Consider the following 56167-nt stretch of genomic DNA (forward strand, 5'->3'; position numbering starts at 1 on the left):
TTCAAGGCATTTACGGGAGAAAAGATCGGCTCAAACTGAAAAAATGAAATGACTGAGTCAGCCGAGAAGAATTTCCCCGCTTATTCGCACCTTCCTTAGGAAAAATAGAGTTAGGGAGAGTATGACTAATGAATGACAACGAAATAATGAAACGTGGATGGTAATTATCTATACAGTTTTCCAGAGTCATATCGATTTTAACCTGCGATTCGCAGGATCTATAGATTCCTACACTACATCGTCGTAAAAGCGCAATAAAAAGCCCGGCGTCGGGCCGGGCTGGCAGGATAAGTTGCTTATCCAGGTATTCGTCGAGGCGTCTAGTGTGGATGTTGTTTGAGGATGTCGTATATCTCCTCTTTCAGTTTAAGTTTCTGTTTTTTCAGATCCTTCACCTCGGAGCTGTAGTCGCTGGCGTGGTGTTTCTCCAGCTTTCTGATCTCCGCATCCAGGTCGTTGTGCAAGTCAAACTTCTTCTGGAAATGGACATCACTGCTCTTCAGTTTCGAGATGAGATCTCTGTACTCCGGAAACATGTAATGAAGCCTCCTTGTTGTCGTTTGATTGTGCCTGCAAGACCAAAGTACCCCTTACTGCCGGGGAGAAACGTGATCCCGATCCAATTCGGGGCCACGGAATTGCTGCATGGGAAGGGCGATTTTTAACTATTTGAATTACAAGATGATTGCCTGCTGACCCAGGGACCGCAGAGGAAAGAAGCGGGATCCGCTTCACATTCGGGAGAGGGGGTCTGCAACGGGGCGGGCAACAGAAAGGGGCGCGAGGCCCCTGACTGGAAACGGGTGAGCCGTTTACTCTTTTTTCTTTTTCTTCTCGGGCAGGGGCTTGCCGTCTCTGGCAATCACCTTGCCTGCCTCGAAACCGATCTGCGCCGCCAGCTCTTCCAGATCCGGCGCCTTGGCTTCGTTGCCGATGGCGTACTGGTAGTTGGCGATGGAGATCTTCTCCGCCACCGGTGTGCCCGGGACGATGGGTTCGCGCCAGCCCTGACCGATGTGGGCCACCAGGGTGCCGTTCATGATGAGCTCGCCGACGATCTCCTGGGTGGGGATGCCCTTGCCGTAGGTGAGGCCCTGCGGGTGCTTCTTGCCGACCAGAGGCTCTTGGCTTGCGGGCATCAGCTTGGTGCGGATCAGCCACTTGGGCGATTTGGTCTTGCCCACCACCTTGCCGGTCTGGTACTCGTTGATCTTGATGGTCTTGATCATCTGGGCCGTGAACTCCTTGGTCAGGGCCTTCTGGGCTTCGCTGGTCTCGTCGATGACGATGGGGGCCACATACCAGGTCTGGGGAGCCTGCGCCTTGGGGGTCGCCGGGGCGGTTTGCGCCATGGCGAGCGGGCTGAGCAGGATGGCCGTCAACAAGAGTCCGATTTTCTTCATGGTGATTCCGCTTATGTTTCGACAAGAATTTTGTTTTGCCAGCGACGACTGCGCCAGCGCCAGAACATGGCCAGACCGCGCACCCACTCGTCGCAGGCGAGGGCCAGCCAGATGCCTACCAGGCCATAGCCCTGCATGATACCAAGGAAATAGGCCAGGGGAACGGCAATGCCCCACATGGAGACGAGCGCCATGTAGAGCGGGAAACGGGCATCCCCGGTGGCGCGCAGGGCGTTGATCACCACCAGATTGAAGGTGCGACCGGGTTCGAGGATGAGGCTGATGAGGAAGAGCTGCGCCACCTGGGTGATGATGTCGGCGTCGTCGGTGAACAGGCTGATGATGGCGCGGCCGTTGAGGGCGGCGGCGATGGCGATGGCGGCGGTGACGATGAGGCCGAGTTTCAGGCTCTTCATCAGTTGGCGATAGGCCTGATCGAAGCGTCGGGCCCCCGCCAGGTGGCCGATGATGATCTCGTTGCCAAGGCCGATGGAGAGGCCGAACAGCAGGATGAACAGGCAGATCTGGAAGAAGTAGGACTGGGTCGCCAGCGCCTTGTCGCCGAGCAGGCCGACGAAGGCAGTCACCACCATGAACTGCAGCATCCAGGAGAGGTTCTCCCCCGCCGCCGGCAGGCCGATGTGCAGCACCTTGCCCAGCATGGCGCGGCTCGGCCGGACGATCTCCGGCAGCCGCAGCCGGATGCCGGTCTTGCGCGCCACCAGCCACACCAGCAGCACCACCCCGACGATGCGCCCCGCCACAGTGCTGATGGCGACCCCGGCGACCCCGAGCTGGGGCAGGCCGAACCAGCCATAGAGCAGCAGCAGGTTGCCGACGAAGGTGATGAGGTTGACGATGAGGGTCACGTACATGGCCTGGCGGGTGTGGCCGTGGGCACGCAGGGTGGCGGCCAGGCAGAGGGCCGCCGCCTCCGGCAGCAGGCAAAGCCCGATGATCTGCAGGTAGAGGCTGCCGTCGCTCATCAGGTGGGCAGGCAGGTTCATCAGCGCCAGCATGGTGCCGGCCCCCGCCATGACGCCGATCGCGGCCACCAGTCCCACCAGCAGGTTGAAGCCGATGGCGGTGTGGATGACGACGCGGGCTTTTTCCTTGTCTCCCGCCCCCAGATACTGGGTGATCACCACGCTGGTGCCGATGCTGACGAAGCTGAACAGGGTGATGGCGAGATCGAAGACCTGGTTGCCCACCGCGAGGGCCGCCACCCCCTGATAGGAGACGTGGCCCACCATGAAGGTGTTGAGGGCCCCGGTCAGAAAGTGAAGGGCCAGATCGATGAACAGTGGCCAGGTCAGGGCGAAGAGGGAGCCCGGGCCCGCGTGGGATTGAGTCTGCATGGGATATCCAGGTGCTGGCGATGGCCCTCGTCAGGGCCAACTGGAGGGGCATTTAACACCAAGCGGGGGCGGGGTGCAATCCTGGTCGCAGGAGGAGGGGACCTGCGACCAGGGGATGTGTCTCAGACCGGCGTGGCGCCGGCCTCCTGCTCGCTGGGGCGGGTGAGGCGCGCCGAGTCGGGCAGGTCGTCATCGTGCGGCCAGCGGGTGAGCAGGGCATCCGTGGTGCTCTCCACCCCCTCGTCGTCCCGGAACACCGGCTCCCGGTAGCAGCGGGTCATGCGCAGGGCCTGGTACATGTCGGGGCAGAGGATGATGCCATCCTCGCCGACCCGGATCCCCGCCTGTTTGAACCACTGGCTCATCTGGCCGTGCCGACCGGCCATCACCATGTGGATGCCGCGCCGCTTGAGCTCCTTGTGCAGCTCTCCCACCATGCTCATGACGCTGATGTCCTGATGGGTGAAGCAGGCCACCGCATCCACCACCAGGCACCTGGGATTGTGGGGATCCTGCACCAGGAGCGCCAGTACCCGCCGCTTGAAGTAGGGGGCGTTGAAGTAGGTGAGCGGGGAGTTGAAGCGGTAGACCAGGATGCCGGGAATCGCCTTGGCCTGCTCGTTGTCCCCCAGGGTGCGCACCACGCCCTCGTCGTCCATGCCGAGCAGCTGGTCGGTGGGGCGCATCACGTTGCGCAGGAACTGGAACAGCCCCAGCAGGACCGCGAGGGTGATGCCCGGAATGACCCCCATGGTGAGCACGCTGACAAAGGTCACCAGGGCGAGCCAGAAGGCGGCGCGGTCCGAGTCGCGCAGAGCCCAGAGGCCGCGAAAATCCGTCAGCGACAGGGAGGCCATCACCAGCACCACGCCGAGGGCGGCGGTGGGAATGTATTGCAGCGGCGCCGTCAGGTAGAAGGTGACCAGGGCGATGACGGCGGCGGCGATGATGGAGACCAGCTGGCTCTTGCCGCCGTTGGCGTCGTTGACTGCGGTACGCGAATCCGCCCCGCTGATGGCAAACCCCTGGGAGGCGGCGGCGGCCAGGTTCGCCATGCCGAGGGCCCTAAACTCCTTGTCCGCATCAATCTCGTAGCCATTCTTGGCGGCGAAGCTGCGGGCGGTGAGCATCATGGAGACGAAGCTCACCATGGCGAGGTTGAGGGCGGGCAGCACCAGCTCACGGATAAGCCCGGGGGGAAAGTCCGGCATCTGGAAGGCGGGCAGCCCCGAGCCGATGGTCCCCAGGGTGGCGATGTCGACACGGCCGAGATTGAACAGCCACACCAGGGCCGCCGTCACCACCATGGCCACCATGGAGGAGGGCCAGGCCGGTCTGTAGCGCTTGGCCAGCAGCAGGGTGAGTAGGGCCGTCAGGCTCATGGCCAGGGTGGGCAGATGGGTCTGGGTAATGTAGCTGGTGCCGTTCAGGATCCGCTCTATCAGGTAGCGCTCGCTGAAGGTGAAGCCGAAGATCTTGGAGAGCTGGCCCACCATGATGGTGATGGCCACCCCGTTGAGCAGCCCCATCAGGATGGGGCGGGAGAGAAAGTCTGCCAGCACCCCCAGCTTGAAGCGGCTGGCGATGAGGCACCAGAAGCCGGTCATGGCAGTCATGGTCATCACCAGTTGCCAGTGACGGGTGGGATCCCCGGCGGCGAGCGGCGTTACCACGGCGGCGATCACCGCGCAGGTGGCAGCATCCGGACCGACGATGAGCTGACGGGAGGTGCCAAAGAGGGCATACACCACCATGGGCAGGATGCAGGAGTAGAGGCCGACGATGGCGCCCACCCCGGCGAGCTCCGAATAGGCGATGGCCACGGGCAGGGCCACGGCCGCGACCGAGAGACCAGCGCGAAGATCCGGCATCAGCCAGGCCCGCTGGTATTGCAGCAAGGCGGCGAGCCCCGGCAGCCAGCGCTCGAGAGAGAAGAAGTCGCGCATTATTTAACCCATTGAGTTACAAACATCTTTTTCTTAGTGTGCCCAAGGTTGTCGACCCTTTGCAATCCGCTCATGGCCAGTTCACCACAAGGTCAGGCCAGATGCGTTGCCACTCCTTGGCTCTGACCCGTTCGCTAAAGATACGCCTCTCCTGGCGACAGCGCGGATTGGGGCTCACCACCAGGGACCAGTTGGGGGCAAAGCCGTAGGGGGCCAGCCACTCGAACGCATCATCTGCCAACAGGCGGACTCCGATGCAGGTGGGTATCTCCACCCAGTGGCTGAGGGCCGAGAGCGAGCTGGCAAAAGGAGGCACCTGCTGGCGCAGATGCATGCGGGCCTGGTTACGCACCTCCCACAACTGGCCTGGCATCCTGGCGGCGAGCCAGGCTTCGTGATCGGCCTCCTTCAATCCAGTCGGATCAGCGCTGTCCAGATAGATAAGATCGATGTCGTTGAGCGGGGTGGGTTCGGCCTTGTGATGGAGGTGATCCCAGATGAGGTTGCGCACAAACCCCGCCCCCAGGGCCCAGTCGGGCAGAGCCAGCTCCCGCGCAGCCCGGAGGCAATCCATGCGCGGGTGATCGGCCCGCAGCAGGGCCTCGGTGCAGGCCCGCAGGTGTGCCTCCTGCAGCGCCGCGGCTTCAACCGGCATTGCGGCGCAACCAGACGTCGATGTAGCTGCAGCTCGGCACTATGGTGAGCCCCTCAGAGAGGGTCCAGTCGTAGAAGCGGCGGGCCAGCTTGTCGGCAATCCCCTGTCCGCGCAGCTCGGGGGGAACCTGGGTGCTGTAGGCGTCCACCGTGGTGGCGTCCAGCCGGCGATAGGCAAGGCGGGAGAGCTTGCCGTCCACGGTGCAGACAAACTGCTGCTGATCGGCCTGGTGAAGGATGTCGCTCATCGGGAGTCCTCTCTGGGTGAATGGGAAGATCAGAACATGGCGGACAGGGTTTGCCAACGCCATTCTTTGCGCCCATGGCGGGCTCGCTTACACTGGCCGGCCTGCGAATGGTCGCAAGGCAAGGTATAGAACATTGAGAGAGGATGGATCCGTCATGGCCTTCGCCACCCTGGACGAGCTGATAGGCAACACCCCGTTGCTGGCGCTGCGCCGCATCAATCCGCACCCCGGCGTCACCCTGCTGGTGAAGCTGGAGGGCAACAATCCCGCCGGCTCCGTCAAGGACAGGGCGGCGCTGAACCTCATCAGGCAGGCAGAGGCGAGTGGTCACTTAGCGCCAGGAGCCCGGCTCATCGAGGCCACCTCCGGCAATACCGGCATCGCGCTGGCCATGGTGGCGGCGTCCCGGGGTTACCGGATGCGACTCATCATGCCGAGCAACATGAGCCAGGAGCGGCGCGACGCCATGCAGGCCTACGGCGCCGAGCTGGTGCTGGTGGAAGAGGGCATGGAAGCGGCGCGAGACCTCGCCCTGGCCATGCAGGCGCGGGGGGAGGGGCTGGTGCTCGATCAGTTCAACAACCCCGCCAACCCGGATGCCCACTACCGCTCCACCGGCCCCGAGATCTGGCGCCAGAGCGGCGGGGCGGTCACTCACTTCGTCTCGGCCATGGGCACCACGGGCACCATCATGGGGGTCTCCCGCTACCTCAAGGAGCAGAACCCGGCGGTGGCGGTGATCGGCCTGCAACCGGCCGAGGGGAGCCAGATCCCCGGCATTCGCCGCTGGCCCGAGGCCTACCGGCCCGCCATCTTCGAGCCTGCGCGGGTCGATGGGGTGCTGGATGTGACGCTGGAAGAGTCCCTCGTCATGATGCGCCGCCTGGCGCGGGAGGAGGGGATCTGCTGCGGTGTCAGCTCGGGTGGCGCGGTGGCCGGGGCCTTGCGGGTGGCGGCGGAGATCGGGCAGGGGGTGGTGGTGGCGATCATCTGCGATCGGGGGGATCGCTATCTCTCCACCGGGGTCTTCACCCCCGATGTCTGACGGGCAAGGGGCCCGTTACTCCCAGGCCCGCTCCAGCAGGGCCAGCAACTGTTCCCTGTCCGCATCCTTGCGGTTGTAGAGCAGGGCGCCGTCGTTGATGGCGAGATCCCGGATCCCGGGCAGCAGCGCCTTGTCGGTGAGGCCCGCCTCCCGCAGGGTGCGGGGCAGCTTGACCGTCTGCCACAGGGTATCGCGCAGTGCCTGCAACGCCTCGATGGTGGCCTGGGGTCTCCCCTCGGCCGGGGTCGCGGCAAAGCGCTCCGGACCCACCAGGGGCAGCAGCAGGCGGGCCAGCTCGGGGTCGATGCCGGGCCGGTTGTAGTCGAGCACGGTGGGCAGGAAGAGGTTCATACAGAGGCCATGGGGCAGGTGGCAGCGCGCCCCCAGACTGTGGCCAAGAGCGTGCACCAGCCCCACCATGGAGTTGGAAAACGCCATGCCCGCCAGGGTGGAGCCCTCCGCCAGTTGCAGCCGCAGACCCTTGTCTGTCGGGTGGGCCAGCACCCTGGGCAGGGCGGTGGCAATCTTCTCCACCGCCATCAGGGCCAGGGCGTCACTGACCGGGTTCTTGCCGTTGCCGATGAAGGCCTCGATGGCGTGGGTCATGGCATCCATGGCGGTGGCGGCGGTGATGGGCAGCGGCAGCCCCAGGGTGAGGCGGGGATCCAGCACCGCCAGCCGGGGCAGCAGGAAGGGGGAGGTGAAGGGCACCTTGCGCCCGCTCCCTTCGTCCTTGATCACCGCCACCAGGGTCACTTCGGAGCCGGTCCCCGCCGTGGTGGGGACCACCGCCAGGGGGTTGAGGGGATGGGTCAGGCAATCCGCTCCGGCATAATCGAGCAGCCGCTCGCCCCCCAGGGTCGCCAGTATGTTCACCGCCTTGGCGGTGTCGATGACGGAGCCGCCGCCAAGGGCGAGCAGGCTGTCACAGCCCAGCTCCCGGTAGTGGCGGGCGATCCGCTCCACCACGGCGGTGGAGGAGTCCGCCGGGATCTCGTCCCAGATGGCGGCGACCGGCAAGGCCCCTTCGGCCATCACATCGGCCAGCAGGGTGGCGAGCCCGCTGCCGCTGACCCCCTTGTCGGTGAGCAGCAGCGGGCGGCCAGCCCCCAATCCCCTCAAGGCATCCGGCAACTGCTCCAGTGCCTGCTCCCCCGCCATCAGCTTGACCGGGCAGAAAAAATCGTAATAACGGCTCATCCCGTTCTCCTCGTGTTCAACCGGTCAGAAGACCCAGATAGATGTGGCAGGCCCGCGCGAGCTTGCGATGCGGGTCCGGGTAGTGGCGAAGCAGGGGCCGCGCGATGAAGGCGGGCAGGATGAGGCTCTGCAACTGCTCAAGCGCTCGCACCAGGTGCATGGCCGCGCCGAGATCCCCCTCCACCAGCAGCCGGTTTTCGCAAAAGGCCTGGTTGATGCCGAGGCGAAAACTGAGGGCGCGAAAGGCGACGGCGGGGTGCTTGAAGCGCACCCGCAGGGGGTGGGGGCCGTCATGGGCACAGGTCGAATGCGCCCTGCCAGCCTCCTCACCGCAGTGCCAGCGCCCCGCGAACTTGTAGAGACTCAGCCCCCGGGTCATGCCGTTTACCTCGAGCCTGATGGTGAGGCCATCCGGCAGGGGGGCAAGCTCGCGGCGCACCGCCTCGTCGACCCGGGCGGCGCGGCACAGGGTGCGGCCGATGATCCAGAGCAGGCTGCCAATCCAGAGGCACCTGCCGGTGGCAAGCAGGGCGTCAGGGCGCATGGGAACCTCCGCTGATGGCGGACCAGAAGAGGGTGAAGGCGCTCTCCTGCCAGTGGGGGTCTTCTCCCAGTTCAGGCTGATCGACAAAGAGGGAGGCGCAGGCCAGAAACTGGCCCTGGCACACCTCCAGCATCAGGGCCGGCGGGGCCGACATCAGCTCGCCGCTGGCCTGGCCCCGGGCGAGCAGGCTCGGCAGAAAATGCAGGGTCTCCGCCAGGATCTGGCTGCGCAGGGGGCGGGCCAGCAGGGGGGAGTGGAAAAAGCCCAGCACGAACCTGAGCTCACGGGGGTGAGCCTGCATCCAGCCCATGGCCTGGTGCCAGTAGTGGCGGGCCTGCTCCTGGAGCGGCAGGGCGGCATCGGCCTCGGTGATGGCGGCGCCAAGGCGCAGCTTGATGTCCTGGTAGAGGCTCTGGATCAGCACCTCCTTGCTGGGAAAGTGATGAAACAGGGTGCCATTGGCCACCCCGGCCGCCTTGGCGATGCGGGCGGTGGCGGCGCCCTGCAGGCCATCCTCCGCGCACAGGGCCAGGGCGGCATCCAGGATCTGGCGGCGTTTGTCGGTCATGGTTTCTCGCATCTCGCCTCCTAGCGCAGGAACAGGGCCATCATCAGCCGCTGGTACCAGCGCCGATAGGGGGGGTGAATGAGGGAGCCTGTGCTGAAGCGCCCGCGGCGCAGCACGGTCTTGGCCTTGGAGAAGGTGAGAAACCCCTCGCGGCCGTGATAGTGGCCCATGCCGGAGGGACCGATGCCGCCGAAGGGGGCATCGTCCGCCGCCACCTGGAACAGGCTCTCGTTGATGGCCATGCCCCCGGCGTGGGTCTCCCGGATGAGGCGGCGCTGCAGCGTCTCGTCCAGGCTCATCAGATAGAGCGCCAGGGGGCGGGGCCGGGCCGCCACATAGACCAGGGCCTCCTCGATGTCGTCATAGGGCACCAGGGGCAGCAGGGGGCCGAAGATCTCCTGCTGCATCACCTGGCAGTGGCCGGGCACCTCGGTCAGCAGGTGGGGCACCAGCTTGCGGGTGGCGTCATCCCGGGCGGGCGTGACGCAGGGGTGGAGCTGGGCGCCGGCCTGCCTCGCCTCCTCCAGCCAGGCGGTGAGCCGCTCGTACTGGGGGGCGTTGATGATGGCGCCATAATCCGGGCTCTCGATCCCCTGGGGGTAGAGGCGGCGAAAATGGGCCTGATAGGCCTCGATGAAGGCCTGCTCCTGCCCCCTCGGCAGCAGCACGTAGTCGGGGGCCACGCAGATCTGGCCGGCGTTGAGGCTCTTGCCGAAGATCATCCGCTCCACCGCCAGGGCCAGGGGCATGTCGGGGGCGATGAGACAGGGGCTCTTGCCGCCGAGCTCCAGGGTGAGGGGGGTGAGCTGGGGGGCGGCCGCGGCCATCACCAGCCGACCCACCGCCGTGGAGCCGGTGAAGATGAGATGGTCGAAGGGGAGGGCGCTGAAAGCGGCCGCGATCCCCGCATCCCCCTCGATGACCACCACCTCGTCACCGCCGAGGGCCTCATCGAGCAGGGTGCGCAGCACGGCGTTGGTGTTAGGGGTGAACTCGGAGAGCTTGATCATGGCGCGGTTGCCGGCGGCGAGGGCGCCGATGAGGGGCCCGAGGCTCAGCATCACCGGGAAATTCCAGGGCACCATGATGCCGACCACGCCGAGGGGCTGATAGTGCACCTCGACCCTGGCGGGGGCCAGCAGCAGGCCGGAATGACGGCGCTCCGGTTTCATCCACCCCTTGAGCCGTTTCAGGGTGTAGTTGATCTGCATGACGCAGGGGAGCACATCGGCGATCAGGCTGTCGTAATCGCTGCGCTGGCCGTAGTCCCGGGCCAGGGCCTGACACAGTGCCTGCTTGTGGCGCAGCAGCCCCTGCTTGAGGGCATCAAGTCTGGCGAGGCGGGACGCCAGATCCGGCATGGGGGTGGCCTGGCTGGCCTGCCTGAGCCGATGCAGTTGCTCGGAGAGGGAGAACTTGTCCGGTGAGGCGGGGGTGACGGTGGTGTCCATGGCATGCTCCGCACGAAAAGTGACCGACTGATTAGTCGGTCCAAATCTAGCGATTCGTTGCCGACTTGTAAACCGGGCGAGGGCAGAGGGTGGCTGCCAGTGGGCAGCGTTGTCCGGAACTGTGTCCGGGCTCCCATTTTTGAGGCATCCGGATTGGTCTTATATCTAATAAGGGGTAATTGTGAGTCACCAACTCGGAGGGAGAACCGCACATGACCAGGGAATTGCATAGCCTGCTGGCCCGGCTGGATGACGTGATCGCGCGCATGCCGGACAGTTTCAATACCTATGAGTTTGCCCAGAAGCTGGCGCTGCAACATCAGCAGGAGTATTTCGCCGCAGGCCACTCCCTGGCGGGCCAGGAGAAGAACCTGCTGCGCCTGCTCCACGAGAAGATTGCCCTGGCGCTGGCGAGCCATGAGGGCGTCATCGAGGGGGCCCTGCTGCCCTGCCTGACCCCCTGGGGAGAGCGCGCCACCTCGCCCCGCTGGCACCGCAAGCACTGACCCGGCAACAACATGAAAAGGCCCCTCGGGGCCTTTTCATGTTGGGGGTCGCACCTACTGGACCAGCCTGCGGGCCTGCCAGTAGCGGCTGTTCCAGTAGACGTTGTCGAGGCGCGAGCGGATCACACCCTTGCTGGTGGAGGCGTGGATGAACTCACCTGCCCCGGTGTAGACCCCGACGTGGTACTGCTGCCAGCCGGTCTTGAAGAAGACCAGGTCCCCGTGCTGGAGACGGTATCTGTCCACCGGGCGGCCGAGGCTCGCCTGGGATTCCGTGGTGCGGGGCAGGGTGAAGCCCAGCACCTGGCTGTAGGCGAGCTGGGTGAAGGCGGAGCAGTCGAGACCGGCGCGGCTGGTACCGCCCATGCGATAGGGCACGCCGCGCCACTGCTGATAGAAGTTGTCGAATGCGCCGCTCTGGCGCACGGGAGGGGGAGGCTCCGGCGTGCTGGAGCAGGCGGCGAGAAGCAGGGCCAGCAGGGGCAGCAGCAAGGTGCGAAACATCTCAACTCCTTGATAGGGCACGGGGTTCATCATAGACGATGATCCTGCCTGGAACCTGAATGACAACGGCATTGACGAGTGGCCGCCTGTGGGGGCAGCCACTGGATCACCCCGCCGGTTTGGGGGTAATGAGCGGCGTCAGCAGCTCGGCAATCTTGTAGAAGGTCTGCACCCGCGTGGTGCTGGGGCGCCACACCAGGCCTATCTCCCGATAGGATTTCTCCCCGGGCAGGGGGATGGCCACCAGGTCCGTGTTGTCGAGGATGCCCGCATCTATGGCCATCTGGGGCAGGAAGGTGGTGCCAAGACCGGCCCCCACCATCTGCACCAGGGTGTGCAGACTGGTGGCGGCGAACGGGTTGATCTTGCTCTTGTCCCGCAGCCGGCAGGCGCTTACCGCGTGCTCCGTCAGGCAGTGCTCCCGCTCCAGCAGGAAGATGCTCTGGTTGGGCAGCTCCTTGTAGTCGAACGGCATGTGCAGGCCCGCAGCCATGTGGGAGGGCATCACCATGTGGAAGGGATCCTGGCCGACGGTCTTGCTGTGGAAGCCGCCGATCTCCACCGGCAGCGCCAGGATCAGCAGATCGAGCTGCCCTTGCTCCAGCTGCTTGAGCAGATTGGTGGTGGTGTCTTCCCGCAGCAGCAGCTCCAGATCCGGATAGGCCTTGCCGCACACCTGCAGCAGCTTGCTCAGCAGGAAGGGGGCGATGGTGGGGATGCAGCCCAGGCGCACCGTGCCGTGCATGACGCCCCCCTGCTGCTGTCCCAGCTCCATCAGATCCCGGGCGTCGGAGAGCAGGTTGCGCGCCCGCGCCACGATTTCCATGCCGACCGGCGTCATGATGAAGCTCTTGTGATCCCGCTCCACCAGTTGCAGGTTCATCATGTCCTCCAGGGTCTGGATCCCGGTACTCAGGGTCGACTGGCTGACATGGCAGGCCTTGGCGGCGCGGTTGAAATTCTTGTGCTCGTCCAGAGCGACCAGATACTGGAGCTGCTTCAGGCTGGGCCAACGTTGCATAGGAGAAACCCGATCGATGCTATCTATTTGATTTGATTAATCTACCATCGAGAAGCCCCGTTGTCGCCGACAAATCGGTGCCCCCTGGCAGGCGCACTGCCTCACGCACATGGGGTGGCCTGCTCCGATGGGCAGGCCACCCCTCATTGGTCAGGAGCTTATCCCCTTGTACCGCGTCATTGAAGGGGCGCCGCCATGGGATGTGACGGGGATCGGCCTTCCGGCGGGGCGCCTTGCGAGCAGGAGCGGCCATAAAAAAACGCGCCGGTGGGCGCGTTTTTGCAGAAGGGGGGGCGGACTATTCGTCGAAGATACCGAAGTGATCCTTGGCGAAGTTGACCCGCTGCTCCACGTTCATCTTGACCTGACCCAGCTTCTCGATGGTCTTGAGGTTGGGCACCAGGCCGCGACCGTTGGCGATCTGGATGGCAAGGCCCGGACGGGCGTTGAGCTCCAGCAGCATGGGGCCGCGGAACTTGTCCAGCACCATGTCGGTCCCGATGTAGCCAAGACCGGACATCTCGTAGCAGGAGGCCGCCAGGTTGAGCAGGGTGTCCCAGTGGGGCACCTTCAGATCATAGAGATCCAGGCCGGTGTCCGGGTGGTGGCGCAGCGGGTTGCCAAACTGCACCGCCCGCAGGGCGCGGCCGGTGCGCAGGCACAGGCCCACCCCCACGGCGCCCTGGTGCAGGTTCGCCTTGCCATCGGAAGCCGAGGTCGAGAGGCGCATCATGGCCATCACCGGGAACCCCTTGAAGATGATCACCCGGGCATCGGGGACCCCTTCGAAGGAGTAGCCGTCGAACACGTCGTCGAAGTTGATGAGGCCTTCGACCAGCGCCACGTCGGGTTTGCCGCCGAGGGAATAGAGCCCCGCCAGGATGTTGGAGACATGGCGCTCCAGATCCTGGCCGTTGGCGGCGCTGCCGTTGGGCTTGTAGAAGAGGCCGTCCTCCTGGCGCAGGATCACCAGGATCCCCTTGCCGCCGGAGCCGCGGGCCGGCTTGATGCAGAAGCCCGGCCAGTCCTTCACCAGCGCGGTGATGCGAGTCACGTCGTGCTGCTCGCGGATGGTGCCGATGAGTTCAGGCACCGTCACCCCCGCATCCAGCGCGATGCGCTTGGTCTTGAGCTTGTCATCCACCAGCGGATAGAGGCGGCGCGGGTTGTAGCGGCTGATGTAGGAGTGGTTGCGCTTGTTCATGCCGAGGATGCCTGCCTGGGACAGGCTCCACGGACTGGTGTATTTCTGCCAGAACCACATCTGTTACTTGTCCTTACCCGGGGTGGCACCAGACTTCATCTCGTCCACCAGCGGCTTGAAGCGCTTGAGCTCGCTCAGCTTGTAGCCGGTGTAGTTACCCATCAACAGCACGGTCGCCATCAGCACCAGCTGCAGGCCGAGGAAGTTGAAGGTGAGGTGACGAATGAGCTCGTTGTCCATGGCCAGGTAGGCGATGACCGCCACCAGCAGGGAGCCGCCGCCCTGGCGGAACACCTCTTTGGGACCCTCTTCTTCCCACAGGATGGACATGCGCTCGATGGTCCAGGAGAGGATGATCATCGGGAAGAAGGTGATCTTCATGCCGTCGGTCAGCCCCAGCTTGAAGGCGAACGCCGAGAAGATGCCGATCATCGAGATCACCATGATGATGATCGCCGATATTCGGGCGACCAGCAGCAGGTTCAGCCTCGAGAGGTAGGAGCGGATCACCAGGCCGGTGCCGACGATCAGCAGGAAGCCGATGAGGCCGGTGACCAGCGAGGTCTGGATGAAGGCGACCGCGATCAGCACCGGCATGAAGGTGCCGGAGGTCTTGATCCCCACGATGACCCGCAGAAACACCACCATCAGCACGCCGATGGGGATGAGCAGCAGACCCTTGAACAGGGCTTGCTCTTCCAGGGGCAGGCTGTGGATGGAGAAGTTCATCATCTCGGATTTTTCGAACTTCTGGGCCAGGGCCACGTTGACCGGTTGCTCCTGCTCGATCATCGAGAAGGTGACGCGGGAGTTGTGACCGCCGGTGACGTCCAGGAGGGCGCCGGAGTTGTACTCCCACAGCAGCAGGTTGGCCGGTTGACCCTGTTCACCGCTTTGCGGGTTGAACAGCTTGTAGTCGGTCGGGCTGTTGAAGACCTGCAGGTAATCCACCAGCTCCTGACGGCGACGGCCATCTTCCAGGCTGAGGGCGTGAACCACCCGGGCCGGGACGTCCGCGTTGTTGAGCAGCTCGGCAATCAGATTGGCGCGGCTCTTGTGGGACTTGAGCAGCTCGGCATTCTGTTCCTGCTTCTCGATCTCCTTGATGATCTCGCGGGTCAGGGTGTAGCCGTCGGCGGAGCGCTCCTGGGCGCGCTCCAGGATCTGCTTCATGGCCGTGGCGTAGGGCTCGCTCTCGATCTGCTTCTCGATGGCGGGCGGCTGCGGGTTGGCGGCGGGCTTGGCATGGGCATCGGCCATCATGTCGACCCGGTAGTAGAGCTCCTGACGGCCGGAGGCGGTGCGGATGGACCACTCGGCGCGGGCATCCCCGTCTTTTTCCACGAACGACAGGCCATAGCCCGGGCTCGCGGCGTTCTCGTTCATCAGGGTGAAGCCGGGCTGGGTGCCCGGAATGGCCAGGGAGGCGATGACCGGCTCGCCGGTGGCCTCGAACTCGAGTTTGGCTTCGATGGACCAGATCTGGCGCTTTTCACCCGGCGTGAGCGGGACGTCCAGCGCGATGTGATGATAGAAGGTCATCCCCAGGCCGACGATGTAGAGCAGGGCGACCAGCAGATAGAACGGCTTACGGGAAACCATGGATTATTTCACATCCTTGAGCTTGGGTTTGGGTTGGATATATTCGCGGGCCACGTCGACCACGGCGATGTCTTTGAGGAATTCACGGCCCAGCAGCACGGGGAAGGTCATGTCGCTGCGGTCCTTCAGGGTAAATTCGGCCTTCTCGGTCATGTCGCCGATGCGTACCGCGAGGCGCACCACCGGACGGCGGTCGAGGTCGTCGGCGGAGGCCTGACGGACCCGCACGTGACGCACCAGGGGCGCTTCAATCTGGATCTTGTCGTCCATCTCCTGATGACTCAGGAAGAAGCGCACCCAGTTCTTGCCGTTGCGCTCGAAGATGGTGATCTCCTGGGCGCTGATGGAGGAGGTGGTGGCGCCGGTGTCGACCCGGGCCTGGAAGGCGTCGTTGGCGGCGTCAACCCAGATCCACTCCGCTTCACCCACCAGCAGCTTGCCATCGACGGTGTGGCCCTGGCTCGGCGCCGGGCACTTCTCGGTGGGAATGGGCATGGCCTTGGGCGGCTCGGGAGGCAGGGTAGCCAGCTTGCTGTCGACTTTCTTCACGGACTCTTTCATGTTGGTGACATCGGTGTTGAGCTGAACCAGCAGGTGCTGTTGCTGCACATACTGCTTCTGTTGCTGTTCCATGGATGTTTGCAGACGTTGCTCGCTCAACGAGATCTCGTTGCGCAGCTCGGCCAGCGTCAGGGTCGGGGCCGGGGGGGCTTTTTCCATACTGACACACCCGCCGAGACTGAGCAGGGAGAGCAGGGTCATTCCTTTTAATTTGCTTTTCATGTCATTCATTTAACTGTGCTTCCTGGAATTGGGTCAGTGTAACTTCCACAGCCGCCATCGGCTAGTCTTTGGCCTTTCTGGCGATCAGTACGGCACGTTTGGGTGCCGGGTATCCTTCGACCGTGAGTGCAGGATTGTGTGGATCCAGATAGTCACTCAGGGACTCGTTAATCATCCAGTCGGTACGACGCTGTTCGTCGGTGCTGGTCATATTCTCGTCGACGATGCGCACATCGGTGAACCCGCAGCGCTCGACCCAGCGTGTGAGGGCCGCGCTCGAGGGGAGGAACCAGACGTTGCGCATCTTGCCGTAGCGATCGGAGGGCATCAGCACCTGGTTTTCGTCGCCGTCCACCACCAGGGTTTCGAGCACCAGCTCCCCATCGTCTTTGAGCTGGTTGCGCAATTGCTCGATGTGCTCGATGGGGGACTTGCGATGATAGAGCACCCCCATGGAGAAGACGGTGTCAAAGGCCCGCAGCTCCGGCAGCTCCTGGATACCGAGCGGCAGCAGGTGGGCGCGCTGGTCGTTGTCCATGAAGTGGCGAATGGCTTCGAACTGGCAGAGGAACAGCGGGCTCGGGTCGATGCCGACCGCCAGTTTCGCCCCTTCCCCCACCATGCGCCAGAGGTGGTAGCCGCTGCCGCAGCCCACGTCCAGCACGTAGCGGCCCTGGAGCGGGCTGATGTGGGGCAGCACCCGATCCCACTTCCAGTCGGAGCGCCACTCGGTGTCGATGTGGATGCCGTGCACATGGAAGGGGCCCTTGCGCCAGGGCATGAGCTGGCGCAACAGGTTCTCGGTCTTCTTGCGCTCACCCTCTCCCAGGCTATCGGAGCCGCCGATGGCGACCCGCTCTTTGAGCTCGATCCGGCCGGGGGCCACGACAGGTAGCTTGGCGAGGGCGCGGTTCCAGCGCGGCAGATCCCCGTGCAGGTTGTCGTGCTGCCAGGCGTGCAGCTGGGCGGGCAGGGTGTGCAGCCAGTGGCTCAACCGGTTCTTAGCGATCAGTTGATAAAAATGGGCGAAATCGATCATGGCTTAGTTGGTGTCGCTGGCTTTGATGGCAATCATGGAGCCGAAGTTGAAGCACTGGAACCAGAGGTCCAGGTGGGTGAAGCCGGCGTCCCGCAGGCGCGCCTGATGGACCGCCAGGGTGTCGGTGCGCATCACGTTCTCAAGGGCGGTGCGCTTCTGGCTGATTTCCAGCTCGCTGTAGCCGTTGGCCCGCTTGAAGTCGAGGTGCAAGTCGATGAGCAGCTCGTTGACCTGCTCGTCATCGAAGCGGAACTTCTCGCTCAGGATGAGGATGCCGCCGGGGCGCAGGCCGTCAAAGATGCGCGCGATGAGGGCGGCCCGCTTCTCGGGGGCGACGAACTGCAGGGTGAAGTTGAGCACCACCACGGAGGCGTTCTCGATGGGGATGTCGCAGATGTCCGCCTCCACCAGATCTACCGGTACCTCGGACTTGAAGCCCGAGAGGTGAGCGCGGGCCCGCTCGATCATGGGGTGGGAGAGATCCACCGCCGTGATCTGGCAGCCGGGCTGGGTGACGTGGCGGCGCATGGCCTGGGTCGCGGCGCCGAGGGAGCAGCCGAGATCGTAGAGGCGGCTCTGGGGCTGGGCGTAGCGAGCGGCCATCATGCCGATGGCGGAGATGATGTTGCTGTAACCGGGCACCGAGCGCTGGATCATGTCGGGGAAGACGTCGACGACCTGCTCGTCAAAGCAGAAGTCTCCCAGACGGGCGATGGGGGCGGCAAAAATCTGATCGTGCATGCTGACGCAACCTGACAGCCGGTGTGGTGGGCGGCTGTTTTATTCAATTGAATCTTGGGTGGACGGGCATCGAAATGGCGTCGTCACCGGTTGACGAACGGGGTGGCTTGCTCCGGGATCCTTCGGGCTGCCCCTGTTCGCAACGGGCCATGGTCCGGGCCCTCAGGGTGCCGAGCTGGGGTGGGCAACGCATTGCCATGCACCCAGGCCCGGGACCTTACTTGGGGCGCTAGTGTAGAGGAAAGGCGGGCGTTTGTCTTGACGCCAACCCCGGTGGGACCACAAAAAAAGCGGCTTTTTTTGGGGACGGAGAAGGGGCGGGGAGGGGGGCGCTCAAAAGGGCAGCACCCCCTGGCGGGCGCGATCGTTTTCTCCCGGCCAGGGGGCCATCTCCTGGCCGAGCAGGCGGCTGATCTGCCGTGCGAGTTCGGGGGCCCGGGCATTGTCGGCGGTGTGGACAAAGAGGTAGAGATCCTTGCCCTCCTGGAGCCATTGTTTCCAATGTGGCAACCATGGTGGCAAAAATGGGTTATTGTCCTCGATTTGAGGCAAACCAATCAGGCGCACCACCGGGGCACCCCCTGTGGCCAGCAGATGGACCGGCAACCTGGGTTTCTTGCCCTGGGCATCGATCATGGCGGCCGTGGTGGCGGGCACCGAGAAGAGCGGGCGGCTGTCGAGCATGATGCGATTGATGCCCCGCGCCATCAGCATCCGGTTGAGGGCCCGTTCCGCCTCCCCCTTGGCGAAGAAATCGGGGTGGCGCACCTCGAGGGCATAGGTGAAATCCTGGGGCAGCCGCGCGAAGAAGGCATCCAGACGGGCCAGCCCCTCTGGCCCGAAGCGGGCGGGCAGTTGCAGCTTGAGCAGCCCCAGCTTGTCATGCAGGGGGGCCAGCAGGCGGATGAAGGTCGTCACCTGTTTGTCCGCGCTCACCAGATCGCTCTGGTGGCTGATCTCCTTGGGAAACTTGAAGCTGAAGCGAAAGTGGTCGGGGACCGCATCGGCCCAGCGCTGCACCGTCTCCGGGGTCGGTGAGGCGTAGAAGGTGGTGTTGCCCTCCACGGAGTTGAACACCCTGGCATAGTCGGCGAGGTGCTCGGCGGGCCTGGCATTCATCCCCAGCAACTGGCCGGGCCAGGCCGTGTGTGACCACTGGGGCAGGCCCAAATAGAGGCTCATGATGGTTCCTGTCGGCAGGTTGGCGCACTTTTGCCCTCCTTTTTGCGCCAGAACAACAAAAAACAGGGTAAAGGGGGCTGCGGGCCATTTTACCCAAATGGAGGTTTTCCTCTATAATGCCAACCCTTTTGTTTGCCACATTGTCGTAATGCGCGCGACCGAGCCCCCGGGTGACGATGATCGCGGCCCGGCAGTGGCCAGACAACGACGCCAGCCGATACCCCGGCGCCCACTCGTCATCCCGGTCGGGATCGGGGGCATGCCTGGGGCAGCGGCAAGAATCCGGCTCGGGGAGCCGGATGACCCGAGACAGATTTCAAACCGGGCAAGAAGCAGGATCTGGCCAGCTGTGAGACAGACGGTGCTTGCCAGTCGTGCCCGGCGACCCAGGATGAACCGTCTCTCTACCATTTCGAAGGAAGAAGTCCATGCGCTCTATCTATTGCGGACAGGTCAATGAGGCCCATGCTGGGCAGACCATTACATTGTGCGGTTGGGTCCATCGTCGTCGTGATCTCGGCGGCCTCATCTTTATCGACATGCGCGATCGCGAGGGCATCGTGCAGGTGTTCTTCGATCCGGACAAGCCGGACGCCTTTGCCCTGGCCTCCGAGCTGCGCGGCGAGTTCTGCATCCAGGTGACCGGTGTGGTGCGTACCCGCCCCGACTCCCAGCGCAACAGCGACATGGCCACCGGTGCCATCGAGGTGTTCGCCCACGAGCTGACCATCATCAACCGTGCCGAGCCGCTGCCCCTTGACTTCAACCAGGTCAACAGCGAAGAGGTGAGCCTCAAGTACCGCTACCTGGACCTGCGTCGTCCCGAGATGGCCAAGTACCTGAAGACCCGTGCCAAGGCCAGTGCCTTCGTGCGCCGCTTCATGGACGAGCACGGCTTCCTCGACATCGAGACCCCGATGCTGACCAAGGCGACCCCGGAAGGGGCCCGTGACTACCTGGTGCCGAGCCGCGTGCACAAGGGCAAGTTCTACGCCCTGCCGCAGTCCCCCCAGCTGTTCAAGCAGTTGCTGATGATGTCCGGGTTCGATCGCTACTACCAGATCGTCAAGTGCTTCCGCGACGAAGACCTGCGTGCCGACCGCCAGCCGGAATTCACCCAGATCGACGTGGAGACCTCCTTCATGACCGCGCCCCAGGTGCGTGAAATCATGGAAGAGATGATCCGCAAGCTCTGGCTGCACATCCTGAACGTGGACCTGGGTGACTTCCCCATCATGACCTTCGACGAGGCCATGCGCCGCTTCGGCTCCGACAAGCCGGACCTGCGTTTGCCCATGGAGCTGGTCGATGTGGCAGATCTCTTGACCGAGGTGGAATTCGCCGTGTTCGCCGGCCCGGCCAAGGATCCGAAAGGCCGTGTGGCGGCCCTGAAGGTACCGGGCGGCGCCGAGCTGTCTCGCAAGCAGATCGACGAGTACACCAAGTTCGTCGGCATCTACGGTGCCAAGGGCCTGGCCTGGATGAAGGTCAACGACGCCGGGAGCGGCCTCGAAGGGGTGCAGTCCCCGGTGGCCAAGTTCCTCTCTGACGCCATCGTGCGCGAGATCCTGGCCCGCACCGGCGCGATGGACGGCGACATCATCTTCTTCGGCGCCGACTCCAAGAAAGTGGTGTGCGACGCCATGGGCGCCCTGCGCCTGAAGGTGGGCCGCGATCTGGGCCTGGTGGAGAACGTCTGGAAGCCCCTGTGGGTCATCGACTTCCCCATGTTCGAGGAAGATGGCGAAGGCGGCCTGGCGGCCATGCACCACCCCTTCACCGCCCCGAGCAACCTGGGCCCGGCCGAGCTGAAAGCGAACCCGGTGGGCGCTTACGCCAACGCCTACGACATGGTGATCAACGGCTACGAAGTGGGTGGCGGTTCTGTGCGTATCCACAACAGCGAGATGCAGTCCACCGTGTTCGACATCCTGGGGATCACCCCGGACGAGCAGCGCCTGAAGTTCGGCTTCCTGCTGGATGCCCTGAAATACGGCACCCCGCCCCACGCCGGCCTGGCCTTCGGTCTGGACCGCCTCAGCATGCTGCTGACCGGCACCGACAACATCCGGGATGTCATCGCCTTCCCGAAAACCACAGCGGCCGCCTGTCTGATGACAGACGCCCCGAGCTTTGCCAACCCGGCCCAACTGGGCGAGCTGGCGGTTGCGACCACCGTCAAGGGTGACGAATAAGCCGTTATCGGCAACAAAGGCCGCAGCGATGCGGCCTTTCCCGTTTCCCCCTGGTCGATACCAGTGTTACTGAAATTTCCAACTATAACGGAGAGTCCCTATGGCAGGTCACAGTAAATGGGCCAACATCAAACACCGCAAGGCGGCGCAAGACGCCAAGCGCGGCAAGATCTTCACCAAGCTGATCCGCGAAATCACCACCTCCGCGCGTCTGGGTGATGCCGATCCTGCCAACAACCCGCGCCTGCGTGCGGCGGTGGCGGCAGCCCTGACCAGCAACATGACCCGTGACACCATCAACCGTGCCATCGCCCGTGGGGCCGGCGGCGGTGACGGCGAGCAGCTCGAGACCATCGTGTACGAAGGGTACGGCCCGGCCGGTTCCGCCGTCATGGTGGAGTGCCTGACCGACAACCGCAACCGTACCGTGGCCGAAGTGCGTCACGCCTTCAGCAAGTGCGGCGGCAACCTGGGGACCGACGGCTCCGTGGCCTATCTGTTCACCAAGAAGGGGGTGCTGACCTTCGTGGGCGCCGATGAAGACGCCCTGATGGACGCCGCCCTGGAAGCCGGTGCCGACGACGTGGTAACCGAAGAAGATGGCACCATCGAGGTCTACACCACCCCGAACGACTTCGGCACCGTGCTGGACGGTCTGGAAGCTGCCGGCTTCAAGCCCGAGAGCGCCGAAGTGACCATGATCCCCTCCACCGAGGCGGAACTGGATGCCGAGACCGCGCCCAAGCTGATGCGCCTCATCGACATGCTGGAAGATCTGGACGACGTGCAGGAGGTGTACCACAACGGCTCCATCTCCGACGAGATCGCCGCGACCCTGTGATCCCTCAGGGCAAAGGGGAGGGCGACCACAACGGTCCTCTTCCCCGGCTCCGACGAGATTGCCGCGACCCTGTTCAGGTTCGCGAACACACAGGTGCGACACCTTGTTCACCTTCGCAAAAACGGCAGCCCGGGCTGCCGTTTTTTTATGTGCCAGACCGCGCACCTCCCCTTGTGGTTCGATTTCTTCTCTTAATGTTCGCTTAAGTTTGCCGTCCTAGGATGACCCCGTATCTGGACCTCCCTGGCTCATGTCCTGTTTTTCAGGGCCGAGTGTCGGGATGGTCACCACGAAGCCTGCTGGCAGGTTGTTAGTTCCACTGGTTTGTCGGAGTCTCTCTATGCGTCTCACTCTGGGAGTGATGAAGGTCAATCTGTTGCTGGTGCTGCTGTTTGCACTGGTCTTCAACTGGCCCATTTTCCTGCACTTTTATCGCATTCTCAGCGCCCTTGAACACGTCAAGGCGGGGTTTGTCCTCTCCATTCCCCTGGTACTGGTGGCGGCCCTCAACGCGGTGTTCCTGCCCTTTACTTTCCGTTATCTGCTCAAGCCCTTCTTCGCCTTGCTCATCATGACCGGCTCCCTCGTCAGCTACGCCATGCTCAAGTACGGGGTGATCTTCGACATGGGCATGATGCAGAACATCATCGAGACCAACAGCGGGGAGGCGGGCTCCTACCTCAACGGTTCCGTGGTGCTCTGGTTCCTGCTGACCGGCCTGTTGCCGGTGCTGGTCCTGTTGTGGGTGAAGATTGAGTATCCCCGTCCCTGGTACAAGGGGCTGGGTCTGCGCCTCGGTTCCATCGCGCTCTCCTTGCTGTTTCTGATGGGGGCTGCCGCCCTCTATTACCAGGATTACGCCTCGGTCGGGCGCAACAACAAGTCCCTCGGCAAGGAGATAGTGCCCGCCAACTATGTGCACGGGCTCTACAAGTACGCCCGGGATGTGGTCTTCGCCACTCCCATTCCCTACCAGCAGATCGGCACCGATGCCAGGGTGATCGGCCAGCACGAGAAGCCGACCCTGATGTTCCTGGTGGTGGGGGAGACGGCTCGCAGCCAGAACTACTCCCTCAACGGCTACAAGAAGGAGACCAACGGCTTCACCGAGAAGGAGGCCAATATGGTCTCGTTCAGGAACGTGCGCTCCTGCGGCACCGCTACTGCGCTCTCCGTGCCCTGCATGTTCTCGAACATGACCCGGCGCGGCTATGACGAGGCCAGGGCCCAGTCCCAGGACGGCTTGCTGGACGTGCTGCAACATGCCGGGATCTCGGTGCTCTGGAAGGAAAACGACGGCGGCTGCAAGGGGGTGTGCAAAAACGTCCCCACCATCGAGATTGAGCCCAAGGCATTCCCCGCATACTGCTCCGGCAATGCCTGTCATGACGAGGTGCTGTTGCAGGGGCTGGATCAGCAGATCGCTGACATGCAGGGCAAGCAGGGCAGCAAGCTGGTGGCCTTCCACCTGATGGGCAGCCACGGTCCGACCTACTATCGCCGCTACCCGGCCGCCGATCGCGTCTTCCTGCCGGACTGCCCGCGCAGCGACATCGAGAACTGCAGCAACGAAGAGCTGGTGAACACCTATGACAACACCATCCGCTACACCGACAAGGTGCTGGCCCAGCTCATCGACAAGCTCAAGAGCCTGGAGAGCCAGTACAACGTGGGGCTGGTCTATCTGTCGGATCACGGCGAATCCCTCGGCGCCATGGGGCTCTATCTGCACGGCACCCCCTACAAGTTCGCACCGGACGATCAGACCCGGGTGCCGCTCCTGACCTGGTTCTCTCCCCAGTTGCAGGCAGACCGTCAGCTCAATCTGGATTGCCTGCAACAGGAGGCAGCCAGCAAGCGCTTCTCCCACGACAACCTGTTCCACTCCATGCTCGGTATCATGGACGTGCAGACCCAGGTCTATGACGGCAAGCTGGATCTGTTCAAACCGTGCCGGGCGGGGTGAACCGGCGAAAACAGACCATAAAAAAACGGCAGCCACTGGCTGCCGTTTTCGTATCCGAAGGGGTGGACCTTACTTCTGCTCCATGATGATCTGCAGCAGATCCCCTTCCAGCAGGGAGCGCTTGACCAGGGCGAAGCCGCCGATGGTGGGCTGGTTCTGGAAGCGCGCCTTCACGATGGGCAGGCCGCGATGGAAACTTGGCAGAGACTGGTGCTCGACACAGCGGCGGATGGCCGGGATCAGGATCTCTTCGGCGGCGGTGATTTCACCGGCGATGAGCACCTTCTGGGGGTTGAACAGGTTGACCGTGATGGCGATGGCGCGCCCCAGGTGCTCCCCCACGTTCTCGATCACGCTGCGGGCCAGCTCGTCACCGGCCACCGCCGCCTTGCACACCTCCTGGATGGTGATGTGCTTCTCTTGCAACGAACTCAGGTGACCGCGGCTGATGAGCTCCTTCACCTTGTCGACGATGGCCTCGTTGGAGGCGATGGTCTCGAGGCAGCCGAAGTTGCCGCAGTGGCAGCGCTTGCCAAGAGGTTCGACCTGGATGTGGCCTATTTCACCGACGTTGCGGTTCTGGCCGAGAAACACCTTGCCCTTGGTGATGATGCCCGAGCCCGTCCCCTGGTGGACACTCACCAGGATGGAGTCCATGCAGTCGCGGGACTCGCCGAAGAAGTGTTCGGCCAGCGCCAGCGAACGGGTGTCGTTGCCCACGTAGCAGGGGAGGTTGAAGTGGTGCTCCAGGAGCTTGGCGAGCCCCAGGTTGCGGATCTGGTAGGTGGGGGTGTAGATGACCATGCCGGATTCCGGGTTGACCAGACCCGGCATGGTCAGCGCGATGCTGATGAGGTTGCGGCTGCGATCCTGATTGGCGTCGATGAAGGCGCCAATCTCCCGCAGCAGCATGTCCACCACGGGTTGCTGCTCGATCTCGGTCACCTGGGTGATGTGCTGATCGAGCTCCTTGCCGTCGAGGTCATACAGGGAGAGCTGCAGGTAGCCGCGACCCAGCTTGGCGGACACAAACTGGAAGCGATGCTTGATGGTGGTCAGGGAGATGGCGCGGCGCCCGCCGGTGGAGGCTTGCGGCGAGGTTTCCCTGATGAGGCCGTGCTCGATCAGTTGCCGGGTTATCTTGGTCACGCTGGCCGGGGCCAGCTGACTCAACTCGGCAATTTTGACCCGCGAGATGGGCCCCTGCAGGTCAATGAGGCGATAGACGACCGCACTGTTTACCTGCTTGATAAGATCTACGTTTGCTATTTGTCCGCCAGTCATAGTGTCACTGTGTTGTGTAGTGTCCGTTAACCACGGTCCCGCAGACCGCGAAGGCCTGATCAAAGACGGTGAGGTTGGCAATTTTTCCGACCTGGATACTACCGAGACGCGAGTCCCATCCAATGGCGCGAGCGGGGTAAAGGGTGGCCATTCTCAGTGCTTCGTCGAGCGGCAATCCGACCTGTTTGACCAGATTTTCCACCCCTTCGATCATGGTGAGGGCGGAGCCGCCGAGTGTACCATTCTCATCGACGCACTTACCATCGCGGAAATAGACGGTTGCGCCGCAAAAATCAAATTTCTCAAAGCCTTCCGGTGCGCCCGCCGCCGCGGTGGCATCGGTGACCAGCACCAGCCGCTCCCCCAGCATCCTGTGCGCTAGGCGCACGTTGGCCCAGTGTACGTGGTGGCCGTCGACGATGATGCCCGCATAGACATCCTTGCGATCGTAGATGGCACCGACCACGCCGGGCTCGCGACCATTCAGGGTCGGGGTCATGGCGTTGTAGAGGTGGGTGGCAAAGCGCATGCCGTTGTCAAAGCCCGCCATGGCCTGATCGTAGTTGGCGGCGGTGTGGCCGGCGGAGACCAGGATGCCGGCCTCCACCAGACGGCGGATGTGCTCGGGCTTGTTGCGCTCTGGCGCCAGGGTGATCTTGGCGATGGCGTCCGCGTTGTCGCAGAAGAAGTCGATCATCTCGTCGGCGGGCTGGCGGATCTGTTCGGCCGGGTGGATCCCCTTGCGCTTGAGGTTGGTGTAGGGCCCTTCCAGATGGACGCCAAGCACCTCGTTGGGGTGGGCGGCCATGTAGTCGCGGGTGACGGCGACGGCCTGCTTCATGTCCGCATCCGGGCTGGTGATCAGGGTCGGCAGGAAGCTGGTTGTCCCGGATTTCAGGTTGGCCGCCTGCATGGTGGCCAGGGTGTCCGTGGTGATGTGACCGTTGAACATGACGCCACCGCAGCCGTTGAGCTGGACGTCGATGAAGCCGGCGCTGAGGTTGGCGCCCTGGAGGTCAATCTGCTCGATGCCGGCGGGCAGTTCTGCCTGGCGGGAGATGGCGACAATCTTGTCGCCATCGATGACCACGCCATAACCGGTCAGCACGCAGCTGCCGGTGTAGAGAGTGCAATTAGTCAGAGCGTACATGGGAGCTCCTCAGAGGTGCTTGATATTGTCGGCTTCCAGTTGCTGGAAGTAGCGCACCGTCTTGACCTTCAACTCCATGGTAGAGGGCTCGTCGCACACGACGATGCCTTTCGGATGCAGTTGCAGGGTGGAGATGGTCCACATGTGGTTGACGCTGCCCTCCACGGTGGCCTGCAGGGCCTGGGCCTTGGCGTGACCGACCACCAGGATCAGGATCTCTTCGGCGTCCATCAGGGTGCCGACACCCACGGTCAGGGCCAGCTTGGGCACCTGCTCCATGTCGTCGCCAAAGAAGCGGGAGTTGGCGATGCGGGTGTCTTCGGTCAGGGTCTTGACCCGGGTACGGGAAGCCAGGGAAGAGGCCGGTTCGTTGAAGGCGATGTGACCGTCGTTGCCGACGCCGCCCATGAACAGGTGGATTTTGCCGTAGGACTTGATCTTGTCTTCGTAGCGCTGGCACTCGGCCACCAGATCCTCGGCGTTGCCATTGAGGATGTTGATGTTTTCCGGGCGAATGTCCACGTGATTGAAGAAGTTGTTGTGCATGAAGCTGTGGTAGCTCTCCGGATGTTCCTTGGGCAGCCCCACATACTCGTCCATGTTGAAGGTGACCACGTTCTGGAAGCTCACCTCGCCGGCTTTATGCAGCTCAATCAGGCGCTTGTAGGTGTTGAGCGGGGTGCCGCCAGTGGGCAGACCCAGCACGAAGGGGCGCTCGGCAGTGGGTTTGAACGCATTGATGCGGTCAACGATGTAACGGGCAGACCAGAGACCCACCTGGCTGGCAGACTTCAACGGGATCAGGCGCATTCTATATACCTCAGTACGGTTGCCGCACAGGGAGTGACGGCAAGGGACCAGACACGGATTCAAGTTGTTTTATAGCGTAAATAAAGATTGCGAACTAAGCCACATCTATCGGCTACCTTTATCTCTGTTGAGTGATAATGATCACGAAAGCTGGTTTATTAATTTGCGCAGCGAAATAAAACACATAGACTGCCAATCAAGCCTTGATGGCTTATGCGTCGAACGTGATAAGCACTTAATTTCTAGAAAAACACCAACTAAGGAGAGGAACCGTGAACATTCTCGGTTATTTGCAAAAGATCGGCCGTGCCCTGATGGTGCCGGTAGCGGTATTGCCTGCCGCCGCGATCCTGATGGGGATGGGCTACTGGATTGACCCGAACGGTTGGGGTGGCGGAAGCCCTCTGGCTGCGTTTCTGATCAAGGCGGGCGCCGCCATCATCGACAGTATGCCCATTCTGTTCGCCGTCGGCGTCGCTTACGGCATGTCCAAGGATAAAGACGGTTCCGCCGCGCTGGCCGGTCTGGTCGGCTTCCTGGTGGTCACCACCCTGCTGAGCCCGGGCGCCGTGGCCCAGATCAAGGGTATCCCGGCCGACCAGGTGCCGGCAGCCTTTGCCAAGATCAGCAACCAGTTCGTCGGCATCCTGTGTGGTGTCATCGCTGCCGAGCTCTACAACCGCTTCAGCAGCGTGGAGCTGCACAAGGCGCTGGCTTTCTTCTCCGGTCGTCGTCTGGTGCCGATCGTGACCTCCGTGGTGATGATCGTCGTCTCCTTCATCCTGATGGCCGTCTGGCCGGTCATCTACGGTGGCCTGGTGAGCTTCGGTGAATCCATCGTCAGCATGGGCTCCACCGGTGCCGGCATCTACGCCTTCTTCAACCGTCTGCTGATCCCGGTCGGTCTGCACCACGCCCTGAACTCCGTGTTCTGGTTCGACGTGGCCGGCATCAACGACATCCCGAACTTCCTGGGTGGCCAGTCCTCCATCGACGCCGGCAAGGCTGTCGTGGGCGTGACCGGCATGTACCAGGCCGGCTTCTTCCCCATCATGATGTTCGGTCTGCCGGGTGCCGCACTGGCCATCTACCACAGCGCGAAGAAAGAGAACAAAGAGAAGGTTGCGTCCATCATGATCGCTGCCGCCTTTGCCGCCTTCTTCACCGGGGTGACCGAGCCGCTCGAGTTCTCCTTCATGTTCGTGGCGCCGGTACTGTACGTCATCCACGCCCTGCTGACCGGTATCTCCGTGTTCATCGCAGCCTCCATGCACTGGATCGCCGGTTTCGGCTTCAGCGCCGGTCTGGTGGATATGGTGCTCTCCAGCCGCAACCCGCTGGCGACCCAGTGGTACATGCTGCTGGTACAGGGTCTGGTCTTCTTCGGCCTCTACTACGTGGTCTTCCGCGCCGTGATCGCCAAGTTCAACCTGAAAACCCCGGGTCGTGAAGATGACGAAGCCGTGCCGGTACAGGCTCAAACCACCGACCGCACCGAGCTGGCCAAGCAGTATCTGGAAGTGCTGGGTGGTCAGGAGAACCTGGTGACCATCGACGCCTGCATCACCCGTCTGCGTCTGACCCTGAAAGACCGCAGCATCGTTGACGAGCGCAAGCTCAAAGCCCTGGGCGCGGCCGGTGTGGTCAAGCTCGGTGAGCAGAACCTGCAGGTGATTCTGGGCCCATTGGCCGAGATCATCGCCGGTGAGATGAAAGCCCTGCGTTAATCGAGCGACTCGCTCACCTCAAGTCTAAGTCCATTGTTGACATAACTAAGGGCCCCGCCTCGGGGCCCCATATAAAAAAAGCCAAGAAAATCCAACCTTTACTTCAAATGAGAGCAGCAGTTATGAACTTGAAACATTCTCTGTTAGCCATTGCCATGTCTACCGTTTTCGCCGGTCCCGCACTTGCAGCCGATGCTGCCAGGCAAGCGGTGGTCGACGCCCTCGCCAGCAACCTCGTCGTCAAGTACGAAGTCGTCACCAATGACGGTGCCGGCGCCGGTCTTGATTGCCAGGCGCTGGGCTCCGAGTGGGCGAGCTGCGGCGTTGCCAAGCTGCACCTGACCAATACCGGTGCCGACGTCACCTCCAAGGACTGGAGCATCTATGTCTCCTCCATCCGCCGCATCCAGCGGGTGGACAACGACCAGTTCACCATCACCCACCTGACCGGCGACCTCTATCGTTTGACGCCGACCGAGAAGTTCCAGGGCTTTGCCAAGGACGCCACGGTCGAGGTGCCCCTGGTGGTGGAATACTGGGTATTGTTCGAATCTGACATCATGCCGAACTGGTATGTCGCCAGTGAAGGGGCCGAGCCGAAAGTGCTGGCCAGCATGAGCAACATCGACGATGCCAGCACCTACGAGAAGCCGATGCCGGCCGATGGCTGGAAGCGCACCAAGGATGACAACAACACCCTGATGAACAGCGAGACCCGTTTCGCCGCCAACCAGACCAGTACCCTGCTGCCTGCCGGCAAGATTGACGACCGCATCCTGCCAAGCCCGATGAAGCAGGTGGTCAAGGCCGGCCCGCAAGTCGACTTCTCCACCATCAAGCTCAATGCCCTTGACCTGCCGAGCGATCGCGCCGAGGCCCTGAAGGCGCAACTGACCAAGCTGGGTGTTACCCTCTCCGACACCGGCTACCCGGTCACCATCAAGCTCGGCAGCAAGCTCAAGCAGGCCGAAGGCTACGACATGACCATCGGCAAGAAGGGCACCGTCATCCAGGGGCACGACGTTGACGGCGCCTTCTGGGGCGCCCAGTCTCTGATCTCCCTGCTGGGGGTTGACGACAAGCTGGTGAGCCAGATGAGCGTCGAGGATGCGCCGCGCTTTGAATACCGCGGCATGCAGACCGACGTGGCCCGTCACTTCAGAAGCCCGGAGACCATGAAGAAGCTGGTGGATCAAATGTCCGCCATGAAGCTCAACGTGCTGCACCTGGGGCTGACCAACGATGAAGGCTGGCGTCTGGAGATCCCGGGCCTGCCGGAGCTGACCGACGTCGGCAGCCAGCGTTGCCACGATCTCTCCGAGACCCAGTGCCTGATGCCGCAGCTCGGCTCCGGCCCCACCAGCGACAACCAGGGCTCCGGTTTCTACAGCAAGGCGGACTACATCGACCTGGTACGCTATGCCAAGGCCCGCGGTGTGACCGTGATCCCCGAGATCAACATGCCGGCCCACGCCCGTGCCGCCGTGGTCTCCATGGAGGCACGCTACAAGCGTCTGATGAGCGAGGGCAAAGAAGCCGAGGCCAACCAGTTCCGTCTGACTGACCCGGCCGATACCTCCAACGTCACCTCGGTGCAGTTCTACGACAAGATGTCCTTCATCAACCCCTGCCAGCCGGGTGCCGCCACCTTCGTTGCCAAGGTGATGGACGAAGTGGCCCAGATGCACCAGGCCGCCGGCCAGCCGCTGACCGCCTGGCACTACGGTGGTGACGAGGCGAAGAACATCATGCAGGGCGGTGGTTACCAGGATCCGGCCGTCACCAAGAAAGAAGATCTGGTGGCCTGGAAGGGCAATGTCGACTCCAGCAAGCAGGACAAGCCGTTCGGCAAGTCCCCCATGTGCCAGAAGATGATCGACGATGGCAAGATCAAGGACGTGGCCGAGCTGCCGGTCTACTTTGCCAAGGAAGTGAGCGAGATGGTCAAGGGCCACGGCTTCTCCACCCTGCAGGCGTGGGAAGATGGCCTGAAGTACGCCACGGATGCCAGCGTATTCGCCACCGACAAGACCCGGGTCAACTTCTGGGAAACCCTCTACTGGGGTGGTTTCAACGAGGCGATGAAGTGGGCGCACAAGGGCTATGACGTGGTGCTCTCCAACCCGGATTACCTCTACTTCGACTTCCCGAACGAGGTACACCCTGCCGAGCGCGGCTACTACTGGGCAACCCGCTTCAACGACACCCGCAAGGTGTTCGCCTTCGCCCCGGAAAACCTGCCGCAGAACGCCGAGACCTCGGTTGACCGCGACGGCAACGCCTTCGTGGCCAAGGGTGACCAGGATCCGGTCAAGTTCAAGGGGATCTCCGGTCAGCAATGGAGTGAAACCGTGCGCACCGATGCCCAGTACGAATACATGGTCTATCCGCGCATCTTCTCCGTGGCCGAGCGCGCCTGGCACAAGGGCGGCTTCGAGCTCGATTACGTGAAGGGTCGCGAGTTCTCCGGCACCACCAAGCACGTGAACAAGGCCACCCTGAACAAGGAGTGGAACCAGTTTGCCAACGTGCTGGGTCAGCGCGTACTGCCGAAACTGGACCAGGCCGGGGTGGAATACCGCCTCTCCGTACCGGGCGCCAAGGTGGTGAACGGCGTGCTGGAAGCGAACGTGGATCTGCCGGGTCTGCCCATCCAGTACAGCCTGGATGGCAAGAGCTGGAGCGCCTACGACGCTGCCGCCAAGCCGACCGTGGATGGCAAGGTCTACCTGCGTACCACCAGCTTCGATGGCAAGCGTACCAGCCGCGTCACCGAGCTGAACTGATAGCTCTCAATCCATAACGCAAGGTGGGTCGCAAGACCCGCCTTTCCCAAGGTCGATGGCCATCGGGTTTGGGAAAGGTTGACTCTGCGTGTGAACCTTTGTTGTGTGTGTTTTGTCTGTTTTTCATCACTTGAGACCCCGCCCCGTGCGGGGCTTTTTTTGACCAGGATCTCTGCAATTTCTCCCGTTTCGCCGTTTTTGGTGCGCCAATGACCCGAATTGGCCAAATTCAGGTTGAGGCAGGGCGCGTAATGAGGGATCATACCCGGCTTGACGGCGGGGGTATGAGGGTGCCAGCCGGCACAACATCCGCCAGTGACGCATTTTTGAGGTGAGCCATGAGTCAGGCGAACAGCCCAACTAACTTTATTCGTCAGATCATTGATGAAGATCTGGCCAGCGGTAAGCACAGCAGCGTGCATACCCGTTTCCCGCCGGAGCCGAACGGTTATCTCCATATCGGCCACGCCAAATCCATCTGCCTGAACTTCGGCATCGCCCGCGACTATCAGGGTCAGTGCAACCTGCGTTTCGATGACACCAACCCGGCGAAGGAAGACATCGAGTTCGTGGAGTCCATCAAGCAGGACGTCCAGTGGCTGGGCTTCCAGTGGAGCGGCGAGATCTGCTACTCCTCCGACTATTTCCACAAGCTGCACGGCTATGCCATCGAGCTCATCGAGAAGGGACTGGCCTATGTGGACGAGCTCTCCCCGGAGCAGATGCGCGAATACCGCGGCACGCTGACCGCCCCTGGCAAGAACAGCCCGTTCCGCGATCGCAGCGTGGAAGAAAACCTGGCCCTGTTCGCCAAGATGAAGAACGGTGAGATGGCCGAAGGGAGCGCCTGCCTGCGCGCCAAGATCGACATGGCATCCCCCTTCATGGTGATGCGCGATCCCGTCATCTATCGCATCAAGTTTGCCCACCACCACCAGACCGGTGACGAGTGGTGCATCTACCCGATGTATGACTTCACCCACTGCATCTCGGACGCCCTGGAGGGGATCACCCACTCCCTGTGTACCCTGGAGTTCCAGGACAACCGTCGCCTGTATGACTGGGTGCTGGACAACATCAGCATCGACTGTCACCCCCGTCAGTACGAGTTTTCCCGTCTGAACCTCGAATACACCGTCATGTCCAAGCGCAAGCTGAACCTGCTGGTGACCGAGGGGCACGTGAACGGCTGGGACGATCCGCGCATGCTGACCGTCTCCGGTCTGCGCCGCCGTGGTTACACCCCGGCCTCCATCCGCGAGTTCTGCAAGCGCATCGGTGTGACCAAGCAGGACAACATCGTTGAGATGAGCATGCTGGAAGCCTGCATCCGCGACGATCTCAACGAGAACGCCCCGCGCGCCATGGCCGTGCTGCACCCGGTGAAGGTGGTGATCGAGAACCTGGCGGCGGACGAGGTGCTGACGGCGCCAGCGCACCCGAACAAGCCGGAGATGGGGACCCGTGAGCTGCATTTCTCCCGCGAAATCTTCATCGACGAGGCGGACTTCAAAGAGGAAGCCAACAAGCAGTTCAAGCGGCTGGTGCTGGGCAAGGAAGTGCGCCTGCGCAACGCCTACGTCATCAAGGCCGAGCGGGTCGAGAAGGATGCGGACGGCAAGGTCACCTGCATCTACTGCTCTTACGACCCCGAGACCCTGGGCAAGGATCCGGCGGACGGCCGCAAGGTGAAAGGGGTGATCCACTGGGTCAGCGCCACTCACTCCCTGCCGGCCGAAGTGCGTCTCTACGACCGTCTGTTCAAGGTGCCGAACCCGGGCGCCGAGGATGACTTCGAAGCGGCTCTGAATCCGGAATCCCTGGTGATCATCGAAGGGGCCCGGGTGGAAGCTTCCCTGAAGGATGCCAAGCCGGAGTTTGCCTACCAGTTCGAGCGTGAAGGTTACTTCTGCGCCGACAACAAGCTCTCCAGCGCCGAGCGCCTGGTGTTCAACCGCACCGTGGCCCTGCGTGACGTCTGGGGCAAGGCCGAGGCCTGATAGAAGAGGGCAGGGGAAACCCTGCCGCTTCTGGTCCGGATTGCGGACATAAAAAAGCCAGCATCATGCTGACTTTTTTATTGTGCCGACCCGGCCGAATCAATCGTCGTGCTTGCAGTCACCGTTGGCGCAGTGGCCATACAGGTAAAGGCTGTGGTTGGTCAGGCGGATGTTGTGCGCCTTGGCGATGTCGCGCTGGCGCTGTTCGATCACCTCGTCGGAGAACTCGATCACCTTGCCGCAGTCGAGGCAGACCAGGTGGTCGTGGTGCTCCTGGGTGGCCAGCTCGAACACCGACTTGCCCCCTTCGAAATGGTGACGCGTGACGATACCGGCATCATCAAACTGGTTGAGAACGCGATAAACGGTAGCGAGACCAATCTCCTCGCCCTGATCGATCAGCCGTTTGTACAGATCTTCCGCACTGGTGTGCTGGCAGTCCGGCTGTTGCAGGATTTCCAGGATCTTGACACGGGGCAAGGTGATCTTGAGCCCGGCCTTTTTTAACGCTTGGTTGTTGTCTGCCATTTCTATTTATTCGCATTCTCGAAGGTGTGGTTATTCTGATTGACTGCCGCTGTAATGGCAACCACGAACTCGCTTGGCCTGTCATTATAGGTCGTAGCCAAGTTAAAAATAAACCCAGCAATTCAAGGGCTTTAGCTCATCAAGCCCGTCATGGGAATATTCAGGCCCGCTTGCTCGACCAGAGAATGTTGATACTATGTGACTTCTTTATAGTCTGGTCGGATGAGATCCATGGATTGGCTTTTCGGCAATGCCGCCTGGGTGCGCTGCGCCCTCAACGCCTGGCCCCCCTTCTGGGGTGCAGGCATCAAGATAGAAACCCTGAGCCCCGATTTCCGCTTCTGCCGGGTCACTCTCAAGTCCCGCTGGTGGAACAAGAATGCCAACCGGACCCAGTTTGGTGGCAGCATGTTCGCCATGACGGATCCCATCTACCCGTTGATGCTGATGGGATATTTCAAGAACCGCTACTACGTGTGGGACAAGGCGGGCAGCATCAATTTCATCAAGCCGGGCAAGGGCAAACTGGTGGCGGAGTTCACCCTGAGCGACGCCAAGCTGGCATCGATCGTGGCGGCGACCGAGGGGGGGGAGAAGCACTTTCCCGAGTTCGAGGTGCAGGTGCAGGATGGCCAGGGCGAGCTGGTGGCCCAGGTGAAGCGCACCCTCTATGTCAGATCCAAGCCCCAGCACAGGGGGGGCTGAATGCCTGCTGCAGATGCAACAAGGGCCCCGTCGGGGCCCTTGTTGCATGAAGAGGGAGGGAGATCAGATCACTCCAGCTCGCCCAGGCACATCTCTTCGTGCAGCTGTTTGCACCAGCCCTTGACGCGCTCTGCAGTCAGCTCGGGTTGGCGATCTTCGTCGATGCCCAGGCCCACGAAGTGCTTGTCATCCACGAGCGCCTTGGAGGCTTCGAACTCGTAGCTCGCGGTCGGCCAGTGGCCGATGATGATGGCGCCCTTGGCTTCGACGATGTCACGCAGGGTGCCCATGGCGTCGAGGAAGTACTCGGCATAGTCTTCCTGATCGCCGCATCCGAAGATGGCCACCAGCTTGTTGTTGAAGTCGATCTCTTCGAGTTCGGGGAAGAAGTCGTCCCAATCGGCCTGGGCTTCGCCGTAGTACCAAGTCGGGATGCCGAACATCAGCAGATCGAAGCTGTCGATGTCGGCCTTGCTGCTCTTGGCAATGTCACGGACTTCAATCAGTTGTTTGCCCAGTTCTTTCTGGATCATCTTGGCGACAGCTTCGGTATTACCGGTATCACTGCCGAAAAACAGACCTACACTAGCCATAGTGTTTCGTTACCCGTATCTGGTGTTGATGCTTGACGGTTCAGATTGCGATGCCTGCTGCATGAGCAGACTCGATCTGTTGCTTCAGGATAGATTGGATCAGCTCGGCTCGGCTGACGTTCTGTTGCAGCGCAAGTTGGTTCAGGCGCTCCAGCAACTCGGCTTCCACCTTTAACTCGACCCGTTTCAGCCCGTTCTCACGATCGCGCTTGAGCTGGTTGCGCTTGTTGATCTTGAGCTGGGTCTCGCGGGGGAGTGGATTGGTCTTTGGCCTGCCGGGGCGCTTCTCAGTTGCGAACAGATCCAGTGTTGTTCGATCAGTTTGCTGTTTGGCCATACATCACAGATGAAAAGTAGTTAGCCGATCCCTGAGCCTTCCCAGCCCATTTCGATCAGCCCCTTGGCGACAAAACCCGCGCAACCCAGAAACAGCACCAGCCAGACGATGAAGCGGCCGAAGCGGGGCACATTGCCCCGTTTGAGCACGTCCTGAATGGCCAGACCAATCAGCAGGAAGATGGCCACGAAGAACAGTTTCAGGCCCAGACTCTCGATGAGATCGATGTGTTCACTCAGCATGGATTGCGCGCACTCCTTAAGACGGGCGCACTATATCACAAAGGATTTGAAACTGTTAACCGCCTGTCGACAGGAAATCCACAACCAGTTTGTTGAACAAAACCGGCTTTTCCGCGTGCAGCCAGTGACCCGTGCCGGCGATGACGCGGGCCTTGGCGGCCGGGAACTGAGCCATCGCGGCCCCGGTGTATTCGGGCAGCATATAGTCGGAGTCTCCCCCTTTGATGAAGAGTGTCGCGCCTTCGAAGCGGCGTTCATCGTCGGGCCAGCCCATGATGTTGGCGTAGTTGCGCTCAAGGGCCGGCACGTTGAAACGCCACCCCCATCCAGACTCCCCTTTGGCGAAGGATTTGAGCAGGAACTGGCGCACCCCGGCGATCTCGATGTGCTCGGCCAGCATGGCTTCCGCCTCGCTGCGGCTCTGGGGGGGCGTGGCCAGCGTGGCATTGAGCCCGGCAAACACGTTCTTGTGGCGGGCGTGGGGATAGGCCACCGGGGCGATGTCCGCCACTACCAGCTTGCTGACCCTGTGAGGGGCCTGCTTGGCGACCTGCATGGCGACCTTGCCCCCCATGGAGTGACCCACCAGGGCCACCTGTTCAAGTCCAAGATGGTCCAGCAAGGCCAGGATGTCCTCCGCCTGGGCCGGGTAGCTCATCTCGTCCGAGTGAAAGGAGGCGCCGTGATTGCGCAGATCGACGCTGATGACCCGGTATTGTTCGCTGAGGGGGCGTGCCAGCAGGCCGAGGTTGTCCAGGCTGCCAAAGAGGCCATGGATCAGCACGACAGTCGGGCCTTCGCCCTGATCCTTGAAGTTCAATCGTGGGTATTGTTGCAAAATGACACCTTATCGGTCGTGGGCTCTATCGCCATAATTTTTTAACACACTGAAAGAAAAGGATTTCATTCCTGGTGGGGGATTTTTTTGTGGTTTTTTTTCAAAAATATCTCCCCGGGATCGGCTATCAGTGCGGGGGATCACACACTTGGCCCGTCATTATGCCGTATTCTCAAGGAGATTCATGCACATCTGTCCGCCCCTTGCTTGGGCTGCCGGGTCTGCCTATGTATAATCGCCGCATCCGAATTTCGACGAGTCCAGCGCATCCCTATGAAAACCATCGAGCTTGATGACGATCTCTACTTCTTTATCGCGAGCCAGACCCGGCACATCGGCGAGAGTGCGTCCGATATCCTGCGTCGCCTGCTGGAGCAACCCGCCCAGGCTGGCACGGCAACCGTGGCGGCCGCGCCTGCGATGCAACCGCAACCCGTGGCCGATACCATGGGGCTGGAGGCACTGCTGGATTCCGGCGAGCTTCAGAAAGAAGAGAAGTCCATCAACCGCTTCATGCTGGTATTGAGCACCCTCTATCGGGACAACCCGGAAGGCTTCACCCAGGCGACCGAGATAAAAGGGCGCAAGCGCGTCTATTTCTCCCGTGACCCGGAAGCGCTGCGTGCCAGTGGCAGCACCACCAAGCCCAAGCCGGTACCGGAGACCCCGTTCTGGGTGATCACCAATACCAATACCAGCCGCAAGCAGAACATGGTGGCCCAGCTCATGAACAGCATGGGTTATGACGAGGATCTGACGGCTCGGGTGTGCGGCGCCGTTTAACCCATCAATGACTTCAGGCCTTGCCGGGCAAGGCTCAGCTCAAGGAAAACGCCATGGCACAGCATTCCCACGCCGGTCAGCCGGCTCGTCTTTGCGATCTGACCAACATTCCCCGTCTGGTCAGCGCCTACTACCTCAACAAGCCGGACATGAGCCGCCCTGAGCAGCGGGTCGCCTTCGGCACCTCCGGTCACCGCGGCAGCGCCCTGCACAGCGCCTTCACCGAATCCCACATTCTGGCGGTGACCCAGGCGCTGGTGGAGTACCGCCAGCAGGCCGGTATCACGGGGCCGCTGTTCGTCGGCATGGATACCCATGCCCTGTCCGAATCCGCCTTTGCCAGCGCGGTGGAAGTGCTGGCGGCCAACGGTGTTGAGACCCGCATTCAGGCCGGCCTCGGCTTCACGCCGACCCCGGTCATCTCCCATGCCATCCTGCGCCACAACGCAGGCAAACCCGTGGCCCAGGCGGACGGCGTGGTGATCACCCCGTCCCACAACCCGCCGGAAGATGGTGGCTTCAAATACAACCCGCCCCACGGCGGTCCTGCCGAAGGCGAGATCACCAAGTGGGTGGAAGACCGCGCCAACGCGATCCTGGAAGCGGGCCTGGCCGGTGTGAAGCGGATGCCGTTTGCCGAGGCTCTCAAGAGCCCGTTCGTGGTGGAACACGACTATGTCACCCCTTATGTGGATGATCTCGAGAACGTGCTGGATCTGGCCGCCATCAAGCAGGCTGGCATCAAGATAGGCGTGGATCCGCTGGGTGGCTCCGGCGTCGCCTACTGGGACGTCATCGCCAGGCGCTACGGTCTGGACATCGAGGTGGTGAACTACAAGGTCGACCCGACCTTCTCCTTCATGACCCTGGACAAAGACGGCAAGATCCGGATGGACTGTTCCAGCCCGTTCGCCATGGCGAGCCTGATTGCCCTGAAAGACAAGTTCGACATCGCCCTTGGCAATGACCCTGACTACGACCGTCACGGCATCGTCACCAAGGCGGGCCTGATGAATCCGAACCACTATCTGGCGGTGGCGATCCAGTATCTGTTCACCCACAGAACCGGCTGGCCCAAGGGGGCGGCCGTCGGCAAGACGCTGGTCTCCTCTTCCATGATCGACCGGGTAGCCGGCGAGATCGGTCGCACCCTCAAAGAGGTGCCGGTCGGCTTCAAGTGGTTCGTGGACGGTCTCTACAGCGGCGAGTTCGGCTTTGGCGGCGAGGAGAGCGCGGGTGCCTCCTTCCTGCGCAAGGACGGTACCGTCTGGACCACCGACAAGGATGGCTTCATCCTGGCGCTGCTGGCGGCCGAGATCCTGGCGGTGACCGGCAAGGATCCCCAGGCCCACTACGATGCGCTCGAAGCCAGATTCGGCCGCTCCAGCTACCGCCGCATCGATGCCCCGGCCAACAGCGCCCAGAAGGCGGTGCTCTCCAAGCTGGATCCGGCCCTGGTGGAAGCCTCCACCCTGGCTGGCGAGCCCATCCTCGCCAAGCTGACCAAGGCGCCGGGCAACGATGCCGCCATCGGCGGCCTGAAAGTGGTGACCGAGAACGGCTGGTTCGCGGCGCGCCCCTCCGGTACCGAGTCCATCTACAAGATCTACATGGAGAGTTTCAAGGGGGAGGCGCACCTGGACCTCATCCAGCAGGAAGCCCAGCAGATTGTCTCCGCCGCCCTGGCCAAGGCCGGCGTCTGACCCTTACGGCAACAACCCATGTGAAAGAGGAGCCCTGGTGGCTCCTCTTCTTTTTGTGTCGGGTTGACTGCGGATCAGCCGTTGTCGACGCTGCCGGTGGCGGCCTTGCGGTTCTGCCAGCGCTTGAGGAAGGAGCGGGCCGGCAGCTTCATCAGGAAGAGAGAGAGCAGGATGATGCCGATGCCGAGCCACTGACGGCCATCCAGGGTTTCTCCCACCATCAGCACACCGCAGGAGACCGCCACCATGGGGTTGGTGAGGGCCAGCATCCCCATCACCTCCGGGCCATGGCGTTTGAGTCCCCAGAGCCAGGCCCAGTAGGCCAGAGCCGTATTGAGGATCACCAGCCAGATAAGCCCGGGAGTGGCGTCAGCCCGGGGCAGGGGCATGGGGCCGGCCAGCCACCAGGCCAGCGGGATCAGCATCAGGCCGCCCAGCAGCAGCTGCCAGGCGGTCAGGGCCAGCAGATCGTCCACCGGCCAGCGTTGCATCCAGCGGCTCGACTGGCCGATGAGCAGGGTGGCGAGCAGGGCGCACGCCACGCCGACGGGATCCAGATTGGCAGAGGGATTGAGCAGCAAGAGCACCCCGACGAGCCCCATCACCCCCAGCAACAGCCACTTGATCGTCGGTCTGACACCGTCTTGCAGCCAGGCCAGCCCCATCAGGATGAGGGGCAGCGTCGCTCCCAACGTACCCGCCACGGCGCCGGGCAGGCGAAACGCCGCCACGAACAGCAGGGCGAAGAAGGCGGTGATGTTGCAAAACGCCAGCAGGAACTGCCTGCTCCAGACGAGAGGCGGCCTGCGGGGATGGAGCAACAGCAGCAGCACCCCGGCGGGGAGGGCGCGCCACACGGCCACCCAGTAGGGGGAGTAGTCGGTCAGGTAGAGACTGACGACGGCATAGGTGCTGCCCCAGAGCAGGGGGGCGAGCAGGGCGATCAGCAGTGGCATGGTTATCTCGCAACAAAGTATCTTCAAGTAAAGATACATTGGTCGCGAGTTGGTTTATTATCAAGTATCTTCATGTAAAGATAATGGAGCCCCAATGGAGAGTGATCATGTAGATCAGCTGCTGGCCCAGTGGGCCCGGCAGCGCCCGGACCTCGACTGCACCCCCATGGGGGTGCTGGGGCGGGTGGCGCGCATGGCGGCGATCGCCGGGCGCGAAGTGAGCGAGACCCTCAAGGAGTGCGGTCTGCTGGGGTCTGATTTCGATATCCTGGCGACCCTGCGTCGGGCCGGCGAGCCGCTGACCCCGACCGCGCTCTACCAGTCCGCCATGCTGAGTTCAGGGGCCATGACGGCCCGGCTCGACAAGCTGGAGCAGCGTGGCCTGATAAGACGTGAAGCCTCCCCCGATGACAGGCGCAGCCTGCTGGTCTGCCTGACGGAGCCGGGGCGGGAGCTGGTTGACCATGCGGTGGAGCAGCACGTGGCAAACGAGCGTCGCCTGCTGGCCCCATTGAGCCTGGCCGAACAGGAGCAGCTGGCGGCCCTGCTCAAGCGCTGGTTGCTGGAAAACGAATAGCAAAACGGGCCCATCGGGCCCGTTTTCGTTGGCATTGAGGCTGGCTCAGTAGCCGCCTCTGGCATCCCTGACGGCAAGGCCAAGCTGCCATACCGCCATGGCGTAGTGGGTGCTGTGGTTGTAGCGGGTGATGGCGTAGAAGTTCGGCAAGCCGTACCAGTACTGGTAACCGGTGCCGACATCCAGACGCAGCAGGCTCGCCTCCTTGTGATTGCCAAGGGAGCCGGTGGGAGCCAGCCCGGCACCGCGCAGGGTGGCCACCGGGTAGCGGGTCTGGAAGCCGTGCTCATAGCCCGGCAGCTGTCCCTGGCCGCGTACTGCCACCGGCTGCCCTTTCTCCCAGCCGTGGGCCTTGAAGTAGTTGGCCACGCTGCCGATGGCATCCACCGGATCCCACAGGTTGGTGTGGCCGTTGCCGTTGAAGTCCACCGCGTAGTTGCGAAAACTCGACGGCATGAACTGGCCGTAGCCCATGGCCCCGGCATAGGAGCCCTTGGGTTCGGTGGGGTCCATCCCCTCATCCCGGGTCATCACCAGGAAGGCTTCCAGCTCGCCGGTGAAGAAGTCGGCGCGGCGCGGGTAGTCAAATGCCAGGGTCGCCAGGGCGTCGAGAATGCGGGTCTTGCCCATCACCCGACCCCAGCGGGTTTCCACCCCGATGATGCCGACGATGATCTCGGGTGGCACCCCGTAGATCTGCTGCGCCCGGTTGAGTTCACTCTCGTATTCACGCCAGAAGTTGACGCCGTTCTGTACGTTGTCCGGGGTGATGAACTTGGCGCGGTAGCGGTTCCAGGCGCCGGTCGGGCCGGTGGGCGGTCTGGTGGTGGGGGCCTGGGCGTCCATCAGCTTGATGATCCAGTCATAACGCTCGGCCTGGGCCAGTACCCGGTGCAGCTCGGCGCTGTCGAAGCCGTGCTTTTGCACCATCCGCTGCACGAAGTTGTCCACGTTGGAACGATTGGCGAAGTCCCCCTTGCTGACCCCGGGCTGGCTCACCTGTCCGTAGAAGGGTTTGCTCGGCGGCGTCTGGTTGATGAAGGCGCTGTTGGGTTGGGGTTTGACCACGGGCTTGGGCGCCGGCGTGCTGCTGCAGCCGTAGATCAGGGGAAACAGGGAGAGGACACAGACAAGGCGACGCATAGGGTTCTCGTGAGCCTGAAAAAGAGTGCCGTCATGGTAAAACATTGGCGTGCAGGCGCAAGTGCTCCGTGCCGGCGCGTCCCCCGGGATCCCGTCAGCGCAGGGTGTGGTAGCCGCTCCAGATCCGGGTCAGGGTCGTGATGGCACAGAGCAGGGCGAAACCGTAGGCCAGTGGCACGAAGGCGGCGGGCCAGAGGCACATGAGCACGAAGAGGGCGATGGTTTCGCTCCCCTCGGTAAGCCCGCCCAGATAGTAGAGGGATTTGTGGTGGTAGACGGGGCTCTCGATGCCCCGCTTGCCCGCCATGATGGCAAAGGCCAGAAAGCTCGATCCCGTGCCCATGAAGGCGAACAGCAGGGTGGCGGCGGCCAGGGCGTTGGCCGGGTCGGCGAGGGCAAAGCCCAGCACCACGGCGGCGTAGAAGATGAAATCCAGCGTGATGTCGAGAAACCCGCCGCAGTCGGTGATGCCCGTATCCCGCGCCACGGCGCCATCCAGCCCGTCCAGCAACCGGTTGAGCAGAATCGCCGCCAACGCCCACTGATAGCAGCCAAAGGCCAGCAGCGGCAGCGCCAGCATGCCGATGAGAAAGCCGGCGAGGCTCACCTGGTTGGCGCTCACCCCGGCCCGGCACAGGGGGCGGGCGAGTGCGGCGAGGGGGCGGCGGATAACCGGGATCAGGTGGCGATCAAACAAGGTGGTGCTCCTCTTCGGGGATGGCTGGGGGGATCAGTTGCAAGATGGTGCCCGGCGCATCCTCTTCGTCGTGGGTCACCAGCAGGGCGGGGATGGCCTGCGTGCGCAGGCGCTCGAACACCAGGGTTCTGAATGCCGCCCGCAGCGGCTTGTCGAGGCGGGAGAAGGGTTCGTCCAGCAGCAATGCCCTGGGCTCGGCCAGCAGGGCACGCAGCAAGCTGACGCGGGCTTTCTGGCCGCCGGAGAGCGCCCCTGGCAGCTTGTCCGCCTGAGCCTCCAGCCCGACCTCGGCCAGCGCCTCGCGGGCCCGGGTCTGCCTTGCCTCCATCCCCTTGAGATGCGCCGGCATGCCGAACATCAGATTTTCGGCCACCGTCAGGTGGGCAAACAGCAGGTCATCCTGAAACAGGATGCCGACGCCCCTCTCCTGGGGGGGCAGCGGGGTGAGGCGATGTGCGCCGAGCAGGATGTCCCCGGCCAGCCGGATGGGCCCCCCGGGTGGCAGCACTCCCGCCAGGGCCGCCAGCAGGGAGCTCTTGCCACAGCCGCTCGGTCCCATCAGGGTGAGCACCTCGCCCGGGGCCACCCTGAGGGGGGGGAGCGTCAGCAGGGGGGCGCCGTCGAGGAAGAGGGTGAGTGCGGAGGTATGCAGCATCGGGTCAGGGCCTCAGGGCGGGGTTGATGCGCCGCGGCAGCCAGAGCGCCAGGGCATAGATGAAAAGGGGCAGCAGCAGTTGCAGCAGGCCGTAGAGCCCCGCCAGCCGCCGGTTGAGGCCGCTGCCGATGGCCACCGCCTCCGTGGTGATGGTGATGACCCGCCCGCCCCCGAACAGCAGGGTTGGCAGGTATTGGGCCAGACTCACCGCCGCCCCGACACCGAAGGCGAACAACAGGGGACGGGCGAGCAGGGGGCCCTTGACTCGCCACCAGGCCCCCCAGGGGCTGGCCCCGAGCGTGAGGGCCACCCGGGTGAGGCGCTCGTCGAACTGACGATAGGGGCCGTGCAGGCAGAGATAGACGTATGGAAAGACGAAGATCAACTGGCTCCAGAGTACCCAGCCTGGGCCTATGCCAGTGAATCCCAGCCCGTCGGTCTGAAGGCGCAATCCAAACAGCAGGCTGGCCTGGGGCAGCAGCAGAGGCAGGCAGACAAGCCAGAGGGTGCGTGTGGCGCGGCGCGCAGGCAACGCCTCGAGGCAGAGCACCGCCAGCAGCAGGGAGAGCGCGGCGCAGAGCAGGGCCAGCCACAGACTCTGCCACAGCAGCGGGCCCAGGCTCGGCAGCAGAGCCAGCCAGTGGTGGCTGCTCCATTCACTCGGCCAGAGGGCGGGAAAGGACCAGCGCCGGGTCAGGGACCAGAGCAGCAGGGCGGCGAGCACCAGCAGATTGGTCAGGAGCAGCCCCCACACGCCGATGCGGGCAATGAGTGCGGGCCAGGGCGAGGCGGGGGCGCGTCGCCCATTCAGCCTGCGTGCCTTGCCGAGGGTGAGGTGGGTCCGCTCCAGCAGCCTGAGGGCGCCAAGCAGCAGCAGGTTGAGGGCGAGCAGCAAGAGGGCGCCGCTGGCACTGGCGCCGCGCCAGGCGGGGTCGGCATCCTGATACCAGAGCCAGAGTCGCACCGCCAGGGGCGGCGGGGCATCCGGCCCCAGCAGCAGGGCGAGATCCACCACCGCAAGACCATAGGCGGCCACCGCGTAGAGGGGCAGTCGCAGGGCGGGCCAGAGGGCGGGCAGCAGCAGGCGCCACCAGATCCGGGGGGCACTGAAGCCGAGGCTGGCCCCCAGCCACTGCTGGCGCGCCACCTTGGCGGGATCCAGTGCCGCCAGCGCCATCAGCAGCAGGAAGGGAGTCTCCTTGAGGATGAGCACCACGATGAGGCCAAGCCCCCAGGGATCCTTGAGGGTTTGCCAGTCCGGGGGCTGATGGGTGAGGTCAAGCAGGGGAGCGACGAGGCGCAGCAGCCAGCCGGAAGGAGCGATCAAAAAGGCGATGCCGATGGCAAAGGCGACGTGGGGAAGCGCCAGCAGGGGGGAGAGCAGGCGGCGCAGCCAGCGCATCCAGGGACGCCCGTCCCCCTGGGCGAGCAGCAAGGCGGTGACGGCCAGGGCCCCCAGGGTGGAGGTGCCCGCTACCCAGAAGCTCAACCCTGCGGAGTGCCAGAGTCCGGGCTGGGGGAGCAAGAGGGCGAGGTTGGCGGGGGTGAGCCCCTCGATGACCAGCAACAGCAGGCCCCCGACGAGCGGGATCCCCAGCAGCAAGGCTCCCAGCATCAAAAAGGGCAGCAGGAGGAGAAGAGGGGCGCGCGCCTGCATGATGGATCAGTGGCCGTAGCGCTCGGCCCAGGCCGCTTCCAGCCGCGTCTGCCAGCTGGGGTGGGGCTCTGCCACTCCCTTGAAGCGCAATGCCGGACGGGTCTGGCCTGGCAGCGCCTCCTGGCGCAGCACGCTGGGATCCCCCCAGAAGGCGGGGTCGCTCTTGCGCGCCTGGGCGGCGGGGCTCAGCAGGAAGTTGACCACCACCTTGGCCCCGGCCCGGGCGGAGGCATTGAAGGGGATGGCGAGGAAATGGCTGTTGGTGAGCGCCCCTTTTTCCATGGCGATGGCCTGGACGGTGGGGGGCAGGGTGCCGTTTTGCACCGAACTCTGGGCTTCCCCCGGGTTGAAGCTGATGGCCATGGCCAGCTCGCCGTCATCGAGCAACTGCCTGGTTTCGGCGGCGCCGGTGGGGAAGAGCCTGCCCTTTCGCCAGAGCGCGGGGTGAAGCTGGTCGAGCCAGGCCCAGAGCGGGGCGGTGATGCGAAGGAAGTCGGCATCGGTCGCCTCCCGATAGAGGGGCGCCGGATCTGGTGTCAGCTCCAGTAGGATCTGCTTGAGAAAGCTAGAGCCGTGAAACTGGGGAGGCTTGGGGTAGGTGAAGCGGCCGGGGTGAGCCTTGGTCCAGGCCAGCAGGGCGGCCGCCGAGGTGGGAGGAACGTCTACCTGGTCGCCATCTACCATCAGATTGAGCTGGCCTATGCCCCAGGGGGCCTCCCGCCCCTCGACCGGCACGGTGAAGTCTTCACTCACCGGCAGGGCGGTGTCCACCAGGGCCATGTTGGGCAGCTCGTCGGTAAAGGGGGCCCCCAGCAGCCCCTGCTCCTTGAGCGCCTTGAAGTTCTCGCCGTTGACCCAGAGCAGGTCGATGGGGCCGTTCGACGTCTTGCCAGCCTGCTTGCCGGCCAGCAACTGGCTCACGCTCTGGGCGATGTCATCCACCTTCACCTGCACCAGCTCGACCTGGTACTGGCGAGCGATCTCCTGCCTGGCCCACACCAGGTAGGCGTTGATCTCGGGGCTGCCCCCCCAGGCGTTGAAGTAGACGGTCTGTCCCCTGGCGGCCAGCAGGGTCTGCTGCCACGATGCGTCATTTGCGTGGAGCGGGGAGGCCAGCAGCAGGGGGACGGCGGCCATCAGGGGACGGAGCAGGGCGCGAAGTCGGGTCGTGAACATGATGGTTGCCTCGTCAGAGTCAGGCGCCGCGGCGCCAGCGGTGATAACGGGCCAGCAGCGCCAGCAGGCGCCCGGGCTGGCGGGCACGGCGCCAGGCGCCAGCCACGTATTTGTTCCCCTCCATCAGGGTGGGGTAGGGGTGAACGGTGGCGAGGATCTTGCCAAGTCCCAGGCGGTGGCGCATGGCGAGGGCAAACTCGGCGATCCGCTCGCCGGCGTGAGCACCCACTATGGTGGCCCCGAGTATCCTGTCACGGCCCGGCACCGTCAGCACCTCGACAAAGCCCCCGGACTCGCCATCGGCGATGGCTCTGTCCAGCTCGGCCATCTCGAAGCGGGTCGACTCGAAGGGGATGCCTCGGGCCCGAGCCTCTCTCTGGTTGAGGCCGACCCTGGCTATCTCCGGACTGGTATAGGTGGCCGCCGGCATGACCCTGTAGTCTGCCCGAAAGCGCCTGAACTGGCCAAAGAGGGCGTTGATGGCGGCATACCAGGCCTGATGGGCGGCAAAATGGGTGAACTGGTAGGGGCCGGCAACGTCCCCCACCGCCAGGATGCTGGGGTAGTTGGTGGCGAGGAAGCCGTCGATGGCCAGGGTGCCGCCGGGGGCCAGTTCAACCCCCAGCGCCTCCAGCCCGAAACCACTCACGTTGGCCTCCCGGCCAAGGGCCAGCAGCAGCTGGTCCCCCTCAACCACCAGCGTCTCGTCCCCCCGGCGCAGGTGCAGCCGGATGGGCAGGTTGGTGCCTTTACCGTCCATATACTCGGCCGAGGTAGCCTGCCAGCCGAGGTGCAGGGTGACGCCGTCGTGCTCCAGCTGCGCGGCCAGGGCCCCGGCGACGTCCTTATCTTCCCGGGGCAGCAGCTGAGGGCCTTGCTCCACCAGGGTGACGGGGATATCGAGCAGGGCCAGGCTCTGGGCCAGCTCGCAGCCGATGGGGCCCCCTCCCAGCACCAGCAGATGGCGGGGGGGCTCACGCAGTCGCTGCCAGAGGGTGTCGGAGGTGAGGTAGGGAACCCTGTCCAGCCCCGGCAGTGCGGGCACCCGGGGGCGGGCGCCGGTGGCGATCACAATATGACGGCTGGTCAGGCGCTTGCCGTTGACCTCCACCTCCCAGGGGGAGGTGACTCGCGCCCGCCCCTGGATGCACTCCACCCCAAGTCCTTCATAGCGCGCCACCGAGTCGTGGGGTTCGACCTCCTCGATGACCCGGGCGACCCGTGCCATCACGGCGGCGAAGTCGGCGCGGCTCTGGCTCGGGGTAAAACCAAGCTCTGTGGCCTTGCGCTGTTCAATGGCGAAGCGGGCGCTTCGGATCAGCGCCTTGGAGGGGACGCAGCCGGTATGGAGGCAATCCCCCCCCATCCTGTGCTGCTCGATGAGGGCCACTCTGGCTTTCACCGCGGCGGCGATGTAGCTGGTGACCAGACCTCCGGCGCCGGCGCCTATCACCAGCAGGTTGTAGTCAAAGCACGCAGGCTTGCGGTAGGGGGTGTGCAACCGGTAGAGGGCGAGACGGCGCTGCAAGGCACGCATCAGCCAGGGCATCAGGCCGAGCAGGGTCAGGGCGGCCAGCAGGCCGGGGGAGAAGAGGTTGCCTGTGCTGGTGAGGGTAGCCAGCTCACTCCCCGCCAGCACGTAGACGAGGGTGCCCGGCAGCATGCCGAGCTGGCTGACCCAGTAGTAGGTGCTGACTCTGATGGGGGTGAGCCCCATCACCAGGTTGACAAGAAAGAAGGGGAAGAGGGGGATGAGGCGCAGGCTCAGCAAATAGAAGGCCCCCTCCTTTTGCATGCCGGCCTGAACGCTCGTCAGCTTGTCGCCAAAGCGCGTCTCGACCCAGTCCCGCAGCAGGAAGCGGGCGCTGAGAAAGGCCAGGGTGGCGCCAAGGGAGCTGGCAAAGGAGACCAGCAAGAGCCCCCACAGGATGCCGAAGACGGCGCTGCCCGCCAGGGTGAGCAGGGCCGCCCCCGGCAGGGAGAGGGCGGTGGTGAGCACATAGATCACCAGAAACAGCAGGCTGGCTGCGACAACATGGCGGTCGACCCAAAGGGTCAGGCGCGCCTGATGTGCCTGCAACTGGGTGAGGCTCAGATAGTGGTCAAGGTCGAGGGCAAAGAAGGTGCCGACCAGGGCCCCCATCGCCAGCAACAGCAGCAGGCGTGCCCGGTTCATCCCTGCCCCTTGTCGAGGGGGCGCTCGGGTTGCACCGGCAACTGGCAGAACCCCTGGGGAGCGATGTCGAGAGCGGCATTGAACTTGGCGGACATGTTCTGGAAGGCGATGAGGCCGGTGAGCTCCACCAGGGCGTCGTCATCGAACCAGGGCTTGAGGCGGGCGGCCTGCTCGTCGCTCACGCCATCCAGCCCGGTCATGGCCTCGGCATAGTCCAGCACGGCCCGCTCCCGCTCGTCGAACAAGGGGCTGTCGCGCCACCGGGCCAGCGCCTCCACCTTGTCGCTGGAGCCTGCCCGCTTGACGAGGGTCATGGCGTTGATGTCGACACAGAAACGACACCAGTTGAGCTGGGAGACCCGCACCGTCACCAGGGAGCGCAGCACGGGGTCGATGGGGGAGCGCTGGCGGTTGATGACGCCGTAGAGGGTGGCGACCGCGGCGAACAGCCTGGGGGAGCGCCCCCAGCACTTGCCCGGGATCAGCACCTGACCGTAGTTGCGTTTCTGCAGCCAGAAGAAGGGGCGGATGAACCAGGCGTAGGCCCGGTCCGGTTTGACCTCAATGCGCATCTTGTTCCTCTTTGAGCTTCTCCATCTTGGGCTTGTAGGCCCCGCCCAGGCGCTCGTTCAACCGATTCAGGAAATCGATGATCCGTGCCCGGTTGACCCCCAGATCGCTGCGCCCCTGGCGCGAGGCGGAGCGCATGTCGATACGGATCTCTTTGGGCCCGGCAAAGACCCGCAGGGCCACGTCATCCTGAAACCCGAACCAGCCGGTGGTGACGACGGCATCGATACCCTCGCTGCCCGGATGAACCTGCCAGCCCAGCTCCGTCATCAGTTCCTCGGTTTCCGCGAGCACTTCGACCGGGGATGCCCGGGTATAGAGAGGACCGGGGTTGCCTGGAAATACTTGCAGGGGCGGGGGGGAGATCGGGAGATCCTCCGGGCTTCTGAGCTGCTCGGCCCACTGGAGCCGTGGCGGATGGTAGGGATCCGTGCTGACGTCGTTGGTGAGGGGGGAGCGCAGCGCCTGGACGAGAAACAGCAGGGGCAACAGCAGGGGAGCAATGCCCCAGATATCCGGCCAGAGGTTGGTGGTGCGGCGATAACGCCAGGGCAGGCGCAGCAGCAGCACGAGGCTGAGGAGGGCGCTGGCGAGACAGAGGATGAAGCCGAGCCACCAGGGCCAGAGATGGGCGCGGCTGCCAAGGGCCCCGCAAAGGGGCAATAGCCAGGTCAGCAGCGGCCACCACAAAGAGCTGTGCATATGAGGGATCCACGGGTCAGGATGGAACTATGCCCAGAAGGATAAACTTAATTGCCTGATAACGTTAGTAAATGATCATCAATCCCAGGCGTGCGGCTCAGAGAACCGATGGCCTCGTCGCCCTGGATCAGTTGCGATAGAGCACCTTGATGAGGTGGAAGCCGAACTTGGTGCGCACCGGCCCCAGCACGGTCAGCAGCTCCCCCTTGAACACGGCATCGTCGAAGGACTTGACCATGTCCCCCTTGGAGAACTCTCCCAGATCGCCGCCACGCTTGCCGGAAGGGCAGGTGGAGAAACGCTTGGCCATCTGGCTGAAATCGGCGCCCTTGGCGAGCTTCTCCTTGATCTCCAGACACTGTTTCTCGGTCTTGACCAGGATGTGCTGGGCACAGGCTTTTTTCATCGGAATGCTCCTCGGCGAGGGGAAAGGGGGCGCAAGATTACTGCAATTGCGCCTCCGCGTCAGCCCCTCGGGCGCGAGACCCGGCTCCGGGGGCCGGTGGCCAGGGGGACCCTGGCCCGGGATTGCCAGAGGATCTCCAGCCCCAGCAGGGCATAGAGGCTCCAGATGGCCAGGGGGTTGAGCCAGTTGCCCCCCATCTGCAGGGTGGCCAGGGCTGCGCTCACCAGCAGCAGGACTATGCCGGGCAGGCGCCAGTGGACAGGCAGGGGGGCGAGCAGGGCCATGCCCAGCAGCAGGGCCAGGCCAAAGGGCAGATTGAGCGCGGTGAAGGCGAGGGCCTGCTGGCCGTTCATGCCGGTCAACAGGGCCAGCAGGGCGCTGCAGCAGGCCAGGAAGGTGATGAACTCGAGTCGGTCGGCGATGTAGTCAGCCAGTTGTTCGCTACGTAGGTGCATGGGGTCTCTCCTGCGATGATTGGGATCAGTGTGGGACAGGCAGGAGCGCAGGGGCAGCGGGATAAATCGATTGAATTGAACGAAGCTTTAGTGCCATCTATTCAAGTGATTGATTTAAACTTATTTTCCTGTTCAATAGCAGGCAGGATGGGGAAGAGGGCGCGGAGCAAGTCGAGGGGGACGGGTTGACGAAACCCGCCGGATGCGGGGTGTCCGACAAGGGTTGTCGCGACGAGCCGGACCCTGCTGCCAGCCCAAGGCCGCCAGGGGAGATCCGGCGTGGCGGGGTCGGTGGTGGCGTTTTGTTCGCCCCTTGCCCGGATTGTGCGCAGTTTGGCTCCTCACACCCGGCTGGCTCCTTGCAGGGCCGAAGCGATCCCCGCACCGGGGGTGGCAGAGCGGCACGCAAAGGGGCCCCGAGCGTGGGATTTCGCCGTCGCGATTATGCTAGGATGAGCGGCACTCGCCCGGGATGAGTCTCGGTATCGTACTAAATAACACAATCTTTAAATCATGTTATTCGGGGAAACTGACGTTTGACAGGATGCTATCCTACTTTTCTCACCGGGAGCACTTCATCCGGGCGATCCCGTCGCCCCGGGCCCGGTCTCTTGCTGCTCGCCCTCGCTCTCTGGCTAATGGCGATGCCCGCCATGGCGGCCAAGTTGACCTACCAGATCAAGGGGGTCAGGGGAGAGCAGAAAGACAACGTCGAGGCCTACCTCAACGCCCTGCCCGTCTACCAGGAACGCCAGTACCGCCCCGCCCGCGCCAAGATCACCGAGAGCGTACAGAAGGCGCTGCAGGTCTATGGCTACTACCAGCCCAAGATCACCCTGAACCGCGACAAGAAGACGCCCGCCAAGGTGGTGATCGAGATTGAGCGGGGGGAACCCGTGATCATCTCGCGCCTCGACATCCTGCTGGAAGGGGATGCGGGGAGCGACGAGGTGTACAGCGAGCTGCTGGACAAGCTGCCCCTCAAGGAGGGAGATCCCCTCAACCACGGCAAATATGAATCCATCAAGGCGGATCTCGGCAGTCTGGGGCTGGCCCGCGGCTATTTTGACGCCAAGATCAGCAAGAGCCAGGTCAAGGTTTTCCCGGAACAGAGCAAGGCGGAGATCTACATCCTGTTTCGCTCCGGCCCGCGCTACCATTTCGGCGAGATCCGCTATGACGCGACGCCGGAGGCACTGCACCTTATTCGCCCGCTCATCAACATCAAGAGCGGTGCTCCCTATCTGGCGATCCGTCTGGCGGAGATGTCCCAGGATGTCTCCTCCACCAAGCTGTTCAAGCAGGTGGACATCAAACCCCTGATCAGCCAGGCCGAGGGCAACCGGGTGCCGGTGCAGGTGACCCTCTCCAACCGGGTCGATCACGAGATTGAGACCGGTATCGGTTATGCCACGGACGTGGGGCCGCGCCTGAGTGCCACCTGGGAAAAACCCTGGGTGAACCGCTATGGTCACCGCCTCTCCAGCACCGCCAAGATCTCGGCGCCGGAAGCGGAGCTCAGCTTCGACTACCAGATCCCGGTGGGCAACCCGCTGCGGGATTACTACTCCCTGCAGGCGGGCTATCAATACACCGACAACAACGACACCCGCTCCGATCTGGCCACCTTCGGGGTGCACCGCTGGACACGCCGACCGGAGAGCTGGGACAGAGACGTCTTTGTGCGCCTGGAGAACGAGCGCTACGTCCAGGGTCAGGACGAGGGGAACAGCCTGCTGCTGATCCCCGGCGTCTCCTGGTCACGGCTGCGGGTGCGCGGCGGTCTGGTGCCGGATTGGGGGGATCGCCAGCAACTGACGATGGAGTTCTCGAGCCCCTACTGGGGGTCCGACATCAGCTTCATGCGGGTGTGGGGGCGCAGCAAGTGGCTGCGCACCCTGGGCGAAGATCACCGTTTCCTGATGCGGGCCGAACAGGGGGCCATCGTCGGGGATGATTTCTCCCTGGTCCCCCCCTCCCTGCGCTTCTTCACCGGCGGCGATCAGACGGTCCGGGGCTACGGTTACGAGACCATTTCGCCACGGGGGGACGATGGCAAGCTGACCGGCGGGCGCTACGCCAGCGTCGGCAGCCTGGAGTACAACTACCGCTTCAGCGAGAAGTGGCTCGGCGCCCTGTTCGTGGACGCCGGGACCGCCACCGTCGACTACAGCGAGGCCTGGAAGATAGGCACCGGGGTCGGGGTGCGCTGGGTCACCCCCATCGGTCAGGTCAGGCTCGATCTGGCGGTGGGCATCTCCGAGGAGGACAAGCCGCTGCGGCTGCACTTCGCACTGGGGCCGGAACTATGACCCGGCAACCAGGCGCACATCCTCTTCTTTCTCTTTTCTGGCCGCTGCGGCTGCTTTCCTTGCAGGGGTCTGCATCGTGATCTGGGTAAAACGCATTTTCTTGTGGCTCATGGGCCTCTTCTTCCTGCTGCTCATCGGCGTCAGCCTGCTGGGCTTCACCCATCAGGGCAACAAGTGGTTGTGGCAACAGGCCAGAGCCGCGCTGCCCTCCCTCAAGGGGGAGCTGGTGGCGGGGCAACTCGGTTATGGCTGGACCTTCGAAGGGGTTGGCTGGCAGGACGAGCTGGTGGATGTCACCGTGGAGCGGGCCGTGCTGGACTGGGATCTGGGCAAGCTCCTGCAGGGCAAGCTCTGGATCAAGTCTCTGGCGGTGACTCGCCCCGTGGTCCGGGTGGCGGAGTCCGAGCCGGTGCCGGAAGAGCCGTCGGAGCCCTTCGTCTGGCATCCGTTGCCGCTCAAAATCCAGGTCGACAGCCTCAAGGTTGCCGATCTCGATGTGGCGGTGCCCGGCGTGACGATCACCCTCAAGGATCTGGACATTGGCGCCGCCCTGGATCGCGCCGGGCTCATCGTGCGCGGCCCCGTGCTCGATGGCCTGAACGTGGTGCTGGCACCCTCCCCGGTGGAGGCGGCCAGTGACAAGGGCGCCAAACCGGCGGATGAGAAAAGCGCCACCCTGGCGGTCGGCGAGGGCAAGGCTGCCCCCGGTGACAAGACGCAGGCCGCAAACAAGCCCGAGTCCATGGTGCTGCCGGCGGTGCGACTGCCTTTCCCCATCCAGCTGGAGGGGCTGAAAGCCACGACGTTCCGTTATCAGCAAGGTGAGCTGGTGGAGGGGCTAGACAACCTGTTGCTGTCGGCCACCGCCGAGGAGGAGCGCATCGACATCCGGGAGCTCTCCCTGCGCCATGCCATGGCAGATCTGGCCTTGCGTGGTCAGGTGCGCCTGCACGAGGATTACCCCCTCGCCCTGACCCTGGATGCCAAGGCGCGTCAAGGGCTGCTGGACGGGGAGCTCAAGGGGGAGCAGGTCAATCTCGTCCTGGACGGTTCTGTGGGCAAGCTTGGGCTGGCACTCAAGGCCAAGGGGCCGGTGGGCGCCAATCTCAAAGGATCCCTCGCGGCCCTCGACCCGGATCTGCCCTTCGATCTGGCGCTGGACTGGAAGAGCCTCTCCTGGCCCCTGCACAAGCCCGCCAAGGATGAGCCCAGCTATCGGCTGGACAAGGGCACCCTGAGCGCCAAGGGCAAGCTCTCCGGTTACCAGTTTGCGCTCAACACCGCCGGCAAGGGGACCGATGTGCCCCCCTTCAAGGTGGCGCTCTCGGGCAAGGGGGATCTCAACCAGCTGAGCCGTATCGAGCTGCTGCTGGGGGCCCTCAAGGGGGAGCTCAAGCTCGACGGCAAGCTGGCCTGGAGCAAGGGGGTCCAGTGGCAGGGGACGACCGAATTCAAGGGGATCAACCCGGCGGAGCTGGTGCCCGAGATCAAGGGGGTACTGGCGGGCAAGATCGCCAGCCGCTTCGATCTGGATGAGGCGGGCCACTGGCAGCTGGCCCTGCCCGAGCTCAAGGTGGATGGCAAGCTCAACCAGTATCCCCTGGCCTTGCAGGGCAGGCTCAGCGGCAACGACAAGATGGAGTGGACCATCCCGGCCCTGGCGCTGCAAAGCGGCCCAAACCGGCTGCAGGCCAAAGGCTCGCTCACGACCCAGGCCTGGAAGCTGGATGCGGATCTGGATGCGCCCAAGCTTGGGGGTATCTACCCGGGTCTGGGAGGGGACATCAAGGGCCAGGTGCGCGTCACCGGCAACCAGCAGGCGCCGCGCGTGAATGCCGATCTGATGTCGGGCCGACTCGCCTACGCCGGCACCGTCCTCAAGGAGACCGTCATCAAGGCCAACGCCCTGGTCGGGGAGAAGCCCTCCGGTGAGGTGGCGGTGACGGTGGCGAGCCTGGCGCAGGGGGAGACCAAGCTCTCGCAAATCGCCCTGAACCTGAGCGGCGATCTCGAGCGCCACGGGCTCACCTTGACCATGAAGGGGGATCCCCTGGCGGCAGACCTCAGCCTGAATGGCAGCCTGCGCGGTGACCACTGGCGTGGCGCCCTTGCCGAGCTGAAGCTCAAGACGCCCCTCAAGCGCTGGGCGCTGACCGCCCCCTGGTCTCTGGACCTGGATCTGCCGAAACAGCAGCTGACCATGGGGGATCTCTGCCTCGCGTCCCAGAAGGCCAGTCTCTGCGTCAAGGGGAGCCGGATAGCCCAGTCCCAGGGCAATCTGGAATTTGCCCTGAACGAATTTGATCTCAAGCGGCTGCGCCCCTGGTTGCCGGACAATTTCCGCTGGCAGGCGGTGCTGTCGGCCGACGGGCGCGCCAGCTGGCGCGGCAACCAGCCGACCCTGCACGCCACCGTGCGTACCACGCCTGGGACCTTCGTCGCCGACGAACTCAAGACCGACTACCAGCGCCTCGAGCTCGGGATCGATTTCGAGCGCCAGCAGGCCGCCATCCGGGTCGATTTCGCCTCCGAGCAGATCGGCAACATCGACACCGATCTGCTGATCCGGGATCCCGCCGGCCGCGGCAACCTCGGCGGTCAACTCAGGTTTGACGATCTGAAGCTGGCGACCTTTGCGCCCCTCATTCCCGAAGTGCGCTCCCTGCAAGGGGTCATCTCGGCGGATGCCCGCTTCGACGGTACCCTGGCTGCCCCCCTGCTGTATGGCGAGCTGAACCTGAAGGAGGGGGAGGTTCAGACCCACTCCGACATGGTGACCCTCTCCAAGCTGGTGACCCGCCTCAAGATAGAAGGCAACCGGGCCGAACTCGACGGCTCCATGATGGTGGGCAAGGGCCCCCTGGTGCTGGGGGGCTGGCTGAGCTGGGCCCAGCAGCCGGTGACCGGCAGCCTCACCATTCAGGGCAAGGAGCTGGAGGCCCAGTACCCGGGCATGGGCCGGGTCAGGGTGACACCTGACATCGCCATCTCTCTCGGGGAGGAGACCAGGGTGACCGGTCAGGTGGACATCCCCTGGTCGCGCATCCTGGTCAAGAGCCTGCCAGACAGCGCGGTAGCGGTCTCCGATGATGTCACCGTCATCTACGACGATCTGCCGCCGGTCCCCAAGGCGGCACCGCTGCCCATGGAGATCAGGCTCGCCATCCGGCTCGGGGACGACGTCCGCCTCGAAGCCAT

The 56167-nt window shown here is 63.5% G+C and carries 51 protein-coding genes (1 of these 51 cut by a window edge); 14 read left to right on the plus strand and 37 right to left on the minus strand.

Annotated features, from left to right (window positions below; all coding sequences use genetic code 11):
* Positions 1–320 precede the first annotated feature (320 nt).
* The 6 genes from AB5Y54_RS16110 to AB5Y54_RS16135 all read right to left on the minus strand — a co-directional run bounded on the left by AB5Y54_RS16110 (position 321) and on the right by AB5Y54_RS16135 (position 5609).
* Positions 321–536: a YdcH family protein gene (locus AB5Y54_RS16110; protein ID WP_005313020.1), complete on the minus strand. Its 216-nt coding sequence runs from the start codon at positions 534–536 to the stop codon at positions 321–323.
* 276 nt (positions 537–812) lie between these two features.
* Positions 813–1403 (minus strand): hypothetical protein, encoded by a 591-nt coding sequence (locus AB5Y54_RS16115; protein ID WP_368154008.1) that lies wholly within the window; start codon positions 1401–1403, stop codon positions 813–815.
* 11 nt (positions 1404–1414) lie between these two features.
* Positions 1415–2761, minus strand: coding sequence for an MATE family efflux transporter (locus tag AB5Y54_RS16120; RefSeq protein WP_368154009.1), 1347 nt, complete (start codon positions 2759–2761; stop codon positions 1415–1417).
* Positions 2762–2883: 122 nt separating this feature from the next.
* Complete coding sequence (locus tag AB5Y54_RS16125; protein WP_039039857.1) at positions 2884–4707, minus strand: SulP family inorganic anion transporter; 1824 nt, start codon at positions 4705–4707, stop codon at positions 2884–2886.
* Positions 4708–4777: 70 nt separating this feature from the next.
* Positions 4778–5362, minus strand: coding sequence for a nucleotidyltransferase family protein (locus tag AB5Y54_RS16130; protein ID WP_368154010.1), 585 nt, complete (start codon positions 5360–5362; stop codon positions 4778–4780).
* The gene (locus AB5Y54_RS16135) at positions 5352–5609 is read right to left on the minus strand and encodes a GNAT family N-acetyltransferase (protein WP_041212700.1); all 258 of its coding nucleotides are present in this window, start codon (positions 5607–5609) and stop codon (positions 5352–5354) included. The genes AB5Y54_RS16130 and AB5Y54_RS16135 overlap by 11 nt, the downstream gene beginning before the upstream one ends.
* Before the next feature lie 154 nt (positions 5610–5763).
* Here AB5Y54_RS16135 and cysM point away from each other — a divergent pair, with 154 nt between their 5' ends.
* Positions 5764–6654, plus strand: coding sequence for a cysteine synthase CysM (cysM, locus tag AB5Y54_RS16140; RefSeq protein ID WP_039039854.1), 891 nt, complete (start codon positions 5764–5766; stop codon positions 6652–6654).
* Positions 6655–6669: 15 nt separating this feature from the next.
* On the opposite strand, the gene AB5Y54_RS16145 is transcribed toward cysM, so the two are convergent.
* From AB5Y54_RS16145 to AB5Y54_RS16160, 4 genes are read right to left on the minus strand one after another with little or no spacing between them, the layout of a single operon-like run.
* Positions 6670–7854, minus strand: a complete 1185-nt coding sequence (locus AB5Y54_RS16145; protein WP_368154011.1) for an iron-containing alcohol dehydrogenase — start codon at positions 7852–7854, stop codon at positions 6670–6672.
* Positions 7855–7870: 16 nt separating this feature from the next.
* Entirely contained in the window at positions 7871–8398 is a 528-nt protein-coding gene (locus AB5Y54_RS16150; protein WP_368154012.1) for a hypothetical protein, read from the minus strand.
* The gene (locus AB5Y54_RS16155; RefSeq protein ID WP_010674082.1) at positions 8388–8978 is read right to left on the minus strand and encodes a TetR/AcrR family transcriptional regulator; all 591 of its coding nucleotides are present in this window, start codon (positions 8976–8978) and stop codon (positions 8388–8390) included. The genes AB5Y54_RS16150 and AB5Y54_RS16155 overlap by 11 nt, the downstream gene beginning before the upstream one ends.
* An 8-nt stretch (positions 8979–8986) precedes the next feature.
* Positions 8987–10417: a coniferyl aldehyde dehydrogenase gene (locus AB5Y54_RS16160; RefSeq protein WP_368154013.1), complete on the minus strand. Its 1431-nt coding sequence runs from the start codon at positions 10415–10417 to the stop codon at positions 8987–8989.
* Positions 10418–10629: 212 nt separating this feature from the next.
* On the opposite strand from AB5Y54_RS16160, the gene AB5Y54_RS16165 reads away from it, so the two are divergent.
* Complete coding sequence (locus tag AB5Y54_RS16165) at positions 10630–10923, plus strand: hypothetical protein (protein ID WP_319859352.1); 294 nt, start codon at positions 10630–10632, stop codon at positions 10921–10923.
* Positions 10924–10977: 54 nt separating this feature from the next.
* Here the strand turns inward: AB5Y54_RS16165 and AB5Y54_RS16170 are convergent, their stop codons facing one another.
* The 8 genes from AB5Y54_RS16170 to AB5Y54_RS16205 form a co-directional block, all read right to left on the minus strand.
* A complete protein-coding gene (locus AB5Y54_RS16170) occupies positions 10978–11427 on the minus strand; it encodes a C40 family peptidase (protein WP_029314241.1) in 450 nt (149 codons plus the stop codon).
* A gap of 106 nt (positions 11428–11533) precedes the next feature.
* Positions 11534–12448, minus strand: coding sequence for a hydrogen peroxide-inducible genes activator (locus tag AB5Y54_RS16175; RefSeq protein WP_368154014.1), 915 nt, complete (start codon positions 12446–12448; stop codon positions 11534–11536).
* 298 nt (positions 12449–12746) lie between these two features.
* Entirely contained in the window at positions 12747–13712 is a 966-nt protein-coding gene (locus AB5Y54_RS16180) for an alpha-L-glutamate ligase-like protein (protein ID WP_010674087.1), read from the minus strand.
* Between the two features lie 3 nt (positions 13713–13715).
* Positions 13716–15254, minus strand: coding sequence for an inactive transglutaminase family protein (locus AB5Y54_RS16185; RefSeq protein WP_010674088.1), 1539 nt, complete (start codon positions 15252–15254; stop codon positions 13716–13718).
* A gap of 3 nt (positions 15255–15257) precedes the next feature.
* A complete protein-coding gene (locus AB5Y54_RS16190) occupies positions 15258–16016 on the minus strand; it encodes an ATP-dependent zinc protease (RefSeq protein WP_010674089.1) in 759 nt (252 codons plus the stop codon).
* Between the two features lie 82 nt (positions 16017–16098).
* Positions 16099–17076, minus strand: a complete 978-nt coding sequence (gene cmoB / locus AB5Y54_RS16195; RefSeq protein WP_368154015.1) for a tRNA 5-methoxyuridine(34)/uridine 5-oxyacetic acid(34) synthase CmoB — start codon at positions 17074–17076, stop codon at positions 16099–16101.
* 3 nt (positions 17077–17079) lie between these two features.
* Positions 17080–17817 (minus strand): carboxy-S-adenosyl-L-methionine synthase CmoA, encoded by a 738-nt coding sequence (cmoA, locus tag AB5Y54_RS16200; RefSeq protein ID WP_042882621.1) that lies wholly within the window; start codon positions 17815–17817, stop codon positions 17080–17082.
* A gap of 333 nt (positions 17818–18150) precedes the next feature.
* The gene (locus tag AB5Y54_RS16205; RefSeq protein WP_368154016.1) at positions 18151–18999 is read right to left on the minus strand and encodes a DUF72 domain-containing protein; all 849 of its coding nucleotides are present in this window, start codon (positions 18997–18999) and stop codon (positions 18151–18153) included.
* Positions 19000–19427: 428 nt separating this feature from the next.
* Between AB5Y54_RS16205 and aspS the strand changes: the two genes are divergently transcribed.
* The 3 genes from aspS (at position 19428) to AB5Y54_RS16220 (ending at position 24001) form a co-directional block, all read left to right on the plus strand.
* The gene (gene aspS / locus AB5Y54_RS16210; protein ID WP_368154017.1) at positions 19428–21194 is read left to right on the plus strand and encodes an aspartate--tRNA ligase; all 1767 of its coding nucleotides are present in this window, start codon (positions 19428–19430) and stop codon (positions 21192–21194) included.
* Positions 21195–21294: 100 nt separating this feature from the next.
* Entirely contained in the window at positions 21295–22035 is a 741-nt protein-coding gene (locus AB5Y54_RS16215) for a YebC/PmpR family DNA-binding transcriptional regulator (RefSeq protein ID WP_010674094.1), read from the plus strand.
* 340 nt (positions 22036–22375) lie between these two features.
* Positions 22376–24001: a phosphoethanolamine transferase gene (locus tag AB5Y54_RS16220; RefSeq protein WP_119196815.1), complete on the plus strand. Its 1626-nt coding sequence runs from the start codon at positions 22376–22378 to the stop codon at positions 23999–24001.
* A 69-nt stretch (positions 24002–24070) separates the two neighbouring features.
* Here AB5Y54_RS16220 and AB5Y54_RS16225 read toward each other — a convergent pair whose 3' ends face one another.
* The 3 genes from AB5Y54_RS16225 to nagB are packed head-to-tail and all read right to left on the minus strand — an operon-like array spanning position 24071 to position 27245.
* Entirely contained in the window at positions 24071–25285 is a 1215-nt protein-coding gene (locus AB5Y54_RS16225; protein WP_010674096.1) for an ROK family protein, read from the minus strand.
* A gap of 4 nt (positions 25286–25289) precedes the next feature.
* Complete coding sequence (gene nagA / locus AB5Y54_RS16230; RefSeq protein WP_368154018.1) at positions 25290–26435, minus strand: N-acetylglucosamine-6-phosphate deacetylase; 1146 nt, start codon at positions 26433–26435, stop codon at positions 25290–25292.
* 9 nt (positions 26436–26444) lie between these two features.
* Positions 26445–27245, minus strand: coding sequence for a glucosamine-6-phosphate deaminase (gene nagB / locus AB5Y54_RS16235; protein WP_368154019.1), 801 nt, complete (start codon positions 27243–27245; stop codon positions 26445–26447).
* 272 nt (positions 27246–27517) lie between these two features.
* Here nagB and nagE point away from each other — a divergent pair, with 272 nt between their 5' ends.
* From nagE to glnS, 3 genes are all read left to right on the plus strand, one after another.
* Positions 27518–28972 carry an N-acetylglucosamine-specific PTS transporter subunit IIBC gene (gene nagE / locus AB5Y54_RS16240; RefSeq protein WP_368154020.1) on the plus strand — a complete coding sequence of 485 codons (1455 nt, stop codon included), beginning with the start codon at positions 27518–27520 and terminating at the stop codon, positions 28970–28972.
* 122 nt (positions 28973–29094) lie between these two features.
* Complete coding sequence (locus AB5Y54_RS16245) at positions 29095–31758, plus strand: beta-N-acetylhexosaminidase (protein WP_368154021.1); 2664 nt, start codon at positions 29095–29097, stop codon at positions 31756–31758.
* 338 nt (positions 31759–32096) lie between these two features.
* The gene (gene glnS / locus AB5Y54_RS16250) at positions 32097–33758 is read left to right on the plus strand and encodes a glutamine--tRNA ligase (RefSeq protein WP_010674101.1); all 1662 of its coding nucleotides are present in this window, start codon (positions 32097–32099) and stop codon (positions 33756–33758) included.
* Positions 33759–33857: 99 nt separating this feature from the next.
* On the opposite strand, the gene fur is transcribed toward glnS, so the two are convergent.
* Positions 33858–34286, minus strand: a complete 429-nt coding sequence (gene fur / locus AB5Y54_RS16255) for a ferric iron uptake transcriptional regulator (RefSeq protein ID WP_010674102.1) — start codon at positions 34284–34286, stop codon at positions 33858–33860.
* Positions 34287–34517: 231 nt separating this feature from the next.
* Between fur and AB5Y54_RS16260 the strand changes: the two genes are divergently transcribed.
* The gene (locus tag AB5Y54_RS16260; RefSeq protein ID WP_010674103.1) at positions 34518–34991 is read left to right on the plus strand and encodes a DUF4442 domain-containing protein; all 474 of its coding nucleotides are present in this window, start codon (positions 34518–34520) and stop codon (positions 34989–34991) included.
* A 68-nt stretch (positions 34992–35059) separates the two neighbouring features.
* On the opposite strand, the gene fldA is transcribed toward AB5Y54_RS16260, so the two are convergent.
* The 4 genes from fldA to AB5Y54_RS16280 are packed head-to-tail and all read right to left on the minus strand — an operon-like array spanning position 35060 to position 36983.
* Positions 35060–35584, minus strand: coding sequence for a flavodoxin FldA (fldA, locus tag AB5Y54_RS16265; protein ID WP_010674104.1), 525 nt, complete (start codon positions 35582–35584; stop codon positions 35060–35062).
* Between the two features lie 40 nt (positions 35585–35624).
* Entirely contained in the window at positions 35625–35921 is a 297-nt protein-coding gene (gene ybfE / locus AB5Y54_RS16270) for a LexA regulated protein (RefSeq protein ID WP_005325670.1), read from the minus strand.
* A gap of 20 nt (positions 35922–35941) precedes the next feature.
* On the minus strand, positions 35942–36163 hold the full coding sequence (locus tag AB5Y54_RS16275) for a DUF2788 domain-containing protein (RefSeq protein WP_010674106.1): 222 nt from the start codon (positions 36161–36163) through the stop codon (positions 35942–35944).
* Positions 36164–36218: 55 nt separating this feature from the next.
* Complete coding sequence (locus tag AB5Y54_RS16280) at positions 36219–36983, minus strand: alpha/beta fold hydrolase (protein WP_041212711.1); 765 nt, start codon at positions 36981–36983, stop codon at positions 36219–36221.
* 291 nt (positions 36984–37274) lie between these two features.
* Between AB5Y54_RS16280 and seqA the strand changes: the two genes are divergently transcribed.
* Both seqA and pgm read left to right on the plus strand, forming a co-directional pair.
* Positions 37275–37784: a replication initiation negative regulator SeqA gene (seqA, locus tag AB5Y54_RS16285; RefSeq protein ID WP_200164011.1), complete on the plus strand. Its 510-nt coding sequence runs from the start codon at positions 37275–37277 to the stop codon at positions 37782–37784.
* Between the two features lie 53 nt (positions 37785–37837).
* The gene (gene pgm, locus AB5Y54_RS16290; protein WP_010674109.1) at positions 37838–39487 is read left to right on the plus strand and encodes a phosphoglucomutase (alpha-D-glucose-1,6-bisphosphate-dependent); all 1650 of its coding nucleotides are present in this window, start codon (positions 37838–37840) and stop codon (positions 39485–39487) included.
* A gap of 74 nt (positions 39488–39561) precedes the next feature.
* On the opposite strand, the gene AB5Y54_RS16295 is transcribed toward pgm, so the two are convergent.
* The gene (locus tag AB5Y54_RS16295) at positions 39562–40443 is read right to left on the minus strand and encodes a DMT family transporter (protein WP_042017343.1); all 882 of its coding nucleotides are present in this window, start codon (positions 40441–40443) and stop codon (positions 39562–39564) included.
* Positions 40444–40537: 94 nt separating this feature from the next.
* Between AB5Y54_RS16295 and AB5Y54_RS16300 the strand changes: the two genes are divergently transcribed.
* Entirely contained in the window at positions 40538–41020 is a 483-nt protein-coding gene (locus tag AB5Y54_RS16300; protein ID WP_042017340.1) for a MarR family winged helix-turn-helix transcriptional regulator, read from the plus strand.
* Between the two features lie 45 nt (positions 41021–41065).
* On the opposite strand, the gene mltB is transcribed toward AB5Y54_RS16300, so the two are convergent.
* The 10 genes from mltB to AB5Y54_RS16350 form a co-directional block, all read right to left on the minus strand.
* Positions 41066–42163 carry a lytic murein transglycosylase B gene (gene mltB / locus AB5Y54_RS16305; protein ID WP_041212714.1) on the minus strand — a complete coding sequence of 366 codons (1098 nt, stop codon included), beginning with the start codon at positions 42161–42163 and terminating at the stop codon, positions 41066–41068.
* Positions 42164–42257: 94 nt separating this feature from the next.
* The gene (locus tag AB5Y54_RS16310; protein WP_324034308.1) at positions 42258–42860 is read right to left on the minus strand and encodes a CDP-alcohol phosphatidyltransferase family protein; all 603 of its coding nucleotides are present in this window, start codon (positions 42858–42860) and stop codon (positions 42258–42260) included.
* Complete coding sequence (locus tag AB5Y54_RS16315; RefSeq protein WP_202014276.1) at positions 42853–43515, minus strand: ATP-binding cassette domain-containing protein; 663 nt, start codon at positions 43513–43515, stop codon at positions 42853–42855. Before AB5Y54_RS16315 ends, AB5Y54_RS16310 begins: the two co-directional genes overlap by 8 nt.
* Positions 43516–43519: 4 nt before the next feature.
* Positions 43520–45130: an ABC transporter permease gene (locus AB5Y54_RS16320; RefSeq protein WP_368154024.1), complete on the minus strand. Its 1611-nt coding sequence runs from the start codon at positions 45128–45130 to the stop codon at positions 43520–43522.
* A 48-nt stretch (positions 45131–45178) separates the two neighbouring features.
* Positions 45179–46309, minus strand: coding sequence for an ABC transporter substrate-binding protein (locus tag AB5Y54_RS16325; RefSeq protein ID WP_233768483.1), 1131 nt, complete (start codon positions 46307–46309; stop codon positions 45179–45181).
* A 58-nt stretch (positions 46310–46367) separates the two neighbouring features.
* A complete protein-coding gene (locus tag AB5Y54_RS16330; protein WP_368154026.1) occupies positions 46368–48524 on the minus strand; it encodes an FAD-dependent oxidoreductase in 2157 nt (718 codons plus the stop codon).
* Positions 48521–49096 carry a carboxymuconolactone decarboxylase family protein gene (locus AB5Y54_RS16335; RefSeq protein ID WP_042865202.1) on the minus strand — a complete coding sequence of 192 codons (576 nt, stop codon included), beginning with the start codon at positions 49094–49096 and terminating at the stop codon, positions 48521–48523. Before AB5Y54_RS16335 ends, AB5Y54_RS16330 begins: the two co-directional genes overlap by 4 nt.
* The gene (locus AB5Y54_RS16340; protein WP_368154027.1) at positions 49086–49796 is read right to left on the minus strand and encodes a DUF1499 domain-containing protein; all 711 of its coding nucleotides are present in this window, start codon (positions 49794–49796) and stop codon (positions 49086–49088) included. Before AB5Y54_RS16340 ends, AB5Y54_RS16335 begins: the two co-directional genes overlap by 11 nt.
* Before the next feature lie 127 nt (positions 49797–49923).
* Entirely contained in the window at positions 49924–50202 is a 279-nt protein-coding gene (locus AB5Y54_RS16345) for a peptidylprolyl isomerase (RefSeq protein WP_039039827.1), read from the minus strand.
* A 59-nt stretch (positions 50203–50261) separates the two neighbouring features.
* On the minus strand, positions 50262–50657 hold the full coding sequence (locus tag AB5Y54_RS16350) for a hypothetical protein (RefSeq protein ID WP_010674121.1): 396 nt from the start codon (positions 50655–50657) through the stop codon (positions 50262–50264).
* Positions 50658–51193: 536 nt separating this feature from the next.
* On the opposite strand from AB5Y54_RS16350, the gene AB5Y54_RS16355 reads away from it, so the two are divergent.
* Both AB5Y54_RS16355 and AB5Y54_RS16360 read left to right on the plus strand, forming a co-directional pair.
* The gene (locus AB5Y54_RS16355; RefSeq protein WP_368154028.1) at positions 51194–52969 is read left to right on the plus strand and encodes an autotransporter assembly complex family protein; all 1776 of its coding nucleotides are present in this window, start codon (positions 51194–51196) and stop codon (positions 52967–52969) included.
* A gap of 76 nt (positions 52970–53045) precedes the next feature.
* A protein-coding gene (locus AB5Y54_RS16360; RefSeq protein ID WP_368154029.1) for a translocation/assembly module TamB domain-containing protein crosses the window boundary here: on the plus strand, positions 53046–56167 show its 5' portion. It continues 652 nt past the right edge of the window; the window shows 3122 of its 3774 coding nt (coding positions 1–3122); its start codon is at positions 53046–53048; its stop codon lies beyond the right edge, outside the window.

The sequence above is a fragment of the Aeromonas sp. s9 genome, from assembly GCF_040907765.1.
In the GTDB taxonomy this organism is placed as follows: Bacteria; Pseudomonadota; Gammaproteobacteria; order Enterobacterales; family Aeromonadaceae; genus Aeromonas; species Aeromonas caviae.

Bases quoted from the DNA above. Each gene is read 5' to 3' on its own strand.
- AB5Y54_RS16110 (WP_005313020.1), bottom strand. From the start codon at position 536: ATGTTTCCGGAGTACAGAGATCTCATCTCGAAACTGAAGAGCAGTGAT.
- AB5Y54_RS16115 (WP_368154008.1), bottom strand. From the start codon at position 1,403: ATGAAGAAAATCGGACTCTTGTTGACGGCCATCCTGCTCAGCCCGCTC.
- AB5Y54_RS16120 (WP_368154009.1), bottom strand. From the start codon at position 2,761: ATGCAGACTCAATCCCACGCGGGCCCGGGCTCCCTCTTCGCCCTGACC.
- AB5Y54_RS16125 (WP_039039857.1), bottom strand. From the start codon at position 4,707: ATGCGCGACTTCTTCTCTCTCGAGCGCTGGCTGCCGGGGCTCGCCGCC.
- AB5Y54_RS16130 (WP_368154010.1), bottom strand. From the start codon at position 5,362: ATGCCGGTTGAAGCCGCGGCGCTGCAGGAGGCACACCTGCGGGCCTGC.
- AB5Y54_RS16135 (WP_041212700.1), bottom strand. From the start codon at position 5,609: ATGAGCGACATCCTTCACCAGGCCGATCAGCAGCAGTTTGTCTGCACC.
- cysM (WP_039039854.1), top strand. From the start codon at position 5,764: ATGGCCTTCGCCACCCTGGACGAGCTGATAGGCAACACCCCGTTGCTG.
- AB5Y54_RS16145 (WP_368154011.1), bottom strand. From the start codon at position 7,854: ATGAGCCGTTATTACGATTTTTTCTGCCCGGTCAAGCTGATGGCGGGG.
- AB5Y54_RS16150 (WP_368154012.1), bottom strand. From the start codon at position 8,398: ATGCGCCCTGACGCCCTGCTTGCCACCGGCAGGTGCCTCTGGATTGGC.
- AB5Y54_RS16155 (WP_010674082.1), bottom strand. From the start codon at position 8,978: ATGCGAGAAACCATGACCGACAAACGCCGCCAGATCCTGGATGCCGCC.
- AB5Y54_RS16160 (WP_368154013.1), bottom strand. From the start codon at position 10,417: ATGGACACCACCGTCACCCCCGCCTCACCGGACAAGTTCTCCCTCTCC.
- AB5Y54_RS16165 (WP_319859352.1), top strand. From the start codon at position 10,630: ATGACCAGGGAATTGCATAGCCTGCTGGCCCGGCTGGATGACGTGATC.
- AB5Y54_RS16170 (WP_029314241.1), bottom strand. From the start codon at position 11,427: ATGTTTCGCACCTTGCTGCTGCCCCTGCTGGCCCTGCTTCTCGCCGCC.
- AB5Y54_RS16175 (WP_368154014.1), bottom strand. From the start codon at position 12,448: ATGCAACGTTGGCCCAGCCTGAAGCAGCTCCAGTATCTGGTCGCTCTG.
- AB5Y54_RS16180 (WP_010674087.1), bottom strand. From the start codon at position 13,712: ATGTGGTTCTGGCAGAAATACACCAGTCCGTGGAGCCTGTCCCAGGCA.
- AB5Y54_RS16185 (WP_010674088.1), bottom strand. From the start codon at position 15,254: ATGGTTTCCCGTAAGCCGTTCTATCTGCTGGTCGCCCTGCTCTACATC.
- AB5Y54_RS16190 (WP_010674089.1), bottom strand. From the start codon at position 16,016: ATGACCCTGCTCTCCCTGCTCAGTCTCGGCGGGTGTGTCAGTATGGAA.
- cmoB (WP_368154015.1), bottom strand. From the start codon at position 17,076: ATGATCGATTTCGCCCATTTTTATCAACTGATCGCTAAGAACCGGTTG.
- cmoA (WP_042882621.1), bottom strand. From the start codon at position 17,817: ATGCACGATCAGATTTTTGCCGCCCCCATCGCCCGTCTGGGAGACTTC.
- AB5Y54_RS16205 (WP_368154016.1), bottom strand. From the start codon at position 18,999: ATGAGCCTCTATTTGGGCCTGCCCCAGTGGTCACACACGGCCTGGCCC.
- aspS (WP_368154017.1), top strand. From the start codon at position 19,428: ATGCGCTCTATCTATTGCGGACAGGTCAATGAGGCCCATGCTGGGCAG.
- AB5Y54_RS16215 (WP_010674094.1), top strand. From the start codon at position 21,295: ATGGCAGGTCACAGTAAATGGGCCAACATCAAACACCGCAAGGCGGCG.
- AB5Y54_RS16220 (WP_119196815.1), top strand. From the start codon at position 22,376: ATGCGTCTCACTCTGGGAGTGATGAAGGTCAATCTGTTGCTGGTGCTG.
- AB5Y54_RS16225 (WP_010674096.1), bottom strand. From the start codon at position 25,285: ATGACTGGCGGACAAATAGCAAACGTAGATCTTATCAAGCAGGTAAAC.
- nagA (WP_368154018.1), bottom strand. From the start codon at position 26,435: ATGTACGCTCTGACTAATTGCACTCTCTACACCGGCAGCTGCGTGCTG.
- nagB (WP_368154019.1), bottom strand. From the start codon at position 27,245: ATGCGCCTGATCCCGTTGAAGTCTGCCAGCCAGGTGGGTCTCTGGTCT.
- AB5Y54_RS16245 (WP_368154021.1), top strand. From the start codon at position 29,095: ATGAACTTGAAACATTCTCTGTTAGCCATTGCCATGTCTACCGTTTTC.
- glnS (WP_010674101.1), top strand. From the start codon at position 32,097: ATGAGTCAGGCGAACAGCCCAACTAACTTTATTCGTCAGATCATTGAT.
- fur (WP_010674102.1), bottom strand. From the start codon at position 34,286: ATGGCAGACAACAACCAAGCGTTAAAAAAGGCCGGGCTCAAGATCACC.
- AB5Y54_RS16260 (WP_010674103.1), top strand. From the start codon at position 34,518: ATGGATTGGCTTTTCGGCAATGCCGCCTGGGTGCGCTGCGCCCTCAAC.
- fldA (WP_010674104.1), bottom strand. From the start codon at position 35,584: ATGGCTAGTGTAGGTCTGTTTTTCGGCAGTGATACCGGTAATACCGAA.
- ybfE (WP_005325670.1), bottom strand. From the start codon at position 35,921: ATGGCCAAACAGCAAACTGATCGAACAACACTGGATCTGTTCGCAACT.
- AB5Y54_RS16275 (WP_010674106.1), bottom strand. From the start codon at position 36,163: ATGCTGAGTGAACACATCGATCTCATCGAGAGTCTGGGCCTGAAACTG.
- seqA (WP_200164011.1), top strand. From the start codon at position 37,275: ATGAAAACCATCGAGCTTGATGACGATCTCTACTTCTTTATCGCGAGC.
- pgm (WP_010674109.1), top strand. From the start codon at position 37,838: ATGGCACAGCATTCCCACGCCGGTCAGCCGGCTCGTCTTTGCGATCTG.
- AB5Y54_RS16295 (WP_042017343.1), bottom strand. From the start codon at position 40,443: ATGCCACTGCTGATCGCCCTGCTCGCCCCCCTGCTCTGGGGCAGCACC.
- AB5Y54_RS16300 (WP_042017340.1), top strand. From the start codon at position 40,538: ATGGAGAGTGATCATGTAGATCAGCTGCTGGCCCAGTGGGCCCGGCAG.
- mltB (WP_041212714.1), bottom strand. From the start codon at position 42,163: ATGCGTCGCCTTGTCTGTGTCCTCTCCCTGTTTCCCCTGATCTACGGC.
- AB5Y54_RS16315 (WP_202014276.1), bottom strand. From the start codon at position 43,515: ATGCTGCATACCTCCGCACTCACCCTCTTCCTCGACGGCGCCCCCCTG.
- AB5Y54_RS16320 (WP_368154024.1), bottom strand. From the start codon at position 45,130: ATGCTGGGAGCCTTGCTGCTGGGGATCCCGCTCGTCGGGGGCCTGCTG.
- AB5Y54_RS16325 (WP_233768483.1), bottom strand. From the start codon at position 46,309: ATGGCCGCCGTCCCCCTGCTGCTGGCCTCCCCGCTCCACGCAAATGAC.
- AB5Y54_RS16330 (WP_368154026.1), bottom strand. From the start codon at position 48,524: ATGAACCGGGCACGCCTGCTGCTGTTGCTGGCGATGGGGGCCCTGGTC.
- AB5Y54_RS16335 (WP_042865202.1), bottom strand. From the start codon at position 49,096: ATGCGCATTGAGGTCAAACCGGACCGGGCCTACGCCTGGTTCATCCGC.
- AB5Y54_RS16340 (WP_368154027.1), bottom strand. From the start codon at position 49,796: ATGCACAGCTCTTTGTGGTGGCCGCTGCTGACCTGGCTATTGCCCCTT.
- AB5Y54_RS16345 (WP_039039827.1), bottom strand. From the start codon at position 50,202: ATGAAAAAAGCCTGTGCCCAGCACATCCTGGTCAAGACCGAGAAACAG.
- AB5Y54_RS16350 (WP_010674121.1), bottom strand. From the start codon at position 50,657: ATGCACCTACGTAGCGAACAACTGGCTGACTACATCGCCGACCGACTC.